This window comes from Stenotrophomonas mori, from assembly GCF_023556335.1.
GTDB lineage: Bacteria > Pseudomonadota > Gammaproteobacteria > Xanthomonadales > Xanthomonadaceae > Stenotrophomonas > Stenotrophomonas mori.
The window spans coordinates 171,970-228,232 of record NZ_JAIKTS010000005.1 but is presented as its reverse complement, the minus strand read 5'-3'; the positions used below and the strand labels follow the sequence as shown (position 1 = coordinate 228,232).

General features: G+C 70.3%; 48 protein-coding genes (2 of these 48 running past the window's edge). 20 read left to right on the top strand and 28 right to left on the bottom strand.

The window, feature by feature from the left end; genetic code table 11:
• Positions 1-295, bottom strand: the 5' end (the start) of a protein-coding gene (gene mtgA, locus K5L01_RS13915) for a monofunctional biosynthetic peptidoglycan transglycosylase (RefSeq protein WP_250065200.1). 437 nt of this gene lie to the left of the window's left edge; the window shows 295 of its 732 coding nt (coding positions 1-295); it begins with the start codon at positions 293-295; its stop codon lies beyond the left edge, outside the window.
• A gap of 75 nt (positions 296-370) precedes the next feature.
• Between mtgA and hslO the strand changes: the two genes are divergently transcribed.
• The 3 genes from hslO (at position 371) to K5L01_RS13900 (ending at position 5,383) form a co-directional block, all read left to right on the top strand.
• Positions 371-1,267, top strand: coding sequence for an Hsp33 family molecular chaperone HslO (hslO, locus tag K5L01_RS13910; RefSeq protein ID WP_250065199.1), 897 nt, complete (start codon positions 371-373; stop codon positions 1,265-1,267).
• A gap of 119 nt (positions 1,268-1,386) precedes the next feature.
• A complete protein-coding gene (locus K5L01_RS13905; RefSeq protein WP_250065198.1) occupies positions 1,387-2,250 on the top strand; it encodes an XOO1806 family protein in 864 nt (287 codons plus the stop codon).
• Between the two features lie 247 nt (positions 2,251-2,497).
• On the top strand, positions 2,498-5,383 hold the full coding sequence (locus tag K5L01_RS13900) for a TonB-dependent receptor (RefSeq protein WP_250065197.1): 2,886 nt from the start codon (positions 2,498-2,500) through the stop codon (positions 5,381-5,383).
• A gap of 105 nt (positions 5,384-5,488) precedes the next feature.
• Here the strand turns inward: K5L01_RS13900 and K5L01_RS13895 are convergent, their stop codons facing one another.
• Positions 5,489-6,091 carry a TetR/AcrR family transcriptional regulator gene (locus tag K5L01_RS13895; protein WP_250065196.1) on the bottom strand — a complete coding sequence of 201 codons (603 nt, stop codon included), beginning with the start codon at positions 6,089-6,091 and terminating at the stop codon, positions 5,489-5,491.
• A 177-nt stretch (positions 6,092-6,268) separates the two neighbouring features.
• Here K5L01_RS13895 and K5L01_RS13890 point away from each other — a divergent pair, with 177 nt between their 5' ends.
• The 4 genes from K5L01_RS13890 to K5L01_RS13875 all read left to right on the top strand — a co-directional run bounded on the left by K5L01_RS13890 (position 6,269) and on the right by K5L01_RS13875 (position 10,560).
• Positions 6,269-7,159, top strand: a complete 891-nt coding sequence (locus tag K5L01_RS13890) for an alpha/beta fold hydrolase (RefSeq protein WP_250065195.1) — start codon at positions 6,269-6,271, stop codon at positions 7,157-7,159.
• The gene (locus K5L01_RS13885; protein WP_250065194.1) at positions 7,156-9,627 is read left to right on the top strand and encodes an acyl-CoA dehydrogenase; all 2,472 of its coding nucleotides are present in this window, start codon (positions 7,156-7,158) and stop codon (positions 9,625-9,627) included. The genes K5L01_RS13890 and K5L01_RS13885 overlap by 4 nt, the downstream gene beginning before the upstream one ends.
• Positions 9,628-9,693: 66 nt before the next feature.
• Positions 9,694-10,170 carry a hotdog fold domain-containing protein gene (locus tag K5L01_RS13880; protein ID WP_250065193.1) on the top strand — a complete coding sequence of 159 codons (477 nt, stop codon included), beginning with the start codon at positions 9,694-9,696 and terminating at the stop codon, positions 10,168-10,170.
• Between the two features lie 3 nt (positions 10,171-10,173).
• On the top strand, positions 10,174-10,560 hold the full coding sequence (locus K5L01_RS13875; RefSeq protein WP_250065192.1) for a hypothetical protein: 387 nt from the start codon (positions 10,174-10,176) through the stop codon (positions 10,558-10,560).
• A gap of 30 nt (positions 10,561-10,590) precedes the next feature.
• On the opposite strand, the gene K5L01_RS13870 is transcribed toward K5L01_RS13875, so the two are convergent.
• The 3 genes from K5L01_RS13870 to K5L01_RS13860 all read right to left on the bottom strand — a co-directional run bounded on the left by K5L01_RS13870 (position 10,591) and on the right by K5L01_RS13860 (position 14,586).
• Entirely contained in the window at positions 10,591-11,820 is a 1,230-nt protein-coding gene (locus tag K5L01_RS13870; protein WP_250065191.1) for an NTP/NDP exchange transporter, read from the bottom strand.
• Between the two features lie 179 nt (positions 11,821-11,999).
• Positions 12,000-13,901 (bottom strand): M48 family metallopeptidase, encoded by a 1,902-nt coding sequence (locus tag K5L01_RS13865; protein WP_250065190.1) that lies wholly within the window; start codon positions 13,899-13,901, stop codon positions 12,000-12,002.
• A 79-nt stretch (positions 13,902-13,980) separates the two neighbouring features.
• Positions 13,981-14,586, bottom strand: a complete 606-nt coding sequence (locus K5L01_RS13860) for a LemA family protein (protein ID WP_250065189.1) — start codon at positions 14,584-14,586, stop codon at positions 13,981-13,983.
• A 79-nt stretch (positions 14,587-14,665) separates the two neighbouring features.
• Here K5L01_RS13860 and K5L01_RS13855 point away from each other — a divergent pair, with 79 nt between their 5' ends.
• Entirely contained in the window at positions 14,666-16,081 is a 1,416-nt protein-coding gene (locus tag K5L01_RS13855; protein ID WP_250065188.1) for a serine hydrolase domain-containing protein, read from the top strand.
• A 174-nt stretch (positions 16,082-16,255) separates the two neighbouring features.
• On the opposite strand, the gene K5L01_RS13850 is transcribed toward K5L01_RS13855, so the two are convergent.
• The 9 genes from K5L01_RS13850 to nudE all read right to left on the bottom strand — a co-directional run bounded on the left by K5L01_RS13850 (position 16,256) and on the right by nudE (position 23,704).
• Positions 16,256-16,840 (bottom strand): hypothetical protein, encoded by a 585-nt coding sequence (locus tag K5L01_RS13850; RefSeq protein ID WP_250065187.1) that lies wholly within the window; start codon positions 16,838-16,840, stop codon positions 16,256-16,258.
• A gap of 864 nt (positions 16,841-17,704) precedes the next feature.
• The gene (gene gcvH / locus K5L01_RS13845) at positions 17,705-18,100 is read right to left on the bottom strand and encodes a glycine cleavage system protein GcvH (protein ID WP_250065186.1); all 396 of its coding nucleotides are present in this window, start codon (positions 18,098-18,100) and stop codon (positions 17,705-17,707) included.
• A gap of 84 nt (positions 18,101-18,184) precedes the next feature.
• Positions 18,185-19,306, bottom strand: coding sequence for a glycine cleavage system aminomethyltransferase GcvT (gene gcvT / locus K5L01_RS13840; protein ID WP_250065185.1), 1,122 nt, complete (start codon positions 19,304-19,306; stop codon positions 18,185-18,187).
• 77 nt (positions 19,307-19,383) lie between these two features.
• Entirely contained in the window at positions 19,384-19,815 is a 432-nt protein-coding gene (locus tag K5L01_RS13835) for an NfeD family protein (RefSeq protein ID WP_250065184.1), read from the bottom strand.
• A gap of 3 nt (positions 19,816-19,818) precedes the next feature.
• Positions 19,819-20,787 carry an SPFH domain-containing protein gene (locus tag K5L01_RS13830; protein ID WP_425603901.1) on the bottom strand — a complete coding sequence of 323 codons (969 nt, stop codon included), beginning with the start codon at positions 20,785-20,787 and terminating at the stop codon, positions 19,819-19,821.
• Between the two features lie 406 nt (positions 20,788-21,193).
• Positions 21,194-21,526, bottom strand: a complete 333-nt coding sequence (locus K5L01_RS13825; RefSeq protein ID WP_250065182.1) for a YnfA family protein — start codon at positions 21,524-21,526, stop codon at positions 21,194-21,196.
• Positions 21,523-22,353 (bottom strand): nucleoside triphosphate pyrophosphohydrolase, encoded by an 831-nt coding sequence (gene mazG, locus K5L01_RS13820; RefSeq protein WP_250065181.1) that lies wholly within the window; start codon positions 22,351-22,353, stop codon positions 21,523-21,525. The genes K5L01_RS13825 and mazG overlap by 4 nt, the downstream gene beginning before the upstream one ends.
• Positions 22,350-23,159 (bottom strand): 3'(2'),5'-bisphosphate nucleotidase CysQ, encoded by an 810-nt coding sequence (gene cysQ, locus K5L01_RS13815; protein WP_250065180.1) that lies wholly within the window; start codon positions 23,157-23,159, stop codon positions 22,350-22,352. The genes mazG and cysQ overlap by 4 nt, the downstream gene beginning before the upstream one ends.
• Positions 23,156-23,704, bottom strand: coding sequence for an ADP compounds hydrolase NudE (gene nudE, locus K5L01_RS13810; protein ID WP_250065179.1), 549 nt, complete (start codon positions 23,702-23,704; stop codon positions 23,156-23,158). Before nudE ends, cysQ begins: the two co-directional genes overlap by 4 nt.
• A 172-nt stretch (positions 23,705-23,876) precedes the next feature.
• On the opposite strand from nudE, the gene K5L01_RS13805 reads away from it, so the two are divergent.
• Entirely contained in the window at positions 23,877-24,611 is a 735-nt protein-coding gene (locus tag K5L01_RS13805; RefSeq protein ID WP_250065178.1) for a 16S rRNA (uracil(1498)-N(3))-methyltransferase, read from the top strand.
• A gap of 503 nt (positions 24,612-25,114) precedes the next feature.
• On the opposite strand, the gene K5L01_RS13795 is transcribed toward K5L01_RS13805, so the two are convergent.
• From K5L01_RS13795 to pilG, 7 genes are all read right to left on the bottom strand, one after another.
• Positions 25,115-25,588: a chemotaxis protein CheW gene (locus K5L01_RS13795; RefSeq protein ID WP_250065177.1), complete on the bottom strand. Its 474-nt coding sequence runs from the start codon at positions 25,586-25,588 to the stop codon at positions 25,115-25,117.
• 96 nt (positions 25,589-25,684) lie between these two features.
• Complete coding sequence (locus K5L01_RS13790) at positions 25,685-27,052, bottom strand: chemotaxis protein CheB (protein WP_425603900.1); 1,368 nt, start codon at positions 27,050-27,052, stop codon at positions 25,685-25,687.
• On the bottom strand, positions 27,039-33,467 hold the full coding sequence (locus tag K5L01_RS13785; protein ID WP_250065176.1) for an Hpt domain-containing protein: 6,429 nt from the start codon (positions 33,465-33,467) through the stop codon (positions 27,039-27,041). Before K5L01_RS13785 ends, K5L01_RS13790 begins: the two co-directional genes overlap by 14 nt.
• Positions 33,468-33,575: 108 nt before the next feature.
• Positions 33,576-35,612 (bottom strand): methyl-accepting chemotaxis protein, encoded by a 2,037-nt coding sequence (locus K5L01_RS13780; RefSeq protein WP_250065175.1) that lies wholly within the window; start codon positions 35,610-35,612, stop codon positions 33,576-33,578.
• A gap of 41 nt (positions 35,613-35,653) precedes the next feature.
• Positions 35,654-36,184, bottom strand: a complete 531-nt coding sequence (locus K5L01_RS13775) for a chemotaxis protein CheW (RefSeq protein ID WP_250065174.1) — start codon at positions 36,182-36,184, stop codon at positions 35,654-35,656.
• Positions 36,184-36,546: a response regulator gene (locus K5L01_RS13770; RefSeq protein ID WP_250065173.1), complete on the bottom strand. Its 363-nt coding sequence runs from the start codon at positions 36,544-36,546 to the stop codon at positions 36,184-36,186. The genes K5L01_RS13775 and K5L01_RS13770 overlap by 1 nt, the downstream gene beginning before the upstream one ends.
• Before the next feature lie 17 nt (positions 36,547-36,563).
• Positions 36,564-36,965, bottom strand: a complete 402-nt coding sequence (pilG, locus tag K5L01_RS13765; RefSeq protein WP_250065172.1) for a twitching motility response regulator PilG — start codon at positions 36,963-36,965, stop codon at positions 36,564-36,566.
• 249 nt (positions 36,966-37,214) lie between these two features.
• On the opposite strand from pilG, the gene gshB reads away from it, so the two are divergent.
• Together gshB and K5L01_RS13755 are read left to right on the top strand one after the other, a co-directional pair.
• Complete coding sequence (gene gshB, locus K5L01_RS13760) at positions 37,215-38,162, top strand: glutathione synthase (RefSeq protein WP_250065171.1); 948 nt, start codon at positions 37,215-37,217, stop codon at positions 38,160-38,162.
• On the top strand, positions 38,159-39,049 hold the full coding sequence (locus K5L01_RS13755; RefSeq protein ID WP_250065170.1) for an energy transducer TonB: 891 nt from the start codon (positions 38,159-38,161) through the stop codon (positions 39,047-39,049). Before gshB ends, K5L01_RS13755 begins: the two co-directional genes overlap by 4 nt.
• A gap of 52 nt (positions 39,050-39,101) precedes the next feature.
• On the opposite strand, the gene K5L01_RS13750 is transcribed toward K5L01_RS13755, so the two are convergent.
• From K5L01_RS13750 to K5L01_RS13735, 4 genes are all read right to left on the bottom strand, one after another.
• A complete protein-coding gene (locus tag K5L01_RS13750) occupies positions 39,102-41,054 on the bottom strand; it encodes a S9 family peptidase (protein WP_250065169.1) in 1,953 nt (650 codons plus the stop codon).
• A 32-nt stretch (positions 41,055-41,086) separates the two neighbouring features.
• Entirely contained in the window at positions 41,087-43,774 is a 2,688-nt protein-coding gene (locus K5L01_RS13745) for a TonB-dependent receptor domain-containing protein (protein ID WP_250065168.1), read from the bottom strand.
• Between the two features lie 763 nt (positions 43,775-44,537).
• Positions 44,538-46,229 (bottom strand): amidohydrolase, encoded by a 1,692-nt coding sequence (locus tag K5L01_RS13740; protein WP_250065167.1) that lies wholly within the window; start codon positions 46,227-46,229, stop codon positions 44,538-44,540.
• Positions 46,230-46,435: 206 nt separating this feature from the next.
• Positions 46,436-46,870, bottom strand: a complete 435-nt coding sequence (locus K5L01_RS13735) for an OsmC family protein (RefSeq protein WP_250065166.1) — start codon at positions 46,868-46,870, stop codon at positions 46,436-46,438.
• A gap of 294 nt (positions 46,871-47,164) precedes the next feature.
• Between K5L01_RS13735 and K5L01_RS13730 the strand changes: the two genes are divergently transcribed.
• The 3 genes from K5L01_RS13730 (at position 47,165) to K5L01_RS13720 (ending at position 48,794) form a co-directional block, all read left to right on the top strand.
• On the top strand, positions 47,165-47,563 hold the full coding sequence (locus tag K5L01_RS13730; RefSeq protein WP_250065218.1) for an HU family DNA-binding protein: 399 nt from the start codon (positions 47,165-47,167) through the stop codon (positions 47,561-47,563).
• 250 nt (positions 47,564-47,813) lie between these two features.
• A complete protein-coding gene (locus tag K5L01_RS13725) occupies positions 47,814-48,119 on the top strand; it encodes a DUF3861 family protein (RefSeq protein WP_250065165.1) in 306 nt (101 codons plus the stop codon).
• A gap of 90 nt (positions 48,120-48,209) precedes the next feature.
• Positions 48,210-48,794 carry a DUF1439 domain-containing protein gene (locus tag K5L01_RS13720; protein WP_250065164.1) on the top strand — a complete coding sequence of 195 codons (585 nt, stop codon included), beginning with the start codon at positions 48,210-48,212 and terminating at the stop codon, positions 48,792-48,794.
• Positions 48,795-48,843: 49 nt separating this feature from the next.
• On the opposite strand, the gene K5L01_RS13715 is transcribed toward K5L01_RS13720, so the two are convergent.
• Complete coding sequence (locus K5L01_RS13715) at positions 48,844-49,317, bottom strand: SET domain-containing protein (protein ID WP_250065163.1); 474 nt, start codon at positions 49,315-49,317, stop codon at positions 48,844-48,846.
• 263 nt (positions 49,318-49,580) lie between these two features.
• Between K5L01_RS13715 and K5L01_RS13710 the strand changes: the two genes are divergently transcribed.
• The 6 genes from K5L01_RS13710 to K5L01_RS13685 are packed head-to-tail and all read left to right on the top strand — an operon-like array spanning position 49,581 to position 55,269.
• The gene (locus tag K5L01_RS13710) at positions 49,581-50,027 is read left to right on the top strand and encodes an SUF system Fe-S cluster assembly regulator (RefSeq protein ID WP_250065162.1); all 447 of its coding nucleotides are present in this window, start codon (positions 49,581-49,583) and stop codon (positions 50,025-50,027) included.
• A 17-nt stretch (positions 50,028-50,044) separates the two neighbouring features.
• A complete protein-coding gene (sufB, locus tag K5L01_RS13705) occupies positions 50,045-51,520 on the top strand; it encodes a Fe-S cluster assembly protein SufB (RefSeq protein WP_250065161.1) in 1,476 nt (491 codons plus the stop codon).
• Entirely contained in the window at positions 51,517-51,930 is a 414-nt protein-coding gene (locus K5L01_RS13700) for a lysozyme inhibitor LprI family protein (RefSeq protein ID WP_250065160.1), read from the top strand. The genes sufB and K5L01_RS13700 overlap by 4 nt, the downstream gene beginning before the upstream one ends.
• A gap of 38 nt (positions 51,931-51,968) precedes the next feature.
• Positions 51,969-52,733 (top strand): Fe-S cluster assembly ATPase SufC, encoded by a 765-nt coding sequence (sufC, locus tag K5L01_RS13695; protein WP_250065159.1) that lies wholly within the window; start codon positions 51,969-51,971, stop codon positions 52,731-52,733.
• Positions 52,733-54,028, top strand: a complete 1,296-nt coding sequence (gene sufD / locus K5L01_RS13690; RefSeq protein ID WP_250065158.1) for a Fe-S cluster assembly protein SufD — start codon at positions 52,733-52,735, stop codon at positions 54,026-54,028. Before sufC ends, sufD begins: the two co-directional genes overlap by 1 nt.
• A complete protein-coding gene (locus tag K5L01_RS13685) occupies positions 54,025-55,269 on the top strand; it encodes a cysteine desulfurase (protein ID WP_250065157.1) in 1,245 nt (414 codons plus the stop codon). The genes sufD and K5L01_RS13685 overlap by 4 nt, the downstream gene beginning before the upstream one ends.
• Positions 55,270-55,315: 46 nt before the next feature.
• Here K5L01_RS13685 and K5L01_RS13680 read toward each other — a convergent pair whose 3' ends face one another.
• Both K5L01_RS13680 and K5L01_RS13675 read right to left on the bottom strand, forming a co-directional pair.
• The gene (locus K5L01_RS13680; protein WP_250065156.1) at positions 55,316-55,873 is read right to left on the bottom strand and encodes a TlpA family protein disulfide reductase; all 558 of its coding nucleotides are present in this window, start codon (positions 55,871-55,873) and stop codon (positions 55,316-55,318) included.
• A protein-coding gene (locus K5L01_RS13675) for a YihY family inner membrane protein (protein WP_250065155.1) crosses the window boundary here: on the bottom strand, positions 55,870-56,263 show its 3' end. The gene runs 881 nt beyond the window's last position; 394 of the gene's 1,275 nt are visible here — the last part of the coding sequence; its start codon lies beyond the right edge, outside the window — the gene reads right to left on this strand; the stop codon is at positions 55,870-55,872. Before K5L01_RS13675 ends, K5L01_RS13680 begins: the two co-directional genes overlap by 4 nt.

The window sequence follows — 56,263 nt, the reverse complement described above, 5'->3', positions numbered from 1 at the left end:
CGAAGCCGTTGTGCAGCGGGAAGCGCTGGTCCTCGGCGGCCACCAGTGAAATCGGCACGCTGTCGGCCATCCGCTCCAGGCCGCACCATTGATGACGGATCCGGAAACGCCAGTCGCCCTGCCCCCAGGCCTCGGCCTGGCGCAGCGCCATCACCGAAGAGAACGGCGGGTCGACGAAGCGCAGCACCGCCACCTGCACCACGCTGAAGGCCAGCAGCGCACACGGCAGGCCCCACAGCCAGCGCCGCCATCGGCGTCCTGGTCGCGCCTTGCGCTCCTCCGCTACCGTCCCCATGTCCATGCGTGCCCCACGAATCCCGACAACCGGTGCATTATCCGGCACCGGCACCCTCCTCGCGTGCAGACCCCCATGACCGATACGTCCGACCTCCTTGTCCGCTTCCTGCTGCCCGAGGCAGGCGTCCGCGGCGTCCATGTCCAACTGGCCGCCAGCCTGGGGGAAATTCTGTCCCACGGCGACTATCCGCCCACCGCCAAACGCCTGCTGGGCGAGGCCTGCGTCGCATCGGCGCTGTTCACCGGCCATGTGAAGATCGACGGGCGGCTGTCGATACAGCTGCGCAGCGGGTCGGCCCTGCGCACCCTGTTCAGCGAATGCACGTCGGCCGGCACCCTGCGCGGCATCGCCCAGCTCGAGGATGGCCAGGATGCGCCGGCGGACCTGGCCCAGCTGGGGGAAGACGCCCTGCTCGCCATCACCATCGAGAATCCCGGGCTGGATCCGCGCGAACCCCAGCGCTACCAGAGCCTGGTGGCCCTGCAGGGGGACAGCCTGGACGACGCCTTCGAGGACTATTTCCGCCACTCCGAGCAGTTGCCCACGCGGCTGCTGCTGGCCGCCGAGGGCGGCCGCGCCGCCGGCCTGCTGCTGCAGAAGCTCCCGGGCGACCAGGGCGACGACGACGGCTGGACCCGCGCCGGCGCGCTGTTCGACACCCTCGGGCGCGAGGAGCTGCTGGCGCTGGACGGCCACGGCCTGCTGCACCGGCTGTTCCACGAAGAACAGGTGACCACGGTGGGCGACAAGCAGCTGCGCTTCGGCTGCTCCTGCTCGCGGGAGCGGGTCGCCGGCATGCTGCAGGCGCTGGGCGAGGACGAGGCCCGCGCCGCGGCGGCGGCCACCGGCGGCCAGGTCGACGTGCGCTGCGAGTTCTGCGGCCGCACCTACCACTTCCCTTTGAGCGAATTCGGCGTATTGTTCACGGACACGTCTATCCGCCAGACCGCTCCCGAGCGGCTGCAATGACGGTGCCGACGAGCTGCGTTCCGGGGAGGGCGGAGTCTTGTTAAGAAAACATAAACACCCTACGATCAACACTCCAACCGCCGGGAACTTCCCGGCAACCGCCCTGTCTGATTGAGTCCATGAACGCCCTCCTCCGTCCCCTGCTGGCGCTGCTGATCCCCCTTGGGGTGATTGCGGGCGCGCATGCGCAGAACAGGGCGCAGGCGGCGCCGGACGGAACCGTGCTCCCGGTATGGAACAAGGGCAGCGGCAAGGTCGAGGCGCTGCTGTACCTGGAACCCACCGGCGAGCAGATGGCCGGCGCGCGCTGGCATTTCGGGCGCAATTCGCTCGATGCCGCCTTCGGCCTGTCCTCCGGCGACTCGCTGGGCCTGCTGTGCAACAGCAGCCGCGGCAGCAGCATCGGCGGGCTGGCCAGCCACTGCATGCTCGCCAGCCTCGGCGACGAGGACGACACCGGCCCCGGCCGGCACCTGTCCGCCAGTGCCGCCTTCAGCCGCCCCGGCGGCCGGCTTGGCCTGAACGTCGGAAGCGGCCGCGACACCCTCCCGGCCTGGCTCTCCGGCAACAACCGGGTCCCCGGCGCACGCCTGGAACAGAACGACCTGACCGTCTTCGGCCAGAAGAACATCGGCCGCGAGGGGTTCGTCTCCATCGGCGGCACCTATGCCAAGGCCCGCCTGGTTCCGCTCAGCGATGCCTCGCCAGCGCTCGTCGGGCAATGGGACAGCAAGAGCCTCAGCCTGGGCGGTGGCTACGGCCCGTTCAGCGGCAACATCATCGGCCGCGTGGTCGACGCCCCGGGCCAGCCCGGCAAATGGGAAGGCGTGGGCGTCGGGCTGACCTGGCGCACCCCGTGGAGCGGCCAGCTCACCGTGGGGGCGGAAAACGTCATCACCCGTGGCAAGAACCCCTTCTCTCCACGCAACGAAAGCAATGACGAGGGCGCCATCCCGTATGTGCGCTACGAGCAGGACCTCTGACGGTACCGCCCGGCCAACCATCCCTGCACGAAAACGCCCCTGCTGCCAGGGGCGTTTTTTTTTCGTGCTTTCAAGGGCTTGATGCGATCCACCTCACAAAGTTCATCCATTAAATTAACAAAGCTTTAATTTCATGGGAAACGGAAGTAGTATCCGGACAGCCCCGCGGCCTTGGGATCACTTTTTTGATCCCCCGTGAAGGCGATTCCACTTGTAACCACCAAGATTACTTGGAAAGAGAGAGCCCATGAATTGCAAGTCCAACAAGCTGCGTGACGCAGTGGTGCTGGCGCTGGTCGCAAGCGCCGGCGGCACCGGCGTGGCCATCGCGCAGGAAGGCAACTCCACCACCAACCTGGACCGCATCCAGGTCACCGGTTCGCGCATCCGCTCCGTCGATGCCGAAACCTCGCAGCCGGTCCTGACCCTGAGCCGCGAAGCCATCCAGCAGACCGGCCGCACCAGCATCGCCGACGTGCTGCAGCAGATCGCCACCAACGGTGCGGCGATCAACACCCAGTTCAACAACGGCGGCGACGGCTCTTCCGGCATCGACCTCCGCAACCTCGGCTCCTCCCGCACCCTGGTGCTGGTCAATGGCCGCCGCTGGGTCTCGGCCCTGGACGGCACCGTCGACCTGAACACCATTCCGTCGGCGATGGTCGAGCGCATCGAAGTGCTGAAGGACGGCGCGTCCTCGATCTACGGCTCCGACGCGATCGCCGGCGTGGTCAACATCATCACCCGCGACGACTTCAATGGCGGCGAAGCCCACGTCTACCGCGGCCAGTTCAGCAAGGGTGACGGCCAGCGCGAAGGCTACGACCTGACCCTCGGCACCAGCGGCGACCGCGGCAACCTGGTCTTCGGCGCAAGCTACGTCAAGGAAAAGGCCGTGATGGCCGGCGCCCGCAAGATCTCGCGCGACCCGGTCTACGGTCTGGGCTCGAGCCAGTACAGCGGCCAGACCGCCGACGGCGGCATCTGGGACCTGACCATCGACGGCAAGCCGACCGACGACATCGATACCTGGGAAGACCTGGCCGGCGATCCGGCGACCGAAGGCCGGATCGGCATGAATCGCTGGGTCGTCAACAAGGGCGCCGATGGCCGCAACCTGGCCAACTACCATGCGTATGGCGACGCCGACAAGTACAACTACGCCGCCGACAACTACCTGCGCACCCCGCAGGAACGCAAATCGATCTACATCCAGGGCCGCTACGACCTGACCGACAACATCGCCCTGCGTACCGACGCGCTGTACAACCAGCGGACCTCGGCGCAGCAGCTGGCCGGTTTCCCGCTCAGCGCCGGCAGCTACATGGGCGGTGACCAGGGCCTGTCCAAGGACAGCTACTACAATCCGACCAAGGGCACGGCCGACGCGCGCGAGCTCAACTGGAACCGCCGCCTGGTCGAGCAGGACCGCTACTACGAGCAGGATGTGAAGACCCTGCACTGGTACGGTGGCCTGGAAGGGTCGTTCCAGTTCGCCGACCGTTACTTCAACTGGGACGCGGGCCTGAGCTACAACTCCAACGACCAGATCGACACCCAGGTCGGCGACGTCAACATGGCCAACATGTACGCCGCCACCGGCGCCTCGTTCATGGACACCGACGGCGTGGTCAAGTGCGGCACCCCGGGCAACGTGATCGCGGACTGCGTGCCGTTCAACCCGCTGTCCAGCGCCGGTCAGATGCCGCAGGAGATGCTGGACTACATCCTGTTCACCGCCAAGGACAAGTACCAGAACAAGAGCAAGAGCTTCACCGCCAACATCGCCGGCGACATCGTCGAGCTGCCGGGCGGCATGATGGGCTTCGCCGCCGGCTACGAGCACCGCAAGGAGTCCGGCTACGACCTGCCCGACGCATTCGTCTCGGCCGGCATGAGCTCGGGCAACGCCCGCCAGCCCACCAGCGGCGATTACAGCCTGGACGACCTGTACCTCGAACTGGCGATTCCGCTGCTGAAGGACATCCCGGGCGCCGAGGTGCTGGAATTCAGCGTGGCCACCCGCTATTCGGACTACAGCAACTTCGGCAACACGCTGAACAGCAAGTTCGGCTTCAAGTGGAAGCCGTACGCCGACCTGCTGGTCCGCGGCAACTGGGCCGAAGGCTTCCGCGCACCGTCCATCTCCAACCTGTTCGGCGGCGCTGGCGCGTCGTACGAAGGCTATGGCGACCCGTGCTCGAGCGACAGCCCGTACATCAGCAACCCGAACGTGGCGCAGCGCTGCGCGGCCGCCGGCATTCCGGCCAGCTACACCCAGCGCGAAGCCTATGGCGACCAGACCGCATGGCCGTTCGACTGGGTATCCAACCAGGGCCTGAAGCCGGAGACCTCGACCTCCAAGACCCTTGGCCTGGTCTACAGCCCGAACTTCCTGCAGGGCTTCGACGTGTCGCTGGACTGGTGGAAGATCAACATCAAGAACGTGATCAGCCGTCCCCAGGTCACCTACATGCTCGACCAGTGCTACGTGGAAGGGAACCAGGGCTGGTGTGACATCGTCAACGACGGCCTGACCCGCAACGCGCTCGGCCAGATCACCTACCTGGCCATGGGTCTGCAGAACCTGGGCGAGACGGAAGTGGAAGGGTTCGACCTGACCATGCGCTACTCGCTGCCGGATACCCGTTTTGGTGCCTTCTCCTTCATCTGGGACAGCACCTACATGTCGTCCTACCGCACCAAGGCGACGCCGGACTCGGACTGGGATCCGTCCGACGTGGGCACCTACGTCAAGGACAGCCCGACCTGGCGCATCCGCTCCAACCTGACCGCCAACTGGACCTATGGCGACTTCGGCGCGAGCTGGACCACGCGCTACTTCTCCAGCCTGGTCGAGAACTGCAAGTACCCGGGCGTGGCCTCCCTGTGCAGCGATCCGAACCGTGTCACCGCGAACGGTGCCGATCCGCAGCACAAGCTGGCCGCGACCACGTACCACGACCTGCAGGTCCGCTACAACGTGCCGTGGAACGCGACCGTGTCGATGGGCGTCAACAACGTCTTCGCGAAGGAGCCGCCGGTGTCGACCCAGGCGTTCGCGAACAACTTCGACTACCAGTACGACACCCCCGGGCGCTACTACTACATGGAGTACCGCCAGCGCTTCTGATCGCAGTCTGATCGGATGAAGAACGGCCCGGACAATGTCCGGGCCGTTTCTTTTCCCGCCGGCCGCAGCCTTTGGGCTGTCCGCGGATCCCTCGCCCCGGTCTGCTCAGCTGGCCGGAATCAGGGTCTCGATCACATGCTCGACATAGGACTCGAACTCCTCGCGCGCCTGCTTGGGCTGCTGCAGCTGCAACGACAGCTGCAGGAAGCCGACATAGGCCGCGTAGGCCAGGCGCGCGCGGTGGCGCGCGTCGGTGGAGCTGAGGCCGGCCTGGCGGAAGGATGCCATCAGGTAGTCCAGGCGGCGCTGCGACACGCGGTCGATCACCGGACGCACCAGCGGGTTGTCCAAGGCCTTGAGCAGTTCGCTGTAGATCACATGCGGGGTCACCTCGTGGGCGACCAGCTGGAACAGCGCGCGCAGGCGCGTGCGCGGTTCGGGAACCTCTTCCAGGCTGCCGAACACCTGCTGCTGCTCGACCAGCTCCCAGCGTTCCAGCGCGGCCTGCAGCAGCGCGTCACGCGACGGGAAATGCCAGTAGAAACTGCCCTTGGTCACGCCCAGGCGCCGCGCCAGCGGCTCCACCGCAACCGCTCCCACGCCCTGCTCGGCGATCAGGTCCAGGGCGGCCTGCGCCCAATCGTCCGCGCTGAGGCGGCTGTTGCGGGCAACCCGGGGCTCCCCTGATGAAGCTGAAGATTCGTTCATGCGCTGATTTAACCATACGCCGGGGACTGGTTGCAGTATGTCCGCGCCCGCCGGCCACCGGCACCCTCGCAGGCACGCCACCGGAAGCAGCGGAACGCCCGCTCCATACGAGGCAGTATTGACACACCCGGGCGACAATCCATACCATGAAGTACGGTTAACCCTCGTGACCCTCGAATGCCTTCCCAACACCCCCTGCTAGAAGGTGCCCACGGCACCGCGCTGGCCGCGTCGCAGAGCAGCGGAAAGCGCACGCCGGTCCTGTTCGCGCATGGCTTCGGCCAGACCCGCGGGGCATGGAGCGCCGCCGCGGCCGCGCTCAACGCCGCCGGCCACGCGACCCTGGCCTACGATGCCCGTGGCCATGGCGACTCCGGCTGGAATCCCGCCGACCTGCCGTATCACGGCGAGCAGTTCACCGACGACCTGATCGTCGTCGCCGGTGGGCTGCCGCAGCCGCCGGTGCTGGTCGCCGCCTCCATGGGCGGCCTGTTCGGGCTGATGGCCGAGGCCCGCTGGCCCGGCCTGTTCGCGGCCATGGTGCTGGTGGACATCACGCCGCGCTGGGAAACCCGTGGCGTCGAACGCATCCTGGCCTTCATGAGCGCGCACCCGGAGGGCTTCGCCTCGCTGGAAGCCGCCGCCGACAGCATCGCGGCCTACCTGCCGCACCGGCCGCGCAAGAGTGAAGAGTCGCTGCGCGCCCTGCTCCGGCCCACCGCCGACGGCCGCTGGAGCTGGCACTGGGACCCGCGCCTGGTGGACGAGCTGGCGCGCGACAGCGAGCAGCACCAGGACGCGATCGCCGAGGCCGCGCGCCGCATCCAGTGCCCGGTGCTGCTGGTCAGTGGCGGCCGCAGCGACCTGGTCAGCCCACAGACCGTGGCCGAATTCCTGGCACTGGTGCCGCATGCGCGGCACGTGCATCTGCCCGACGCCACGCATATGGTGGCAGGCGACGACAACGACGCGTTTACCGTCGCCGTGTTGAACTACCTGGACGCGTTACCCCCGGCTTCCACCACGGCGTCCGCCCGCACCGAGCACGTTACTGGAGCAAGTCCATGAGCATCGTCGTTCCCTTCCTGGCCCTGCTGCTCGCAGGCGCCTTCGTCGCCTACCACCGCATGCGCCTGGTCACCTGGACGGTGATCGGCGCCGTGCTGCTGGGCATCTGCTGGTTCGCCGGCATCAACCAGACCGCGGTCATCGTCGCCACGGCGCTGCTGGCGCTGGTCAGTGCACTGGTGCTGCTGCCGTTCCTGCGCAAGCCGCTGATCACCTCGCCGTTCATGGGCGTGTTCCGCAAGGTGCTGCCGCCGCTGTCGCAGACCGAACGCATCGCGCTGGAGACCGGGTCGGTCGGCTTCGAGGGCGAGCTGTTCACCGGCGATCCCGACTGGCAGAAGCTGCTGGACTACCCCAAGCCGGAACTCACCGCCGAAGAGCAGGCCTTCCTCGACGGCCCGGTCGAAGAACTGTGCCGGATGGTCAACGACTGGGAAATCACCCATGTCCATGCCGACCTGCCGCCCGAGCTGTGGGCCTTCATCAAGAAGAACAAGTTCTTCGGCATGATCATCCCCAAGCAGTACGGCGGCCTGGGGTTCTCGGCGCTGGCCCACCACAAGGTGATCCAGAAGCTGGCCTCGATCTCCAGCGTGGTCAGCTCCACCGTCGGCGTCCCCAACTCGCTGGGACCGGGCGAGCTGCTCAACCACTACGGTACGCAGGCGCAGAAGGACTACTACCTGCCGCGCCTGGCCGAGGGCATCGAGGTCCCCTGCTTCGGCCTGACCGGCCCGTTCGCCGGGTCCGACGCCACCTCCATCCCCGACTTCGGCATCGTCTGCAAGGGAACCTGGAACGGCGAGGAAGTGCTGGGCCTGAAGCTGACCTTCGACAAGCGCTACATCACCCTGGCGCCGGTGGCCACGCTGATCGGCATGGCTTTCCGCATGTACGACCCGGATGGGCTGCTCGGTGACACCAAGGACATCGGCATCACCCTGGCGCTGCTGCCGCGCGAGACCGCGGGCGTCGAGGTCGGCCGCCGCCACTTCCCGCTGAATTCGCCGTTCCAGAACGGCCCGATCCGCGGCAAGGACGTGTTCATCCCGCTGGACCAGATCATCGGCGGCCCGGAGAAGCGCGGCCTGGGCTGGAACATGCTCAACGAGTGCCTGGCCGTCGGCCGCTCGATCACCCTGCCCTCCACCGCCTCCGGCGGCGCCAAGGCCGGCGCGGTCGTCACCGGCGCCTACGCGCGCATCCGCAAGCAGTTCGGGCTGTCGGTCGGCCGCTTCGAAGGCGTGGAGGAAGCGCTGGCCCGCATCGGCGGCAAGGCCTACAAGATCAGCGCGCTGTCCCAGGCCACCGCCGCCGCGGTGGACCGTGGCGACGTGCCGTCGGTACCCTCGGCGATCGCCAAGTACCATTGCACCAACATGAGCCGCGAGTGCATCAGCGACATGATGGACATCATCGGCGGCAAGGGCATCATCCTCGGCCCGCGCAACTTCGCCGGCCGCAGCTGGCAGGCCGCGCCGATCGCGATCACCGTGGAAGGCGCCAACATCATGACCCGCAGCCTGCTGATCTTCGGGCAGGGCGCGATCCTGTGCCATCCGTGGGTGCTCAAGGAGATGAAGGCGGCCCAGGACGAGGACCGCAGGGCCGGCCTGCGCGCGTTCGACCAGGCGCTGTTCGGGCACGTGCGCTTCGGCATCTCCAATGCGGTGCGTTCGTTCTGGTTCGGCCTGACCGGGGCGCGCGTCGGCGCCGCACCGGGCGATGCCTATACCCGCCGCTACTTCCGCAAGCTGGACCGCTACTCGGCCAACCTGGCGCTGATGGCCGACATCTCGATGATGACGCTGGGTGGCAAGCTCAAGTTCAAGGAATCGCTGTCCGGGCGCCTGGGCGATGTCCTCAGCCACATCTACATGACCAGCGCCATGCTCAAGCGCTACCACGACGAAGGCGCGCCGCAGGCCGACCAGCCGCTGCTCGCCTGGGCCTTCCACGACAGCGTGCACCGCATCGAGGAATCGCTGTCGGCGGCGCTGCGCAACTTCCCGGTGCGCCCGATCGGCTGGCTGATGTGGGCATTGATCTTCCCGTTCGGCCGCCGCGCCGAAGCGCCCGGCGACCGCCTGAGCCGGCGCGTGGCCGCCACCCTGATGTCGCCCAACGAAGCCCGCGACCGGCTCGCCCAGGGGGTGTTCCTGACCCCGTGCGAGAACAACCCTGGCGGCCGCATCGCCAGCTACCTGGCCAAGGCGGTGATGGCCGAGCCGGTGGAGCGCAAGTTCCTCAAGGCGCTCAAGACCAAGGGCATCGAGGCGCTGACCTTCCCCGAGCAGCTGGACGAAGCCGTGGCCGAGGGCGTGATCACCCAGGACGAACGGACGCTGCTGGAAGAGCTGCGTGCGATCACGCTGGATGCCATCACCGTGGACGACTTCGACCCGCATGAGCTGCGCGCGGCCTCGTACTACGACCGCGAGGGCCAGCGCTCCTCGCAGGTGGCCTGAGTCCGGGCCGCCCCAGCAACCGGAAACGGCGGGCGCATGCCCGCCGTTTCCTTTCCGGAGGATGCCATGACCGCCCCCCTGCTCTCGCTCTACCGGCGCCTCTCGCGCTGGCCCGGCGGCCGCTGGCTGTTCACGCGCGCGGTGTGCCTCAAGGCGCCCTATTTCGCCAGCATCTCCCCGCGCGTCACCCTGCTCGAACCCGGCCGCTGCGAGGGCCGGCTGGCCGACCGCCGCAAGGTCCGCAACCATATCGGCACCGTGCATGCGATCGCCCTGTGCAACCTGGCCGAACTGACCGCCGGGCTGATGGTCGACGCGTCGCTGCCGGCCGACATGCGCTGGATCCCCAAGGGCATGGAGGTCCGCTACCAGGCCAAGGCCCGCGGCACCCTGCAGGCGGTGGCCAGCCCCGAACGGCCCATCGCCAGCGCTCCCGGCGGCTACGACCTGCCGGTCCGGGTCGTCGTCAGCGATGCCGCCGGCACCGAGGTGTTCACCGCGCGCATCGCGATGTGGGTGTCGCCGCGCCACGCGAAGGGATGAACCATGGAGACCGCCGAGCTGCTGGTGCGCCTGGGCGGCGTGCACAGCCTGGGCTTTGCGGCATTCCACCTGGGCTTCTGGAAGCTGTTCGGCTGGAAAGGCGCGCTTGCCCGCCTCGATCCGGTCAACCGCGCGATCGTGCAGATACTCAACCTGCGCCTGGTCTACGTGTTCCTGGGCATGGGCGCGGTGTCGCTGGCCTTCGCCCACGCGCTGACGGCCACGCCCCTGGGGCGTGCGCTGCTCGGGTTCATGACGCTGTTCTGGCTGGGACGGACCCTCGAACAGTTCGTGTTCCTGCGCATCCACGACGCACGCGTGCACCTGCTGAGCGCGCTGTTCGTCCTCGGGGCCACGCTGCATGCCGTGCCGCTGTGGCTGGCCCGGTGAGCGCCGGCGGCGTTCCCCGGCCGTTCCGCATCAGGAAGGCAGGCGTGCCGCCTCCGCTGCCGGCACGCCTTCGGGGCGACGCGACAGGCGCCAACCGATGCCCGCCGCGAGCAGCGCCGCCGCCGCACTGATGCCGGCGAAGCCGGCGGTGCTGATGCCCAGCACCCGCAGCCCGTTCATGCCCAGCGCGATGGACAGGTCGCCGAAGCGCCATACCGCCGTGTCCACCGCGTTCTGGCCCTTGTAGCGCACGTTCCGCGGCACCCGCGTATACAGGCTGTGCCGCGCCGGCTCGGCCATGCCGTAGGCCAGCCCGCGGCTGACGATCAGCGCCACCGCCACCGCCGGCATGCCCAGCAGCAACGGCGCATGCGGGTCCCGCGAGAACAGCACCAGCGCCAGCGCGGAGATGCTGACCAGCGCCCAGATCATGATGACCGTGCCCGGCCCCTTGCGCGGCAGCAGCCAGCGGGTCAGGGTCAACTGGGTGAGGGCGGTCAACAGGTTGCCCGCCAGGTCGATATTGGCCGCGAAGCGGGTCCGCGCCACCGCATCGACGAAGGTGGCCCCGGAGTAGTCGGTCACCAGCGCATAGTTCACCGTACCGATACCGTCGGCCAGCAGCAGCAGGATCGACATATTGCGCACGAAGGGGTCCGCGAACACCTGCTTGAGGCCGTCGAACATGCCGCCGCCGACCGCGGCCTCGTGGCCGGGCTCGTGGCGACGCGCGCCATGCCGGCGCGCCCAGCGCCCCAGCGCGATCGCGCAGCCCAGCGCCAGGCACAGCAGCCCGGCGGACACCAGCAGCAGCGGCGCGACGCCGATGACGCCCACCAGCGAGCGCGTGAGCATCGGCCCGGTCACCGCCCCCACGGTGCCGGCCACCGCGATGATCGGGAACAGCCGCCGCGACTGCTCGCTGCTCCAGATGTCGGACATGAAGCTCCAGAACACCGAGACCACGAACAGGTTGAACACGCTGACCCAGACGAAGAACACCATCCCCAGCGCGCGCGGCGTCAACAATCCCGGCCAGGCGAACAGCGGCACGAAGCCGACCAGGCAGGCGATGAAGAACCCATAGACCAGGGGCAGCACCACCCGCCGTGGCCAGCGGGTGACCAGGGCCCCGAACAGCGGCGAGAGCAGCAGCGTGCCGATGAAGGTGGCACCGTAGAACCACGGCAGCTGGGTCGAGCCGACCGCCGCGGCCAGCTGCTCGCGCAGCGGGCGGATGACGTAGTACGCGGCCAGCACGCAAAAGAAGTACGCGAAGGACAGCGCGACCGCCCGCCCCTCTCCCGTATGTACCCTGCCCTGAGCGGACCGCATCGGTTTTTTCCGTCGCAACGAAGCGCGCAAGGTATCCGATGCACTGCAACATCGCCAGTGCGCCCCGTCCCCGCCGGGCCGGCCGGCGGTCGCCGCAGCGGGCCCTAGGTGGCCGCCGGCATCGCCGGCAACGGGCACTGCAGGGCGCCGCAGATCATCCTCAACAGCTCGGCCTCGGCCACGTTCAGCTGCAGGTCGTGGCCGATGGTCGCGGCAACCGCTTCCACCAGCAGTTGCTTGGCCAGCGGGTCCAGCGCATCCAGCGGCGCCCAGGCCGCGTCCAGCGCCAGCACCCCGACGGACGGCGGACGGTAGGGCAGGCACGCCTGCGGCAGCACCCGCTGCATTCCCGCCAGGTAGGCGCGGCGTGCCGCTTCGGCATCGTCCGGGCTGCCGGCGTCGGCCACCACCGCCAGCAGCAGCGCCAGCTCGCCACCGACATCGGCGACCTTGCGCCGGCCGAAGTGCAGGTGCCGTGCCGGATCCAGCGCCGCGCGCACCTGCACCTGCAGCAGGTGCGAGAGGCAGTACTCGAACAGCGAGATGCGCCCATCGGCATGCGACACGGCGTGGATGCACTCCAGGAACGCCTGCAGCCGCGGCCGTGGCAGGGCGCGCAGCGCGGGGAACGCCAGGGTCGCCAAGGGCAGCCGCAGTGCCGGCCGCAGCCCATGCAGCGGGCCATACGCGATCTCCAGCATGGCGGCCGCGACGTCCTCGCCCAGCTGCGCCGCCACCGCATCGCGCTGCCGGGCGGCGACCACGGCATCGCCATCGAGCAGCAGCGCCAGCAGCAGCGGTCCGGCCGCATCGCGTTCGCGCGCCAGCGCGCGCAAGGGCGCCGGCAACACCACCGTCAACCGTGCCGCCTGCCGATAATCGTCGGCCCCTGGCGACGCCACCCGGGCAGCCACGTCGGCCGGTGCACACCGCGCGGCAACGGTCGTCCCCCCATCGGGCACCGCATCGGCCAACCCCAGCAGACGGTCTTCGGCCAGACCGTCTGGGGGCACCAGCCCCCACTGCCCGCGCAGGCGCTGCAGCGCCTCGGCGCGGAACCCGGGTTCCAGGCGCTGGATGCGCGCGAGCAGCGGCGGGTGTGTCGCGAACCAGCGCGAGAACCGCAACCCCTGACCGAACAGCATGTGGCTGACCTCTTCGGCGCCGGCACGGTCGCCGAGCCGCGAGCCCTCGCTCAGCCCACCGATCTTCTTCAGCGCTCCGGCCAGGCCCGCGGTCTGGCGGGTGAACTGCACCGCCGAGGCATCGGCCAGCAGCTCCCGCTGCCGCGATACGCCCGCCTTGATCAACCGGCCGAAGAACACGCCGATGCTGCCGACCGCCACCGCCGCCACGCCGGCGACCAGCAGCACCGCTATCGGCCCGGTCCCCCGCGCCCCGCGCAACCGGCCTCCGCGCCCCGCATGCAGCAGCACGCGGCGCCCGATCACGCTGAGCATCAGGATGCCGGACAGCAGGCCCATAAGGCGGATGTTCAGGCGCATGTCGCCATTGAGGATATGGCTGAATTCGTGCGCGACCACGCCCTGCAGCTCGTCGCGGTTGAGCCGCTGCAATGCCCCGGCCGTGACCGCGACGACCGCATCGGCGGGCGAATAGCCGGCGGCGAAGGCGTTGATCCCGGCCTCCTGTTCGAGCACGTACAGCCGCGGCACCGGAACGCCCGAGGCGATCGCGATCTCTTCCACGACATTGCGCAGGCGCCGCAACGCCGGATCGCCGGTATCGTCCGGCACCCAGCGCCCGCCCATCTGGATCGCCACCTGGTCGCCGCCGCCGCGCAGCCGGGCGATGCGGTACAGCGACGACAGGCCGATGACCGCCAGGGTCGCCACGGTGCACAGCAGCACCGCCTGGCCGCTGCCGGTGGCCAGCAGCACCAGGACATCCAGCACCGCGACGATGGCCACCACCGCCAGCGCGAACAGCAACAGCAGGCGCACGGAGTTCCTGCGTGCACGGGCCTGGTGCTCGAAGAAGTTCATGGCGGAATGCCCCGCGCGGGGCCGCAGACCCGGCGGCACGCGGTCAGGCCGCGCGCACCGTGGCGGCCGCGGCCGCGCTTCAGAAACCGACCCTGGGCGCCTCGCGCACCTGCGCGCGCTTCTCCACGGGTATATCGAGCAGCGCCGCCGGCGCGAACTGGAACAGGCCGGCGAACAGCGTCGCCGGGAAGGTCTCGCGGCGGTTGTTGTAGCCCATCACCGCATCGTTGTAGGCCTGCCGCGCGAACGCCACCTTGTTCTCGGTGCTCGCCAGCTCCTCGCTCAGCTGCAGCATGGTCTGGTTGCCCTTCAGGTCCGGATACGCCTCGGCCACCGCCATGAGCCGCCCCAGGACCCCATCCAGCTGCCCCTGCGAGGCTGCCAGCTGCGCCATCGCGCCGGCGTCGCCCGGAGCGGCCTTGGCGGCGGCCAGGCCCGCCTGCGCGGCCCCCCGCGCGGCGATCACCGCCTCCAGCGTCTGCCGCTCGTGGGCCAGGTACCCCTTGGCGGTTTCCACCAGGTTGGGGATCAGGTCGAAACGCCGCTGCAACTGCACGTCGATCTGCGCGAAGGCGTTGCGGTAGCCGTTGCGGGCACGCACCAGGCCGTTGTAGATCCCCACCCCGATTCCGGCAACAAGAACGAGCACCGCAACAAAAACCAGGAATATCAATGCGATGCCCATTCATCTTCTCCCCATTTGTGCAATCGTGAAAAGCAGCGCTAGAATCGCCGGCAGCCTTAGCTTACAGGCAACGATCACGATGAAAGACAACAGCAGGCGCCGGTATTACCGTCCGGTGGCATCGGGATTGCTCGGGGTGTTGATGCCCTTCGCGCTGTCATCCACTGCCCAGACGCCCGCCTCCTCCCCGCAGCCGCTGCCCGACTCGGTTTCGCAGTTGCCGGTGAACCTGGAGAACGCGCCGCCGCAATCGCCGACCCAGCCGATGCCCTGGCGCGTCGGGCTGCGTCCGGACCAGGTGCAGGCCTTGCCGGACGGCTTCAATGTCCCGGCCATCGAGTCGATGGCCGAACAGCTCACCTATGGCAACCGGGTGCCGGGCATCGCCATGGCGATCGTGCAGAACGGACGGGTGCTGTCCGCGCGCGGCTACGGGGTCACCGACATCGGCGATCCGCAGCCGGTCGACGCGCACACCGTGTTCCGCCTGGCCTCGCTGTCCAAGGCCTTCGCCGGCACCATGGCCGGACTGCTGGTCAACGACGGAACCCTGCGCTGGGACAGCAAGGTCACCGACTACATGCCCGGCTTCCAGCTGGCCACGCCCGAAGCGACCCGGCGCCTGACCGTGGCCGACGTGCTCAGCCACCGCGTCGGCCTGCCGTTCAACGCCTACGACCGCGACATCGAGGCCAACGCCGACTACTACACCCTGACCCGCAAGCTCGCCAGCGCACCGCTGCGGTGCGAGCCGGGCGATTGCTATGCCTACCAGAACGTCGCCTTCAGCCTGATCGGCGATGTGGTCTATGCCGCGTCCGGCAGCTTCTACGAACAGGCGGTGGAACGCCGCATCTTCAAGCCGCTGGGCATGAACGATGCCAGCCTCGGCCTGGCCGGCATCCAGGCCAGCCCACGCTGGGCACGGCCGCACGTGCGCAGCCGCAACGGCTGGGTCTCGCTGACGCCCAAGCCCACCTACTACCGCGTCGCCCCCGCGGCCGGCGTCAACGCCAGCGCCAGCGACATGGCGCAGTGGCTGATCGCACACACCGGACACCGCCAGGACGTGCTGCCGGCGCCGCTGCTGGCCACGCTGCATGCGCCGCTGGTCAGCACCCCCGGCGAGATGCGCTCGGGCTGGCGCCGCGAGCGGCTGGACTCGGCCGGCTATGCACTGGGCTGGCGGGTATTCGACTATGCCGGGCACAGTGTGGTGTTCCATGCCGGCGCGGTGCAGGGCTACCGCGGGCTGATCGCCCTGCTGCCCGAGCGCGACCTCGGCATCGCGGTCCTGTGGAACGGCGAAAGCACGGTCCCCAGCGGCCTGCTGCCGACCATCCTCGACCGGGCCATCGGCCTGCCGACCCAGCGCTGGCTGGACGTGGACACCGACTTCGGCAGCGACAACCTGATGGCCGACGATGCCCCCGCCGCGCCTGCCAACGGCAGGAAGGGTGTCGCCTCCGACCGCGCGACCGCTTCGCCGCGCTGAGCCCGCCGCGGCGCCCCGCCGCACGCATGCACCGCACGCGCATCGAAGGCGGCCCCAGGGGCCGCCTTCGTGTTTTCCGCCCCGCCCGCGGTCCAGCGGCCGAACGCCCATAAAAAAACTCCCTCCCCGCTGGGCAATCGGGGAAGGAGCTTCAGGCACGGTTTCAGCGCAGGATCAGATCAGCGGCAACGGGGTGACCGGAAGCGCCACGGGAGCCGCCTTCTTCTTGCGGGCTGCCGGCTTCTTCTTGGCTACGGTCTTCTTGGCCACCGCCTTCTTGGCGACCTTCTTCACCGCCTTCTTCGCGGCGGGCTTCTTCGCAACCGCCTTCTTGGCGGTGGCCTTCTTGGCGACCTTCTTCACCGGCTTCTTGGCGGTGGCCTTCTTGGCGACCTTCTTCACCGGCTTCTTGACGGTGGACTTCTTGGCGACCTTCTTCACCGCCTTCTTGGCGGTGGTCTTCTTGGCGACCTTCTTCACCGCCTTCTTCGCGGTGGCCTTCTTGGCGACCTTCTTCACCGCCTTCTTCGCGGTGGCCTTCTTGGCGACCTTCTTCACCGCCTTCTTGGCGGTGGCCTTCTTGGCGACCTTCTTCACCGCCTTCTTCGCGGTGGCCTTCTTGGCGACCTTCTTCACTGGCTTCTTCGCGGCAACCTTCTTGGCGACCTTCTTCACCGCCTTCTTCGCAGTGGCCTTCTTGGCGACCTTCTTCACCGCCTTTTTGGCGGCAGGTTTCTTCGCAGCTTTCTTCGTGGCCATGGGATGGCTCCTCGTCAGTGATCTATGGAATTGAAATGCCCAGTTGAAACGAATCCGCGCACCCGCGCGGAGGACCGACGGCGCGTTCGGCGCACCGTGACGGATACAGAAACACCCGCAGCGATTCCCGCCGCGGGTGCCATGGTGTGTTCGTGCATGCGTTTCGCGGAAGGAAGCGAAGCCTGCTCCACCATCAGTGCATCCGTGGCGGACGTGCAGGTTGTGCTTCGCGTCTGAATGTTGATCCGGCTCACTCGCTTCCGCAGGAAAGATCTGCTGGGCGAAACCTAATCACGGTTTTTTTTACTGTCAACTACCCGCGCGCAACTTTTTCCCGAAAGCTTCACGCCGTCCGCGCCGACCCTCACCGCCGGCCTGCTGCCCGTCTCCGCATGCAGGCACGCATCACGCGTGCCGCGGCGGCCACCCTCTGCAGCAAACACCTTGAAACAAGCACTATTCGCGAACAGCCGACATGACGGCGTGCGCGCGACGCACATCCGCCACGCCGGCCACCATCGGCACTGGCGATGTGAAAAAAAAACAACGGACACGTTCCGGCGCATGCGGGACGTTGCAGCTTTCATGCAGCGCAAACAGGAATTTGCGCAAAGACTTCGCGCCCCGGCGGGCACATCGCGAACCACTTTCCGGCACCCTGCGCGCCGACCGCCGCCCTCGTGCGGCACACCGCGCACGGCGCGTGGCCGGCCCATGCACCACCCGCCTTCATCCCCGCGGCAGGTGCACGACGGAGGTGCTTCCGCTTGTCCGCGGCAGCGGCGCACGCGCTCGCCACCTGCCGGTGGCGGACATGGAAACGGCCGCACTCGGCGGCCGTTCCGTTTCGTTCGACGGACCGTGTCAGTGGTCGTCGTTTTCCAGCAGCTCGGCGTAGTCGTCCGGTGCCAGCAGCTCCTTGAGCTGGTCCGGCTCGGACAGCTCGACGACGAACAGCCAGCCGTCGCCATAGGCGTCTTCGTTGATGGTCTCGGGCTTGTCGGCCAGTGCTTCGTTGACCTCCACCACGGTACCCGACACCGGGCTGTAGACATCCGAGGCGGCCTTCACCGACTCGACCACGGCGGCGGCGTTGCCGGCCTGCACGCTGTCGCCCACGCCGGGCAGTTCGACGTACACCAGGTCGCCCAGCAGGCCCTGGGCATGGTCGGAAATGCCGATGGTGGCGCGACCGTTGCCTTCGGCGCGCACCCACTCGTGGGACTTGAGGAATTTGAGGTCGCCAGGGATCTCGCTCATGCAACTGCTCCGGAAGATGCGGTGGACGGAATGGGCGGCTAGTTTAGCGGACCGCGCCCGCCCGTGGCGCGCTCCGCTTCCGGCTCAGCCGAGGATGCCCGGCTGCGGCTGGCCGTCGCGCACGAACGGGAACTTCACCACCCGCAGCGGCACTTCCTTGCCGCGGATGTCCACCCGCACCTCGCCGAGTTCGCCGGCCGGAACGCGGGCGAAGGCGATCGCCTTGCCCAGGGTCGGCGCGAAGGTGCCGGAAAGGATCTCGCCCTCGCCGCTGGCGGTGAGCACCTTCTGGCCGTGGCGCAGCACTCCCTTGTCGTCCATGACCACGCCGATCATGCGCCGGGCGTCGCCGGCCGCCTTCTGCGCCTCCAGCGCCGGCCGGCCGATGAAGGCGCGCGGCGTGCCGTCCGCCTGGTCGTCCAGCGCCACCGTCCACGCCAGCGCCGCCTCGAACGGCGTGACCGTCTCGTCCATGTCCTGGCCGTAGAGGTTCATGCCCGCTTCCAGCCGCAGCGTGTCGCGCGCGCCCAGGCCGGCAGGCTTCACCCCCGCCTGCAGCAGGGCGTTCCAGAACCCGACCACCGCGGCCTGCGGCAGCAGCACCTCGTAGCCGTCCTCGCCGGTATAGCCGGTACGCGCGACGAACAGCGGCACGCCGTCCGCGGAGGACACGTCCAGCGCCGCGAAACGGGCGAGCGCATCCAGCGCCGCGCGGTCGCCCTCGGCGACCAGGCCGGCGACCAGGCCGCGCGCCTGCGGCCCCTGCACGGCGATGATCGCCAGGTCCTCACGTTCGACCACGTCCACGCCGAACCCGGCGGCATGCCCGCCGATCCACGCCAGGTCCTTGTCGCGGGTGGAGGCGTTGACCACCAGGCGGAAGAAGTCGTCGGCCAGGTAGTAGACGATCAGGTCGTCGATCACCCCGCCCTGCGGATTGAGCATGCACGAATACAGCGCCTTGCCCGGCACCTTGACCTTGTCGATGGCGTTGGCCAGCAACTGGCGCAGGAATTCGCGCGCGCGCGCGCCCTTGAGGTCGACCACGGTCATGTGGCTGACGTCGAACATGCCCGCGGCACGGCGTACCAGGTGGTGCTCGTCGATCTGCGAACCGTAGTGGATCGGCATGTCCCAACCGCCGAAATCAACCATCTTGGCGCCGAGCGAGCGGTGGGTTTCGTTGAGCAGGGTCTTCTGGGTCATGGCCGTTCCATGCAGGGAAAGAGGTCATTATCCCAGATGGCCGAAGGCAACGCCCATGGCCGCGGCGAAGCGGCGGCTCAGGCCTCCTGCACCTTCAGCGTCATCCCGTCCACCGCCACCACGCGCACCTGCCGGCCGGCCGGCAGGTCCGGGCCGGCCACCACCCAGAACGCATCGTCGACCTTGGCCCGGCCGGCGCCGTTGGCGATGGCCTGGTCCAGCACCACCACCCGCCCGACCAACTGCTCGGCACGGCGGTTGAGCAGCGGCTGGTCGCTGGGCCGCGCACGCCGGCGGAACCAGGTGCGGTAGATCTGGATCGAGACGAAGCTGAGCACCACGAACAGCACCACCTGCATCAGCACGGCCAGCCCGTCGTACGCCCAGACCACCAGGAACACGGCGGTGGCGGCGAAGCCCATCCACAGCATGAACGCGCCCGGCGCCATCGCCTCGGCGGCGAACAGGACCACCGCCAGCACCGCCCAGCCCACCACTTCCCAGCGCATGGCTCAGCGCCCCGGCGGCGGGTTGCCGCGTGACGGCGATGCCTTGCGCTCTTCCTGCCTGGCGAAGGCCTCGCGGGCCAGCTCGGCGACGCCGGCGATGGAGCCGATCACGCCGCTGGCCTCCATGGGCATCAGCACCAGCTTCTGGTTGGGCGAACTGGCCAGTTCGCGGAAAGCTTCCACGTACTTCTGCGCGACGAAGTAGTTGATCGCCTGCACGTCGCCCTGGGCGATGGCCTCGGACACCATCGCGGTCGCCTTGGCTTCGGCCTGGGCCAGGCGCTCGCGCGCCTCGGCGTCGCGGAACGCGGCCTCCTTGCGGCCCTCGGCCTCCAGCACGGCGGCCTGCTTCTCGCCGTCGGCGCGCAGGATCTCGGACTGGCGCGACCCCTCGGCCTCGAGGATCTGCGCGCGCTTCTCGCGCTCGGCCTTCATCTGCCGCGCCATCGAATCGACCAGGTCGCGCGGCGGCTGGATGTCGCGGATCTCGATGCGGGTGACCTTGACGCCCCACGGGTTGGTGGCGTGGTCGACGACGTTGAGCAGCTGCGCGTTGATGGTCTCGCGCTGGCTCAGCGATTCGTCCAGGTCCATCGAGCCGATCACGGTGCGGATGTTGGTCTGCACCAGCGCGATCATCGCCACCTCCAGGTTGGCGACCTCGTAGGCGGCCTTGGCCGCGTCCAGCACCTGGAAGAACACCACCCCGTCCACGCGCACCACCGCATTGTCCTTGGTGATGACGTCCTGGCTGGGCACGTCCAGCACCTGTTCCATCATGTTGACCTTGCGGCCGACGCCGTAGACCACCGGGATCAGGAAGTGCAGCCCCGGCGACATGGTGTGGGTGTAGCGGCCGAACCGCTCGACCGTCCATTCATAGCCCTGCGGCACCATGCGCACCGTCTTGAACAGGACGATGGCCCCGCCCAGCAAGACCACCAGCGCGAGAAAAGCAGCACCGTTACCCATCATTCCCCTCCTTGTGACATGCGATCCGCATGGCTGTCGGCCGAGTATAGCCAGCCCGCGGGGCGCCAGAGCGGCCACCGGCCGCGCTGCACCTGGAGCGCCATCCCCCGGCCGCCGGCGGCGGCGCTGCGCGGGGCTGGATGAGGCCGGGCGGTCCGTCCCGAAGACGGCAGGTCCCGCCCAGGCGCGCCATTCCCGCAGGACCGCGCCACCGGCCACGATTGCCAGCAGCACTCCTGGAAGCCGCCCGCAGTTGCAGTGGCGCCGCCGCCTGCCGGCGGACGCCTGCGAGCGGCCACCGGTGCGGCCACAACGTTCCTGCGAAGGGAACGGCGGGAACCCGTGGAAGCAGCCGAAACGGGCCATGGGTGCGACCCTCGACGGGCACCGCACCCCGCGGGGCGTTCTAGGCCGCGCCCGTGCGCGGGCCGGCCATGATCACGACCATGCCCAGCAGGCACAGGCCGGCGCCCAGCAGGTCCCAGCGGCTCGGCGGCACGCCGTCCACCCGCCACAGCCACAACAGCGCGGTGCAGACATAGACGCCCCCGTAGGCGGCATAGACCCGGCCGCTGGCGGTCGGGTGCAGGGTCAGCAGCCACGCGAACAACGCCAGGCACGCCGCGGCCGGCAGCAGCAGCCAGGGGCTGCCCTGCTGGCGCAGCCACAGCCAGGGCAGGTAGCAGCCGACGATCTCGGCCAGCGCCGTCACCAGGAACAGGGCGGTGGTCTTGATCATGGAGAGTCCTGTTCGTCCCGCTTGACCGCCTGCCACAGCGCTTCCTGCTGTACCAGGTCCAGTGCAGGCAGCGACTGTCCACGGGCCGCGGCCAACGCCTCCATGGCGCGGAAACGGCGCTCGAACTTGAGGTTGGCGCGGCGCAGCGCGCTGCCCACGTCCACCTCCGCATGCCGGGCCAGGTTGGCGCAGACGAACAGCAGGTCACCGATCTCCTCTTCCAGCCGGGCCTCGCCGCCGGCCGCGGCCGCCGCGAACTCGGCCTGCACCTCGTCGGCCTCCTCGCGGAGCTTGTCCAGTACCGGCGCGGCGTCCGGCCAGTCGAACCCGGTGCGCGCCGCGCGCTTCTGCAGCTTCAGCGCGCGCTGCCATTCCGGCAGCCCGCGGGCGATGCCGGCCAGCGCCGAAGGATCGGTATCGCCGGCATCGGCCCGCTCCTGCTGCTTGATCCGCTCCCAGTCGGCGACCACCGCGCCGGCATCGGCCGCGTGCGCGTCGCCGAAGACATGCGGGTGACGGCGCAGCATCTTGCCGCTGATCGAGGCCACCACGTCGCCGAAATCGAACGCTCCCTGCTCCTGCGCCATCTGCGCATGGAACACCACCTGCAGCAGCAGGTCGCCCAGCTCGTCCCGGAGATCGTCCAGGTCGCCGCGGTCGATCGCATCGGCGACCTCGTAGGCTTCCTCGACCGTATAGGGCGCGATGCTGGAGAAATCCTGCGCGAGGTCCCAGGGGCAGCCGCCCTGCGGATCGCGCAGCCGCGCCATGATCCGCAGCAGCGTGCCGATCTCCCGTGGCGCGCCCCGTGCGTCGCCAGCGCTCATGCGCCGGCCAGCCAGTCGCGCCACGGCAGCGAAGCGTCGCCCAGCGCCACGAAGTCGCCGTTGAGCAGCCGCGGGCGCTGGTTGTAGCGGAAGGGGACGCCGCTGTCGGCGGCCAGCACCGCGCCGCCGGCCGCCTCCAGCACGCACTGCCCGGCGGCGGTGTCCCATTCGCTGGTCGGGCCCAGCCGCGGGTAGACATCCAGCGAGCCCTCGGCAAGCCGGCAGAACTTCAGCGACGAGCCCTGCGCCACCAGCTCGATCTCCCCCATGCGCTGCAGCAGCGCTTGGGTGCGTGCATCGCGGTGCGACCGGCTGGCCGCCACCCGCAGCGGCTGTGCCGGCGGGCGCCGGACGGCGATCGCCTGGTCCTGCCCGGCGGCATCGCGGCGCCATGCGCCGGCCCCGCGCAGCGCGTGCCAGGCGACCCCGCTCGGCGGCGCCTGCACCACCGCGAACACCGGCACGCCATCGCGGACCAGGGCGATGTTGACGCTGAATTCGCCGTTGCGCTTGATGAAGTCGCGGGTACCGTCCAACGGATCGACCAACCAGTATTCATGCCATCGACGGCGCGTTTCCCATGGCAGCTCCGCCGACTCCTCCGACAGCACCGGCACCGACGGGGTCAGCTGCGCCAGCCCCCGCACGATCAGGTGGTGGGCGGCGAGGTCGGCCGTGGTCACCGGACTGCGGTCGTCCTTGCACTCGACCTGGAAGCCCTCCGCGTACACCTGCATGATCGCCGCGCCCGCCTGCCCGGCCAGGCCGATGACCGCCTCGCGCAGGTTCGCGTCCGGCAGGCTCATGCGCCCTTCTCCAGCCATTCGCGGACGATGAACAGCGCCGCCAGCGAGCGTCCTTCGGAAAAATCCTCGCGCAGCATCAGGCGGTCCAGCTCGGCCAGCTTCCAGGGCACCACTTCCAGCTCCTCGGGTTCGTCCCCGGGCAGCCGTTCGGGATAGAGGTCGCGCGCCAGCACCAGCCATGACTGGTGGCTCATGTAGGTCGGCGCCAGGGTCATCGCGCGCAGCACGTCCAGGCGGCGCGCGCCGTAGCCGGCCTCCTCCTTGAGCTCGCGGTCGGCGGCCTGCACCGAGGTTTCACCGGCATCGATGCGGCCCTTCACCAGCCCCAGCTCGTACCGGTGCAGGCCGGCGGCGTACTCGCGCACGAGCAGCACGGTCTGTGCGTCCAGCATCGGCACCACCACCACCGCGCCGTCGCCACGGCTGACCAGCCGCTGGAAGTGCCGGCGTTCGCCGTTGGAGAACTCCAGGTCCAGGTGCTCCTGGTGGAACGGGCCGATGTCCTCCCCGCGCAGGCCGTGGATGACCGGAAGCCGCCGGCTCATGCCGGGCTCCGGGCGGGACGATGACGGGTGGCTAGAATGCGCGCTGGCAGATACGTTTCCATGAGTCCGAAATGCTAGCAGACCCCGCCGACACACCGCCGCTCCCGGTTGCCGGGCGCTGCGCGCCGCCGACGCCCCGTCGGCCCTGTCCCGCCCCCCGGGGGAGCCGCGCATGCGCCTGACCCGCTGCCCGGTCGACCTGCCGCTGCGCACCGGGCTGCAGCTGCCGCTGCCGGACGAGGCCGCCGCCCACCTGGTCCGGGTCCTGCGCCTGCGCGAGGGCGATGCCTGCGTACTGTTCAACGGCGACGGCCGCGACTACACCGCGACCCTGGTGGCGGTGGGCAAGCGTGACGTGCAGGTCCGCATCGACGCCGCCACCCCGGTGGACACCGAATCGCCGCTGGCCATCACCCTGCTGCAGGGCGTCGCCCGCGGCGAAAAGATGGACCTGATCCTGCAGAAGGCCACCGAGCTGGGGGTGGCGGCCATCGTGCCGGTCAATGCCGAGCGCACCGAGGTGAAGCTCGATGCCGCACGCACGGAGAAGCGCATCGCGCACTGGCGCAGCGTGGTGGGTTCGGCCTGCGGCCAGTCCGGCCGCGCCCGCATCCCGGCACTGTCGCCGCCGCAGGCCCTGGCCGCCGCGACCGCCGCGCTGCCGGCGCAGAGCCTGCGCCTGACCCTGGACCCGCAGGGGGGACACCGCCTGGCCGGGCTGCCCCCGGCACCCGCCGGCGGCGTGGTGATCGCCATCGGCCCGGAGGGCGGCTGGTCGCCACGCGACCGCCAGCAACTGGCCGACGCCGGCTTCCAGGGCCTGCAGCTGGGCCCACGCATCCTGCGCACCGAGACCGCCGGGCTGGCCGCCATCGCCGCACTGCAGGCGCGCCTGGGCGACCTGTAGCGCGGGGCCGCGCCCCGCGGGGGCATCACCGCCAAGGCCGTCGCCGGGCATGGCCCGGCGCTACCGGACCGTGGTGGCCCGCCGCCTGTAGAAACGGGGCCACGTCCCGCGGGGGCATCACCGCAAAAAACCCTCGCCGGGGATGGCCCGGCGCGACCGGGCCGTGGTGGCCTGCCACCTGTAGAAGCGGGGCCGCGCCCCGCTGGGGCATCGCCGCAAAAACCCCCACCGGGCATGGCCCGGCGCGACCGGGCCATGGTGACCCGCCGCCTGTAGAAGCGGGGCCACGCCCCGCTGGGGCATCACCGCAAAAACCCCCACCGGGCATGGCCCGGCGCGACCGGGCCATGGTGACCCGCCGCCTGTAGAAGCGGGGCCATGCCCCGCTGGAGCGGTGCGATGGAAGCCCTGCCGGCGGCCGGGGCTGTGAAAGCCGGAATCAACGCGGCGGGCGGTCTCCCGGTGCCCGCCGCACGGACGCGCTGCCGCTGTTCCGGCCGCGCTCAGGCGGCCGCGGCCAGGGCGGCGAGCACCGCGCGCTCGATCGCGTCGAGGTCCGGCAGCAGCGCGTTCTGCTCGCCCAGCAGTACCCGCATGTGCACGCCCTGCGGCAGGTTCTCCTCGGACGCATCGGCCAGCAGGCCGTCGCGCGGCACCACGATCAGTTGCGGGAAGGTCTGGGTCAGCAGCGCGAAATAGGGCATCGCCGGATCGCCGCCGAGCGCCTTCAGCACCACCACCTTGTTGTTGCCGGTCACCGGCTCGTCGCCGAAACCGCTGAAGCGCGCATACGACAACAAGGGCACGTCCCAGCCCTGCCAGGCGATGCGTCCGGCCAGCCAGGCCGGCGCGCCGGCGACGGGCTCCACCGCCACCCGCGACATCATCTCGGCGACGGTCGCGTTGGGCAGCAGCACGCGTTCCTTGCCGGCCTGGATCAGGACGCCGCGGACTTCATCGTTGCTGGTGTAGCTCATGGTCGGTTCCTTGCACGGGGGGCCGTCGGCGTGCCCGCAGGCAGTGCCCGGCGGCGTTCATCGGCGTGCCGCGCACAACCGCGGCACGCCCGGCGGTCATTGCTCACTGCGCTGCGCGAGTTCGCCGGCCAGGTGCTCCGGGGTGCCGGAGGGGTGCCCGGCCGCCGCCAGGTGGTTGGCGGCCTCGGGGTCGTAGCAGCCCTCCCCGCTCTGGCCAGCGATCCAGCCGCCGCGCTCGGCGAACGCGAGCACGTCCGGCACCAGGGCGGTGTCGGCACCGCTGAGCAGCACCACCGCGCCGCGCTGCGCCGGCAATGCCGGCAGCAACGGTGCCGTGGTATCGATGAAGCGCAGCGCATCCTCGCCACCGGCCACGCCCACCCCCTCCTGGAGGATGTAGACGTTGCCGGCGGCCAGCGGCTGGCCAGCGGCCGCCAGCGCGACCGGCAGGGTCGCCGCACGCGCCATCTGCTTGACCAGGTTGGCGTAGCGGCCGCCGTCCAGGCGCATCTGCACCAGCACCGGCAAGGGAAACTCCGCCGGCAGGCTGGCCAGCAGGCGGCGCACCGCGTCCGGGCCACCGATGCCGGCCAGCAACAGCACGGCGCCGGTCTCCGCGGCGCGGGTCTCCGGCTCCAGCTCGACCAGCGACAGCGATTCCGGCAACAGGCGCTCGAGCGCCACCGGCGTGGCAGCCGGCGACGGGGACGCCACCGGTGCCTCGTAGGCGTCGTCGTCCAGCAGCGCCCAGTCCTGGAAGCCCCCGCGTGCCGGGGCCGGGGCGTCGGAAGATCCGGACGGCAGCGGCAGCGGCGGCGGTGCCACCGCGGCCGGGGTCGGGGTTGCGGCCGGCGGCGGCTCGGGCAGCGGCGCCGGTGCCACCGGCGCGCGCGCGAGCAGCTCTTCGAAACTCAGCACTTCCGGCCGCTCGTCGGCACGCGCCGCGGGCGCGACGTACAGGCCGTCGTTGGGCACCGTACCGGCATGCTGCTCGGCCTCGTCCAGGTGGAACTGCAGCGGCGCATCGGCGTGGCGTTCGGCCGGGCGCTGGGGCATGCCCGGCTCCAGCTGCTCGGGCAATGCCGGCGCTTCCGGTTCCTGTCCGGGGGGCAGCACGTTGTCGTGCCCCTGCAGCTTGGCCGCCAGGTGCCGCGTCCAGCGCTGCGCATCCCAGCCTTCGCGGCGCGCGGCCAGCTCGGCTTCCTCGAACATGAGGTTCAGGTGCGGCGCCTGCAGCACCGGCTCCAGACGCTCCAGGGCGTCTTCCACCGCCGGTTCCAGCGCGACCAGCACCAGCTCCACCGACGCCGCCTGCAGCGACGCCGCCTGCAGGGCATTGGGATCCTCCTCCAGCACCAGGCGACCGCCGGCGGCCAGCACCGCCTCCTTCAGGCGCTCGCGGGCGGCGCCGGCGCGCGCCAGCAGGGCCACCGGCCGGGCTTGGTGACGGTCATTCGCGGACACGGGCGATCCCCAGCAGGTCATAGACATTGCGCATCAGATCCAGCTCCTGGTACGGCTTGCCAAGATAGCGCTGCACGCCGATCTCGAAGGCGCGCTGGCGGTGCTTGTCGCCACTGCGCGAGGTGATCATCACGATCGGCACGTCCTTGTAGCGCGGATCGGCCCGCATCGCGGTGGCCAGCTCGTAGCCGTCCATGCGCGGCATCTCGATGTCCAGCAGCATCAGGTCCGGTACCCGCTCCTCCAGCCGCTCCAGGGCTTCCACCCCGTCGCGCGCGGCCACCACCTCGAAGTTGTGTCGCTCCAGCACGCGGCCGGTCACCTTGCGCATGGTCAGCGAGTCGTCCACCACCATCACCAGCGGTGCGTGGTGCTGGTCGCTGGCCGGTGCGTCCACCACCTGCGCCTGCGGCTGCGCCAGGTGCCGGCGTACCAGCGGCGCGATGTCCAGGATCACCACCACGTTGCCTTCGCCGGTGATGGTGGCGCCGTAGATGCCCGGCACCGACGCGATCTGCAGGCCCACCGGCTTGACCACGATCTCGCGGTTGCCCAGCACCTGGTCGATGGCCACCGCGACCCGCAGGTCGCCGGCGCGCACCAGCAGCAGCGGGACCTGCGGCTGCCCTTCGGCCTTGGCCGCGGCCTGCCCGACCAGGGTACCGAGGTCGTGCAGGGCGAAGTCCTCGCCGTTGTAGTGGTAGCCGCCCTGGCCGGATTCGAAGCGCTCGCGGGCGATGCGGCCGATGCCGCTGACCGACGCCACCGGCACCGCGAAGGTGGTGTCGCCGATGCGCACGAACACCGCCTGGGTGACCGCCAGCGTCTGCGGCAGGCGCAGGGTGAAGCGGGCGCCGCTGCCGCGCACGGAGTGGATGTCCACCGAGCCGCCGAGCTGGCGCACCTCGTTGCGCACCACGTCCATGCCGACACCGCGCCCGGCCAGCTGGCTGACCTGTTCGCTGGTGCTGAAGCCCGAGGCGAAGATCAGGTTGTCCAGCTGCGCCTCGTCCAGCGTCTCGCCCGCGCGCACCAGGCCGCGCTGCTCGCCGCGGCGGCGGATCGCCTCGCGGTCCAGGCCGACGCCGTCATCGGCGACTTCCAGCACCACTTCCGACCCTTCCCGGCGCAACCGCAGGGTGATCCGGCCTTCTTCGGGCTTGCCCGCGGCCAGGCGCTGCGCGGGCGTCTCCAGGCCATGGGCCACGGAGTTGCGCAGCATGTGTTCCAGCGGCGCGACCATGCGGTCGAGGACGTTGCGGTCCAGTTCGCCGTGGGTGCCCTCCAGCTCCAGGTGGACCTGCTTGCCGCTGTCCTGCGCCGCCTGCCGCACCACCCGGCGCAGCCGCGGCACCAGCCCGTCGAACGGCACCATGCGCGCGCGCATCAGCCCGTCCTGCAGTTCGGAGCTCACCCGCGACTGCTGTTGCAGCAGCCCGTCGTAGTTGCGGGCCAGGTCGTCGAGCACGCCCTGCAGGCCCCCCAGGTCGGCCGCGGATTCGTTCAGCGCGCGGCTGAGCTGCTGCAGCGTCGAGAACCGGTCCAGTTCCAGTGGATCGAACGCATGGTCGGCCTGTTCCTGCTCGCGCCGGTAGCGCGCCACGATCTGCGCTTCGGTTTCCAGGTCCAGGCGCCGCAGCTGGTCGCGCAGGCGCGCATTGGTGCGGTCCAGCTCGGCCATGGCGCTGCGGAAGGCACCCAGCTGCTGCTCCAGGCGCGACCGGTAGATGGCCACCTCGCCGGCATGGTTGACCAGGCGGTCGAGCAGGTCGGCGCGGACGCGGACCTGCTCCCGGGTACCGGCCACCGCCCCGGTGTCGGCCGCGGCGTCTTCCTCCACCGGCTCGGACAGCGGCTCGACCGGCCGCGGGTCCTGGACCGGCGGCACCGGCACGGGGGCTGGCGCGCGCCAGGCCGCCGCGGGCTCTACCGCGGCAGGCCCGGGCTCGTCCATGGCCCCGGCCGTAGCGGGGTCGGGATGCGGATCGGCGGGCGGCGGCAGGCTCTCGGCCGCAGCCTGCGGCGCCACCGCGGCAGGCTCGGAGCCGGCGGCGGCCGCCGCTTCCCCCACCGCCGCAGCGGCCCCGGTGGCGTCCACGGCGGAGTCCACAGCGGCCGGCACGGGGGCCTCCGGCGTCTCCGCGGTCCGGTCGTCGGCCGGATCCGGGTAGGCCGGCACGAAGGGCGTCAACGACAGCGCGTCGTCGCCATTCCCGTCCACCACCGGGCGGGCATCGCCCTGTCCGCCGGTGCGCTGTTCGAAGGCCTCGATCAGGTCCACCGGCATCGGCACCGAGCGGTGCGCACCGGTCTGGAGCAGCAGCTGGTGCAGGTGGTCGAAACCGCGCTCCAGCAGCTGCACGTCGCCGCGCTCCAGCTCGGTACGGTTGCCGGCCACCGCTTCCAGCAGCGATTCGATCGCGTGGCCGAGATCGCCGATGGCGTTGATCCCGGCCATGCGTGCGCCGCCCTTGAGCGTGTGCAGGTCGCGCTGCAACCCGCCCAGCAGCCCGCGGTCGCCCGGCGCCGAGCGCAGCCCGCTGATCAGGCGGTCGCAATGGTCGAGCAGGTCCTTGCCCTCCTCGACGAAGATGTCCACCAGCTCGGTGCCCAGGTCGTCGAAGCCGAGCGGGCCGGCGTCCAGCGCCGCGGCCGCCGGTGCAGGCATGGCCGGCGCCGCTTGCGCGTCGCGGGCCTCGCCGCCGGCCGGCGCGGAGGTGTCTCCCGCCTCCGCCGGCGGGATGTCCGCGGAAGCGGGGACCGCCACGTCTGCCCACGGTTCCAGGGGCGATGATCCGTAAACGGCTGCTTCGGCCTCGGCCGGCGGTGCCTCCGGCGCCGCGGCGAGCGGCTCCGGCGCCGGCTCCGCGTCCGGTTCCAGGGCCCAGTGGGGCATGTCGCCGAGTCCAGCGTCCTCGCCCTCGTCCGCGGACGGCATGGCATCCAACTGGAGCTCGCTGGCGGATGCATCCGCCGGCTCCAGGGTCCAGCCCGCGGCCGGTGTGTCCTCGATCGCTTCGATCTCTTCCAGCGACAGCGGGACGTCGTCATCCAGCACCAGGTCCAACGGACCGGGCACGCCGGGATCCGCTTCACCGCCGGCAACGGCCAGCGAAGGCGCCTCCGGCGGCGGGGCATGGTCGTCCAGCGGCGGGGCATCGGCATCCGCCGCCCCGGGGGCCGGGGATACGCTCATGGCCTCGCCGAACGACGCCTCCAGCAGGCTCGGATCGAAATAGGCGGACAGGTCGTTGATGCTGCCCAGCTCCTCGGCCACCGGCACCGCGGCCGGCACCTCGAGCGACGGCGGCGCGTCGCCCGCGATCTCCGGCGCGTCGCCCTCATCCTCGATCACCAGCGGCGGCCACTGGGCTTCCGGCAGCGCATCGGCCAGCGCCTGCAGGCGGGTGGCCAGCGGCGCGAACGGCGGGATCAGCGGCGACGGCGCCTGCAGCGCCTGCATGGTGGTCGCGATGGCGCGCGCGGCCTCGTCCAGGGCGGCAACGCCCTCGGCGGTGGCCAACCGGCCATTGGCGAGCAGCCGCTTGGCGAACGACTCGGCCTGCGCGGTGACGGCGGTGATCTCCGGCACCTCGGTCATCGCGAACGCACCGCTCATGGTGTGCACCGCGCGCAGCAACGCTTCGTCCACCGGCTGCGGCCCCTGCCGCGCGTGCGACAGCCAGTCCTCCATGGTCGCCAGGTGCTGGCGCACCTCGGCCTCCAGGATCTCGCGCAGCACGCTGTCCACCGCCGCCGGCGTACCGGTGGCGGCCGGGACCGCGGCGGCCTCCGCGGCGGCCGCCGGGGCCACGTGGAAGGCTTCCTCGCCCGCACCCACGCGGTCGGCGACGGCCTGCATGCCGAGCACGTCGGCCTGGATCCGCCCGCCGTCGCGCAGCGCGGCATTGAACTGCGGCAGCACCTCGAAGGCCTGCTCGACCATCGCCACCACCGCCGGGCTGGCGCGGCGGCTGCCGTCGAGCACGCGGTTGAGCATGCCTTCGATCTTCCAGCTGAATTCGCCGAGCGCGCGCGCGCCGACCAGGCGGCCGCTGCCCTTCAGGGTATGGAACACGCGCCGCAGCGGGCGCAGGCGCTCCAGGTCGTCGGGCGCCGCACGCCATGCCGGCAGCAGCTGCCCCAGGTTCAGCAGTTCCTCGTCGAACTCCTCGATGAAGACCTCGCGGATGTCCTCGTCGATCTGGTCGGCGTCCTCGTCGAAGCCGCCCTCCACGCCCTCGGATACCGCCGGCAGCGATGCCGCCGCGGCCGGTTCCTGCACCGGTTCCTGCACCGGTTCCTGCACCTGCGCGGGAGCCGGGGACGGCGGCACAGCCGCGGCCGGCACCGCAGGCCGCGCAAAGGGATCGAAAGCGGCCGCGGCCTTGTCCAGGTCGGCCATGAAGGCCGCCATCTCCTGCTCCACCGCCTGCGCCTCGGCGTCGCTCCCGGCCGGCGTCGGTAGCGCCGTGGCGTCACTGTCGGCGCGGGCGCCGGCGGCATCCTCGACCGGAACGGCCGACAGCGCATTGTCGTGCAGCAGCGCGGCGATGCCCCCCGGTGGCGGCACAGGCACGTCCGTACCGGCACTGCCATGCGGCGTCGCGTCCGGCTCCGGCGGCGTCCACGACAGCCAGGGCTCCTCGCCCGCCGGTTCGACCGGTTCGACCGGTGGGGTCGGTGCGGCGGGCGGCGGTACCGGGTCGACCGCGAACACTGGCGGCGACGCATCATCGGCGGCCACCGGCGCCGGCCATTCGGCCGCGATGGGGTCGAACACGCCAGGCGTATCGCCGCTGTCCGCAGCGGCGGCCGTGCCGGCATCCGCCGTCACGTCGCCGGGGTTGCCGGCCGCCTCCGTGGAGGCGCTGTGCGGTACCGCCACGTCCAGCGGACCGGCTTCCGGCACTGGCGGCGGGTCGGCCGGCAGCTCGGCGACAACCGGGTCGAAGACCGGAGCCGTCTCGGGCGGCGCCGGGCGGGCATGGATGGCGGCCGCGAACAGCAGCGGTGCTGCTGCACGCGGCGGCGGCGCCTCGGCGGCGGCCGGCGGTGGCGGCTCCACGATGGCGGGGGGCTCCACGGCAACGGGCGGCGGCTCCACCGCGGCAAACGACGTCTCCGGCACGGGGACCGTGGGCGGAACCGCGCGTTCGACAGGCTCGACCGCAGGCAGCGGCCAGTAGCGCAGCGCCTCCAGGCTGCTGCGGGTTATGTCGAGGATCTCCTCGCGCCCCGGACGGCGCTCGCGCAGCGCTTCCAGGTAGTACTCGAGGCTGGCCATCGCGTCGGCCAGGGTGTCCAGCTGGCGCCCGCCCGGTATCCGCCGGCGTCCGATCAGCTCGACATCGATGTACTGGCGCACCCCCTCCATGTAGTCCGCGGGCGGCTGCAGGTCGAGCATGCGCAGCGCGCCGGCGACCTCGTCGAGCAGGCGCGGCACGTCGCGCAGGCGCTGGTGGTCCCAATTGGTTTCGATGAAGGCCACGAAGGCTTCGCGGGCGGCGGCGAAGTTGCCGATCGCCTCGTTCGCCAGCACCTCCACCGTGCGCCGGATCTCCACCGAGGCCGGGTCCTCGTCGCCGTCCAGGGTCGCGCCCAGGTAGGCAACCTGATCGTCCAGCGAGGCGTCCACGTAGAGCAGTGCACCGGCGATGTCCAGCAACAGGTTGTCGTCGATGGCGCGCTGGCCGGCAACCACGTCGCGCAGCGCCTCGTGCTGCCGCGCCACCATGCCGCGGGCCACGTCCAGCCCCATCATGCCGAGCGTGTCGGCGACCGCACCCAGCTCGTTGACCTGGGCCTGCAGCTCGGCCGCGTCCCCGCCCATGCGCACATGCAGGTCGAGCGCGTCCTTGATCCGCAGCAGCTCTTCCTTGACCGCGTTGCCGACCGTATCGAGCAGCTCACGGTTGCGCCCGGCCAGGCTGCCGCGCGCGTGCTCCAGCTCCGCCTCGCTGGCCTTGCCGGCCTCGGGGTCGAAGGCCAGCAGCACGCCCTCGCTGACGCCCTCGGCGGCGCGCGCCGCACGGATCTCGTTGAGCAGCGGCAGCAGCACGATGGGGATGTCGCGGTGCCCGTTCTGCAGCCGCTCCAGGTAGTCCGGCAGCAGCACGGTGCCGCGCATCAGGGTCGCGCAGGCGTCCTGCGGATCGGCCACGCCCCCCTCGCCCACGGCCACGGCCAGGCGCTCGAGCTCCTCGGCCACCATCGCCGGCGCATACAGTTCGAGCATGCGCAGGGTGCCCTGCACCTGGTGCAGGTAGCCGGCGCAGAAGCGCATGCGCCCGGCATCGCCGGGCTCTTCGACGAAATACTCGATCTCGTTGCGCGCCTGGCGCAGGATCTCGTCAAGCTCCGGCTTGACCCAGCCAAGCGCCGCATGGCTCATGGCATCGCGCAAGCTGTTCATCGCTCTCTCCCGTACAGCCTTGTTCCCCTGCCGTCCGGGCGGCCCTGCTTTCCGGCATCACGACACATCATCAGCGGGTTCCTTTCCATCCCGGCGCACTCAACCGGTTCAGGCCGGCAGCTTGAAGTCGGCCACCGACCGCCGGAGCTCCGCCGCCAGCTGGCTCAGCTGGCCCAGCGAATCGGCGGTCTGCCCGGCACCCTGCGAGGTCTGGCCGGTGATCTGGCGGATCACGCCCATGGTCTGGGTGATGTCGGTGGCGGCCGCGGCCTGCTGCTGGGCGGCGATGGAGATGTTCTTGATCAGGGTGTTGAGCGCGTGCGACACGCGCTCGATCTCGGTCAGCGCGGTGCCGGCGTCCTCGGCCAGGCGCGCGCCGGACACCACTTCGGCGGTGGTCTGCTCCATCGAGGTGACCGCCTCGTTGGTGTCGGCCTGGATCGCCTGCACCAGGCCTTCGATCCGCCGGGTGGCGCCGGAGGTGCGCTCGGCCAGCCGCTGCACTTCGTCGGCCACCACCGCGAAGCCGCGGCCCGCCTCGCCCGCCGACGCCGCCTGCACGGCCGCGTTCAGCGCCAGGATGTTGGTCTGCTCGGAAATGTCGTTGATCAGCTCCACGATCGAGCCGATCTCCTGCGAGGATTCGCCCAGCCGCTTGATGCGCTTGGAGGTCTCCTGGATCTGGTCGCGGATCTGGTCCATGCCCTGGATGGTCTGGCGCACCACGCCGGCACCCTCGGTGGCGATGACCACCGAACGCTGTGCCACGTCGGCCGACTCGCTGGAGTTGCGCGAGACCTGTTCGATCGACGTGGCGATCTCGCCGATGCGGTCCGAGGCGCTGGTGATCTCGCCGGCCTGGTGGCCGGCGGCCTCGGCCAGCTGCATCGCGGTCGCCTGGGTTTCCTGCGCCGACACCGCCACCTTGCCGGACATGTCGTTGATCGTGGTCACCAGGTGGCGCAGCTCGTCGACGGCGTAGTTGATGGCGTCGGCGATGGCGCCGGTCATGTCCTCGGTCACCGAGGCCTTCACCGTCAGGTCGCCTTCGCCCAACGAGCTGATTTCATCCAGCAGCCGCATGATCGCCTGCTGGTTGCGGCTGTTGAACTCCACCTGGGTCTGGTAGCGCTGCTCCTGCTCGCGCGACCGGCCGCGCACCGAGCTCCACACGAAGCCGATGATCGACAGCAGCGACAGCGCGCCGAACACCACGCTCAGCCAGAAGTTCGGGAACAGCCGGGTGTCGCGGATCGAGCCGAACGCGGAGAACGCCTCGAACAGCTTCTGGCTGTCGGCCAGCATCTTGTCCGAGCCGGCACCCAGCGCCGCCGCGGACGACTGCGCCGCGAACAGGTTGCGCGAGCTGGCCAGGATCGCGTCGGCGTCCTTCTTCATCGTCGCCCACTGCTCGGCCGACTGCGCCAGCGCCGCCTGCGCGTTGCCGCTGCGGACCGGTGCGATGCCCAGCTCCTCGTTGCCGCTGCGCAGGCCTTCCAGCACCTGCGAGAACACGGTGATGTCGCGTGCCAGCGCATCGCCGGCGCCGCTGGCGCCGGGCCCGCCGGCGCGGATCTCGGTGACCCGGCGCGCCATCGAGCCGGCCACCACGACCTGCTGCAGGCCGTTGTAGATCTGCGGCGCCTGGGCGCCGCCGGCGATCATCGCGCGCACCGCCTCGTTCAGCTGCGCCTGCAGCTGCGGCACGCCGTCGGCGAAGCTGGTGGCGTGGCCGGCCAGTGCCAGCACCGCCGGTTCGCTGGCGACGATCTGCTCGGCGTTCTTGGACAGCGGCTGCCAGGTCTGCACCATCTGCCGCAATGCCGCGGACACGCTGGCTTCCTCGCCGAAGCGCCCCTGCAGCTCGCCCACGGTGCGGTCGATGCGGGCGCGGGTGTCCTTGAACGAGGCATAGGCCTCGCGGCTGCCGGCCACCGCCTCGCGGCCCTGGTTGGCGAGCTGCTGCGACAGCACCTGCAGGTCGGCGGTACCGGTACCGGCGCCGGCCAGGCGGCTGCCCTGCCAGGTCGACACGCCGGTATTGGCGCCGAACACGATCATCGACAGCACCAGCAGGCCCAGCCAGAAGTTGGTGCCCACGTTGCCAAGCTTGCCGGCCTTGGCGCCATCCGGAGAAGTACTCATGTTTCGACCTCGGTATCCGATACGGAAAGACAGGCCGGCATTCAGCCGGCGGCCTGCCGGAATTCAGGCGTGCGCGACAGCAGCGAGAGCGAGAACACGCCCCACTCGTGCTCGCCGTCGTTGAAGGCGCGCTCGACGAAATGGGCATAACGGCCCTGGGCGATGTCCCCGGCCGGGACCTGCTGCGACAGCTCGAAGCTGCGCTGGCCGTAGAGCTCGTCGATGCTCAGCGCGACGTCGCCGCCGGGCTGGCGCATGATCAGCACGCGATGGCCCTCCTGCTGCTGGGTGCGCTGGCCCTCGAGGAAATACTTCAGGTCCACCACCGGGAACAGGTTGCCGCGCAGGTTGCCCACGCCCAGCAGCCAGGGCTGCGCGCCCGGCACCCGGGTGACCGCGGGCATCGGCACGATCTCGACCACCTCGCGGAAGTCCGAGACCAGCCGCCGCCGGCCGATCCGGTAGCCGACGCCGCGCCACACATCCACGGCGAACTGCCGCTCCGGCAGCTGCACCGCATGCGCCAGGCTGCGGCGTTCGTAGGCTTCGAGGATATCGAAGGGAGAACGCATCACCCGACCAGCTTGTTGATGCGCGCGATCAGGTCGACCTCGCGCGGCGGTTTCACCACATAGTCCGACGCCCCCTGGCGCATGCCCCAGGCCATGTCGGTCTCCATGTTCTTGGTGCTGACGATCAGCACCGGGATGTCACGGGTGGCCTGGTCGCGCGACAGCGCGCGGGTGGCCTGGAAGCCGCTCATGCCGGGCAGCACCACGTCCATCAGCACCAGCTGCGGTGCCTGGCTGCGTGCCAGCTGCAGGCCGTCCTCGGCATTGTCGGCGGTGAGCACCTCGTGGCCGGCCTTTTCCAGCCATTGGGTGAAGACCGCCCGGTCGGTCGGTGAGTCCTCGATCAACAGGATTCGAGCCATGTGCCTTTCCCCCCTGGTCAGGCGTTGACGTATGTGCGGATGGCGCCCAGCAGTTCTTCGCGGGTGAAAGGCTTGGTCAGGTACTGCTCGGAACCGACGATCCGCCCGCGCGCCTTGTCGAACAGCCCGTCCTTGGACGAGAGCATGATCACCGGCGTGGACTTGAACATCTGGTTGCCCTTGATCAGCGCGCAGGTCTGGTACCCGTCCAGGCGCGGCATCATGATGTCCACGAAGATGATCTGCGGCTGCTGGTCGGCGATCTTGGCCAGCGCCTCGAAGCCGTCGCTGGCGGTCACCACCTCGTAGCCTTCCCGCTTGAGCAGTGTTTCGGCGGTACGGCGTATGGTCTTCGAGTCGTCGATGACCATCACCTTCAGTCCTGCGAGCTCCCCGCCCGCAGCCATGTTTTCAACCATTGCGTTTTCCCCGGGCGCGCAGTGCGCCGTCTGGATGCGGCGCTGCTGCGAAAGCGGTTTATATCCCAGTCCGGCCGCGAACTGTCAAGCCACGCCCCGCTGGCGGGGCTGGCGCCGGCCCCAGTGTGAACCAGATCGCAGTCCCTGCGCACGTCCATTCAGGCATGCGACGCAGCGGACCGCCGGTGGCGCTGGGCGTGCCCTGCCGCGGGCGCTACCATCCGCCTCTGACCTGAAAGGCCACGAACCATGCTGGACGTCATCGTGGTGATGGACCCCATCGCCGACATCAAGATCGCCAAGGACACCACCTTCGCCATGCTGCTCGAAGCGCAGCGCCGTGGCCACCGCCTGTGGTACGTATGCCCCGGCGGGCTGGCGCTGGAAGGCGGTACCGCCGTGGCCCGGACCGCGCCGCTGCAGGTCCGCGACGATCCCGCGGACTGGTTCACGCTGGGAGCGTTCGAGCGCACCGCCTTCGGGCCCGGGCAGGTGGTGCTGATGCGCAAGGACCCGCCGTTCGACAGCGAGTTCCTCTACGACACCCAGATCCTGAGCGTCGCCCAGGCCGCGGGCGCCTGCGTGGTCAACGACCCGCAGGGACTGCGCGACTACAACGAGAAGCTGGCCGCGCTGCTGTTCCCGCACTGCTGCCCGCCGACCCTGGTCAGCCGCAGCGCGGCGGCGCTGAAAGCCTTCGCCCACGAGCATGGCCAGGTCGTGCTCAAGCCGCTGGACGGCATGGGCGGACGCTCGATCTTCCGCAGCGGCCGCGGCGACGCGAACCTGAACGTGATCCTGGAGATGCTCACCGACGGCGGCCGCCACCTGGCGCTGGCGCAGCGCTTCATCCCCGACATCAGCGCCGGCGACAAACGCATCCTGCTGGTCGACGGCGAGCCGGTGGACTACTGCCTGGCGCGCATTCCCCAGGGCGACGAGTTCCGCGGCAACCTGGCCGTCGGCGGCCGCGGCGAAGGCCGCCCGCTGAGCGAGCGCGACCGCTGGATCGCCGCCCAGGTCGGCCCGGAGATGAAGCGCCGCGGCATGCGCTTCGTGGGCCTGGACGTGATCGGCGACTACCTTACCGAGGTCAACGTCACCAGCCCGACCTGCGTGCGCGAGCTCGACGCCCAGTTCGGCCTCAACATCGCCGGCCAGCTGTTCGACGCGCTCGAGGCCGGCCTGCGGCGATGAGGGCCGGCGCGGACTCCCTGCCGCCGCCGGCACGGATCGGCGAGCGCCAGCGGCTGGGGGCCACCCTGACGCTGTCCTCGCTGGTGCACGGCGTGCTGATCCTGGGCGTGGGCTTCGCGGTCAGCGACAACGCCCCGCTGGTGCCGACGCTGGACGTGATCTTCAGCCAGACCAGCACTCCGCTGACCCCGGCGCAGGCCGACTTCATGGCCCAGGCCAACCAGCAGGGCGGCGGCGACCACGACCGTCCGCAGCGTCCGCGCGACAGCCAGGCCGGCGTCGTGCCGCACCCGGGCGCCGGCTCGGCACCGGAGCAGATCCGCCGCCAGAACGCCGCCGCCCCGCCACCGCCGCAGGCCCGGGTGGTCAGCAGCACCGGCGGCGGGGACCCGGTCGCCCAGGCGCAGTCGCGGCCGCTGCCCGAGCACCCCGAACCGGATGCGCCGATGACCGCGCGCGAGCTGCGCGATGCCGAGATGGCGCGGCTGGCGGCCGAGGTGCACCTGCGCTCGGAGCAGTACGCCAAGCGCCCGAACCGCAAGTTCGTGTCCGCCAGCACCCGCGAATACGCCTACGCCACCTATATCCGCGCCTGGGTCGACCGCGCCGAGCGCGTGGGCAACCTGAACTATCCCGACGAAGCCCGCCAGCGGCGGCTCGGCGGCCAGGTGGTGATCACCGTCGGCGTGCGCCGCGACGGCAGCGTGGAAAGTGCGCGCATCCTGCGCAGCAGCGGGACGCCGCTGCTGGATGCGGCGGCCCTGCGGGTGGTGGAACTGGCCCAGCCGTTCCCGCCGCTGCCACGCACCGGCGACGATATCGACATCCTCCAGGTCACCCGCACCTGGATGTTCCTGCCCGGCGGCCAGCTGCGGGACGACCGCTGAAACGACGGCACCGGCGAATCGCCGGTGCCGTGGGGTTCCTCCGTGCCGCGGCTCAGTCGGCCGCCGGCGGGTCCAGCAGGGTCTTCTTCCAGAACTCGACTCCGGCCCAGAAGATGAAGTCGCGGTTCTCGCGCTTGTGGAACCCGTGGCCCTCGTTGCGGGCCAGCACATGCCAGGCCTCGCCGCCCTGGGCACGCAGCGCGGCGACGATCTGCTCGGCCTCCGAGGCCGGCACCCGCGGATCGTTGCCGCCGGTGGCGACCATCAGCGGGATGCCGATCTTGGCGACGTTGCGCAGCGGCGAGATTTCCGCCAGGCGCGCGCGCTGGGCCGGATCGCGCTCGTCACCGTATTCCACCCGGCGCAGGTCGCGGCGGTAGGCCTGGGTGTTCTCCAGGAAGGTGACGAAATCGGAGATGGCCACCGCGCAGCTGGCCGAGCGCAGGCGGTCGCTGTAGTGCACCGCCGAGGCGTAGCACATGTAGCCGCCGTAGCTGAAGCCGTAGACCGCGAAGCGCGCCGCATCCAGGCCCGGGTCGCCCGCCAGCGCGTCGATGAACGCACCGACATCCTTGACCGAGTCCTCGCGCTTCCACGGGCCGTTGTCCAGGTCGAGGAACCGGGTGCCGTAGCCGGACGAGCCGCGCACGTTGGGCAGGAACAGCGCCACGCCCAGCTCGTTGATCAGGTAGTTGTCGGCGCCGAGGAAGCCCGGCCGGCTCTGGCCTTCAGGGCCGCCATGGATGTCCATGATCAGCGGCCGCTTGCCGGGGAAGCGGGCCGGGTCCGGACGGTACAGGAAGCCGGAGATCCGCTCGCCGTCGAAGCTGGCGATCTCCACCTGCTCCGGCTCGCGGTTGCGCTCCAGGTCCAGGCCGCCGGCCTCGCTGGCGGTCCAGCGGCGTACCGCCAGGGTCTGCGGGTCGATCGAGTAGACGTCGCCCGGCACCTTGGCCGAGGACAGGCTCAGGCCGATCTCGCCCCACGGCGCGATCTGCAGCAGCTGGCCGAAGCTCCAGTCCAGCACGCCGTCCGGCAGCCCCTCGACCGGGCGCACGTTGCCGCCCTGGCCATCGGCCACCCGCACCCGCGAGACGCCTGCGTCGTTGATCGCGTAGACCAGCATCCGCTCATCGTCGGACACCGCGTAGTCGGTGACGTCCCAGCGCGGCTCGGCGCTGACCGCGGTGAACCGGCCGGTGCGCGGGTCCAGCTTGCCCAGCCGGACGAAGTCGGCGTCGCGGTTGGACAGCACCCAGATGCTGCCGTCGCCGGCATAGCGCGCATCGCCATAGGAGGCGCGGCCGCGGGCCGGGGTCAGCACCTTCATGCCGCCCTTGCGCAGGTCGATCTCGGCGACCACGCCCTCATTGATGGACATCCGGTTGACCGCCAGCGCACGGGTGCCGTCGGCGGAGAAGTCGGAGATGTTCCAGCCGCCGCCGCTGACCTGGGCCACCCGCCGGTCGCTGCCCGGCACCGCCGGGTCCAGCACGTACAGGTCCATGTCGGCGCCGTTGCGGCGCGAGGAGGCGTAGCCCAGCAACCGGCCGTCGCGGCTCCAGCTGCCGAACCAGTTGCGCGAGCGGCCGTCGGTGAGCAGCTGCAGCTGCCCGTCCTTCAGCGTGTACAGCTGGTAGAACTCGTTGCCGCCCACGTCCTTCTGCACCACCAGGTGGCCACTGCCGCCCGGCGCGTGGCTGGCGAAGGGCACCGGCTCGGCCTCGAAGCTCAGCTGGGTCCGGGCGCCGCCCGGGGCGCGCACGCTGTGCAGCTGGTCGGTGCCGCCGAAGCGGGTCTTCATCAGCACCGAGCGGTTCTGCGGGTCCCAGCCGAGGAAGCTGGCGCGGCGGAACTCCAGATAGCGCGCGCTGGCCTCGGCGGTGGCGTCCGGCAGCGCCGGCACGCCGTCGGCATGGATCGCCGGCGGCACCGGTATCGCGGCGGCCGCGCTGCCGGCGACGGCGAACACCGCCGCCGCCAGTCCACGGATTGCAGGATTCATGTTCACTCCTTTGCGGGGTTCGACGGCCACGATCAGAACTTCACCCGCACACCGGCGGTGTAGTAGCGGCCGACCACGTCGTAGTACGGCGAGAAGGTCGCCGCGATCGGCGCCTGCTTGTTGCCGACGTTGTTGATGTTGGCGTACAGCTCGACCTTGCCCTCGGCCACCCGGTAGGCGCCGCCCAGGTCGTAGTAGAGGAAGCTGCCAATGTGGTTGTTGACGATGTTCTGGGTACGGTCGTAGTCGCCGGCCGACAGGTAGCGTGCGCGCGCATTGAGCGAGAACAGGTCGCTGTCGAAGGCGATGCTGGAGACCGCGCGCCACTTCGGCACGCCCAGCCCGAAGGCATAGCCCTGCGACCCCACGTACTCGATGCTGTTGATCCCGTCGTCGGTGCTCAGGCTGTTGATCCAGGTGCCCAGCGTGCGCAGCCGCAGCCGGCCGGGGACGCCGAACAGGCTGGCATCGCGGCGGTAGGACACTTCCAGGTCGACGCCGTCGGTCTTGTACTGCGACAGGTTGGTGTAGCTGGAGACGATGCGGGTGATGTTGCCGGCCGGGTCGCGCTCGACGCGGCTGCACAGCTCGGCGTTGCCGGCGGCGCAGCGGTTGAGGATGTCCTGCAACCCGATGGTGGTGATCACGTCCTTGATCTCGATGTTGAAGTAGTCCACCGAGAAGTCCAGGCCTTCCACCGCGCGCGGCGACCAGCTCAGGCCGGCGGTCCAGGTGTCGGCGGTTTCCGGGCGCAGCCCGGGGTTGCCGCCACCGTTGCTCAGCGCATAGACGGTCTGGTTGTTGGTCGGGTCGGTGACGTAGCTCCAGCCGGTGGTGGTGGTGGTGAACAGCTCGCCGAGGTTGGCCGAACGGATGTCGCGCGAGCGCGCGATGCGGCCGCGGAACCCGTCGAAGAACTCATTGGTGAAGCCCAGCTTCCACGACCAGATCGACCCGGTGGTGTTGTAGTCGGAGATGCGCGCGGCCGCGCTCACCGCCAGGTTGTTGAAGCCGGGGACGTCCTTGACCAGCGGCACCAGCACCTCGCCGAAGGCTTCCTTGACGTTGAAGGAGCCCTTCATGGCGCTGAAGTTGAACGAGCGGAACGCCTTGGCGGCATCCAGCGCGCCGACGCGCTGGTCGATCGCCTCGCGGCGCCCTTCCACGCCGAACGCCACCGAGACGGCACCGGCCGGCAGCTCCCACGGCTCGCCGCGCAGGCTCGCGCCGAACACGTCCAGGGTGGTCTTGGCGCGCTGCTGCGGCGTGCCGGTCACGTAGTCGATGGCCTCCTGCGAAGGCGCGCCTTCGCCGAACAGGTTGATCGGCACGCAGGCCACCGACGGATCGTTGAGGGTGACCCGGCAGGTGGGCTTGCCGGTGGCCGGATCGATCACCGAATCCACCGCGTTGGCCCAGGCGTCGCGCAGGATGAACCCGGGGGTGTCGAAGTTGGCTTCGGCCTCGCCGTGGCTGTAGTACGCGCTCCAGCGCCAGCCGTCGCCGACATAGCCGTCCAGGGCCAGCGTCGCCTGGGTGGTCTTGCGCTCGAAATCGATGTGCGGGTAGTTGATGTCGTTGTTGAAGCGGCCGATCCGCAGCGTGGTCTCGCCGGCCTGCTGCATGGCGTCGCGCACGTGCTGCGGCAGGAACGCGTTGTCGATGCCCACATCCAGGTTGTTGCGGTTGTGGTCGCCGAACCAGATGTAGTTGTTGTACATGCGCGAATGCCGCAGTTCGGCGGTCAGGCGCACGTCGTCGTTGAGGTCGTAGCGGCCGCTGGCCAGCACCGAGTAGCGCTTCTGCGGCGCGCTCAGCGGGCTGTAGTCGTCGTTGGAGGGGCCTTCACCGCCACTCATCAGCGCGCCGACCACATGACCGTAGTCGAAATCGCGCAGCGAGCCGTCGGGGTTGAACGCCTTGCCCTTGAGGCTGCCGGACAGGATCAGGCCGCCGATGCCGGCATCGGAGAAGCCGACATCGGGCATCAGCTTGTACTGGCCGTTGCCCACCGACAGGGTGGACCAGCGCCCGGCGCGCTTGCGCGCGCTGCGCGGCACGATGCCGTCGTTGTCGAGGAACTCGCCGCCGATCAGGAAGTGCCCGCGGCCATCGGCGAAGTCGCTGCCCCACGCCGCTTCGAAGCGCTTCTCGCGCACGTCGCTGTAGGTGGACTGCCCGGCCTGCGCACCGGCCTTGAAACCGACGAAATCGTGGTCGAGGCTGATGTTGACCACACCGCCGACCGCGCCGGAGCCCCAGGCCGCCGAGGCGCCGCCGGTGACCACGTCCACGCTCTTGACCACGATCGAGGGAATCGTGTTCAGGTCGTTGTCGCTGGAGATGCGGCGGCCGTCCTGCAGCACCAGGGTGCGCGAGATGCCCAGGCCGCGCAGGTCCACCGGTGCGTTGCCGGCGCCGGTGTTGGAACCGGTGGTCTGCGGCGAGCTGGTGGCGCGGAACTGCGGCAGGTCGTTGAGCGCGGCACCGATGTTGGTGCGCGCATCGAGCTTGAGCTCTTCGGCGCTGATCGGCAGGGTCGGGGTCGGCGCGACCAGGTCCGGCCGGTCGATACGCGAGGCGGACACGCTGACCGCGGAAAGATCACTGACCTTGCGGTCGCCGCTCTCGTCCTTGGCTTGGGCTTGGACGTTGGCCGAGACCGCCAGGGTCGCCAGGACACACAACGTCAGGGGGTGAAGCGGGAGTGGCTTGCGCATGGGTTCGTTACTCGAATTCGCGGTGGCTGGGGCACCCGGTTTACGGGCGCGCAGACAGTGCCAACTCATGAACGAACAATGCGTAATGTCTATGCAAAGACAAACTTCATTGCCGTTGCAACCGGATGCGGCGGTCCGCTGCCGCTTCGCCGCACGGCGCAGGCCTGCGCCGGAAAGTGCTTGATTCCAAGCCTCCGGCGCACTCTACCCGAAGGCCGTTTCAAAATCCGCACTCTCATCCGTCGCGCGCGCTTCGTCACAGTCCGCGCCATCGCCGCGACGCGACGGTTTCTTCGGCAACCGTGGCCGTGAGCGCGCAAACCGGCCGCGACTGCGCGGATTCCGCCCTTCGCACCGGGCCGGCGGCAGGCCGTCGCCGGTCTGCCGCGAAGCGGTGCGGGAGCCGCCGTCGACGCTGCGTGGCCGGTCGCATGCGGACCTCCCGCAGTCCGGGTCATGCCCCGGAAAGGCGTCGCGCCGCCGCTCCCGTATCCCGCGGACCGCCTTCGCCATCGTCATCGCTGCTGGAAAAGCACCCGCCGACGGCCGACGTACACCGCAGCGGAAGCCGCCGGCAGGGGCAACGCCGTGGATGGCTGCAACGGGGGCAGGGCTGCATGGGATCGACCTGGCGGGGGCGGACGGCCACGCTCCGGGCCGGAACGGCCCCCGCGCGGCGACCGGACACGCGCAGCATGCGCCGCCAACATTGCAGCCGGGTTGCAGCGCCGCGGACCGGAAGGCCCGCGGCGCCACGCCACGGCTATTCCTGCGTGCCGGCAGAGGCCGCCTCGTACACCGGCAGGCCATCGACCCAGGTCGACAGCACCTTCAGCTCATCCAGACGGCCACCGGCCGGATCCAGCGGATCGCGGTCGTACACCACGAAGTCGGCGCGCATGCCGCTCTGCAGGCGCCCGACCTGGTCTTCATCGTGGCCGGCGTACGCGGCATCGCTGGTGAACCCGCGCAGGGCCTCGGCCGCGCTCAGGCGCTGCTCCGGCTGCCAACCGCCCGGCGGCTGGCCGGCACGGTCCTGGCGGGTCACCGCGGCATACAGCCCCAGGCGCGGATCGACCTGCTCGACCGGGAAGTCCGAGCCGAGCGCCAGCCGCGCACCGCTGTGCAGGTAACGCTGCCAGGCATAGGCGCCCTGGACCCGCTCCGGTCCCACCCGCTGTTCCACCCAGCCCATGTCCGAGGTCGCGTGGGTCGGCTGCATCGAGGCGATCAGCCCCAGCGCGGCGAACCGCGGGATGTCGTCCAGCGCCACCACCTGGGCATGCTCGACGCGCCAGCGGTGGTCGTTGTCCTTGTGGGTGCCGAGCGCCTTCTCATAGGTGTCCAGGACGATGCGGTTGCCGCGGTCGCCGATCGCGTGCGTGGCGACCTGCACCTTGCAGCCGTCGGCCTTGCGCACCGCCGCGTCGAAGTCTTCCGGCGAGGTGACCAGCAGGCCGCGGTTGTGCGGATCGTCGCTGTAGTCGTCCAGCATCGCCGCGCCACGGCTGCCCAGCGCGCCGTCCATGAACAGCTTCACGCCCCGCATCTGCAGCCGGCCGCCCGGGTGCCGGTACAGGCCGTTGGCGCACAGGTCGGCCAATGCTTCCTGGTTGCCGTCGGCATAGGCGTTGATGCGCAGCGGCAGGCGGCCCTGGTCGGCCAGCCGCCGCATCAGCGCCAGATTGCTGCGCGACACGCCCATGTCGTGCACGCCGGTCAGGCCGTTGCGCACGGCTTCGTGCAGCGCCGTTTCCAGCCGCTTCTCGCGGGTGGCGTCGTCCGGGGTCGGAATGTGCCGGGTCACCAGCTCGGCCGCCCGGTCCACCAGCACGCCGGTGGCGTTGCCGGCGGCGTCGCGCATGATGCGCCCGCCCGAGGGCTGCCACTCGCCGGACAACGGCTTGTCCGCCGCCGCGGCGATGCGCAGCGCGGCGCTGTTGACCCAGCCGGCATGGCCGTCGACGCGGTCGAGGAACACCGGGCGTTCCGGGAACGCGGCGTCCAGGTCGGCCGCGCTCGGGAAGCCGGTGCCGTCCTCCCAGTGGTTCTGGTCCCAGCCCGCGCCCAGCAGCCACTCGCCCGGTGCCAGCGTCTTCTCGAACGCCTGCAGCCGCTGCACCACCTCGGCGCGGCTGCGGGCGCCGGACAGGTCGGCCTGCGCCAGCGTGTTGCCGAGGTAGACCAGGTGCGCGTGCGCGTCGATCAGCCCCGGCACCACCGCGACATCGCCGAGCTCGACCGTCGATGCCTGCGGGTAGCGCTGTGCCAGCGTGGCGCGGTCGCCGACCGCCAGCACCCGTCCAGCGTCGGTGTCCCACGCCATCGCCGTGGCCGTCGGTTGCCGCGGATCGCCGGTACGGATCATGTCGGCGACCAGTACCCGCACCTCGGCAGCGGCCGGCGGCGTGTACAGGCAGGGAAGCAGAACGGCAAGACAGGCGATACGGCGCATGCGTGGACACTCCTGGCCAATGGGAACGGCGACTATGCCGCCATCCGCCCGAAGTGACAAACCGCGCGGCGCATTGCGCCGCATACGTTTCAACGGATACCGACATCGCCGCGGCCGCCCTGTGCAGGGGCACCCGGCGGCCCTTGCCGAGCGGCCTCCGCGCACCGCCGCGCGGCGCCCGCCGACGCGGCCCGCACGGCTTCACCTCAGGACGCGAACTTCGCCTCCAAGGTGACCGGCACCGCACTCAAGGCGCGTGACACCGGGCAGTTCTGCTTGGCGTCCTCGGCCAGCGCGTGGAACGCCGCCTCGTCGATGCCGGGCACCACCGCGTTGACCTCCAGGCGGATGCGCGACAGCTGCGGACCGCCGTCCATCGACAGGTCCACGTCGGCGCGGGTGTCCAGCGAGCGCGGCGGGAACCCCGCGTCGGTCAGCTTGGCCGACAGCGCCATGGTGAAGCAGCCGGCATGCGCCGCGGCGATCAGCTCTTCCGGATTGGTGCCCTTTTCGTCGCCGAAGCGGCTGGAAAAGGCATAGCGGGTGTTGTCCATCAGCCCGCTCTGCGGCGTGCTCAGGTGCCCCTGGCCGGTCTTTACATCCCCTTCCCAGTGCGCAATGGCGTGACGCGAGATACCCATGAGATGCCTCCGTTGTGCGATCGGACGTCCAGCCTATGACAGCGTTCGTTAGCGCCTTGTGCGTCGCAGCGCCGGAGGACGCCGGCCGGGGCTCCGCGACGCGCGCGGGCGGCGGCCGGCCCCCGGCGTTTTCCCATAACGGACGGCCTGATGCACCGCCATCGGCGCGCCGGAGGCAATTTTTATGGGGTTTTTCCGCGATTCCCTATTGGCGATGCCGCGCGCATGCCCTACATTTCGCTTGCCGACGGGGTCGGCACGCGCAACAACCCACCGTTCACGGAACAGGAAATCATGGCAAAGACCGCTAAGAAGGCTGCCCCGAAGAAGGCAGCGAAGAAAGTCGCTACGAAGGCAGCCGCCAAGCCGGCCGCTCCCAAGCCAATCAAGGAAGCCCTGACCAAGTCGGGCCTGGTTGCCCACCTGTCCGAGGCGACCAGCGTCGCCGCCAAGGATGTCCGCTCCGTGCTGGCAGCGCTGGAAGGCGCCGTGGCCGCATCGATCAACAAGAAGGGCGCGGGCAGCTTCACCCTGCCGGGCCTGCTGAAGATCACCACCGTGAGCGTGCCGGCCAAGCCGAAGCGCAAGGGCATCAACCCGTTCACGAAGGAAGAGCAGTGGTTCGCCGCCAAGCCGGCCTCCACCAAGATCAAGGTCCGCGCGCTGAAGAAGCTCAAGGACGCTGCGGGCTGATCCAGCGGCACCGCGGTATGGAGACGGGATGGCCACGCCGTCCCGTTTTTTTTGCCCGGCTGCCGCGCCCATGCGCGCGGAGCGCCGGCACACGCCATGGGCGACGCATGGCCGCCCCCGCCCCGCCCGCCGGGCGTGCATGCGGATCGGCGGCCCGCCGCCCTGGAACACAGCGTCATGGTCCGGCGCCTGTCCGCCGCCACGAGGCCGGCCTATGGTGCTTCCCAGGTCATCCGTCACTCACCACGCCATGTCCAGCAATACGCACCGCTACCGCATCACCGTCACGCCGGTGGAAGCCGACGGCGCCCAGTGCAGCGGCCGTTGCACCATCGAATTCGAACAGCGCAGCCCGCGCGACTGGATGCACGCGCTGGAAGGCGCTCAGCGCCAGCGCCTGCTGTCGTGCAACGAGGATGCCACCGCGGTGGTGGCCACCGGCCTGCTCGAGACGCTGGCCGGCGCCTCCCGCGACCCCGAACACCCGCTGGGCGCGCTGCAGCCGGAACTCGACGGACTGCTCGCCAAACTGCTGGCGTTGCGCGGTACCGTATGAGCGCGGCGGCAACGCCGCGACGCTAACCGGCCGTTCACCGCTTCCGGTTATCGTGCATCGCCTCCGTCTCCACTTCCACGGGCCGAACCGATGAACCTCCGCACCCTGCTGTTGCCCGCCGCCTGCCTGGCCGTCGCCGCCAGCGTGCAGGCCGCTCCCCGCCTCGACGGCCACCGGCTCGTGGTCGAAGCCGCCGATGTGCAGCAGTACCTGGACGGCAGCTTCCCGCGCTCGCAGAAGGCGCTGGGGGGCCTGCTCGCGCTGACCGTCAGCCAGCCGCGGCTGACGCTGCCGGCCGGCAGCCGCCTGGACCTGCAGTTCGACCTGGCCGCGGGCGCCGGCGGCGGTGCGCCCAGGCCGGTCGGCAACGTGCAGCTCAGCAGCGGCCTGCGCTACGACGCGCAGACCCGCGGCTTCCACCTCGACCAGCCCAGCGTGGAGACGTTCCGTCCTGCGGTGGCCGGTGCCGAGCTGGATTCCGCCACCCGCGGCCTGCTCAACACCTGGCTGGCCGACTACGCCCGCCGCGAACCGATCTACCGCATCGAGCCGGCCATCGCCAATGTCATGGGCGCGCTGCAGGTCAAGACGATCGGCATCGAGAACGGCCGCATCGCCGTGGACTTCAACAAGGATCTCGGCGCCCTGGTGCCGCAGGGACTGCTCGGCCACTGAGCCGGGCCGCCCCGGCGCCCGGTACCGCGGTGCCGGGCACGGGCGTGGCTCAGCGCTTGCGCTTGGGCTGCAGCATGGTGCCGGTGCACTTAGGCGAGCCGCAGCGGCAGGCCCAGATCTGCTTCAACCGCGGGGTATGCCGCTCGGCCAGGGTGATGCCGTAGTTGTAGGTCAGCTCCTCGCCAGGGCGGATCGCGCGGATCGCCTCGACGAACACCTTGTCGGCGGTGCGGTCGTCGCCATCGGCCTCTTCACTGACCGCTTCGCAGTTCGGGTCGCAGCTGTGGTTGATCCAGCGCGCGTCGTTGCCCTTGCGGTTGGCATCGATCACATAGTCGTCGTTCAGGGTGAACAGGAAGGTATGCCCGCTCTCCACGTCGCCGGCATCGTCCGCATCCACCTCGGCGTGGGTACGCAGCTGTCCCTTGTACTGGATGATGCGTTCGCCCTTGGCGATCGCGGCCAGCGCGAACACGCCATTGCCGTGGATGGTGGACTTGCGGGCCTGGATCTTCTTGGGCATGTACATGACCGGGGAAACGAGTGGGAACCGGGATTCTCGCGCAGTCGCGCCGGCTTCCCAAGTCCGGGCGGCCGGCCCGCGCCCGGGCGCACCGCGGCCGCGGCGGGTTAGGGGCCACGCGCACGGTGGCCTCGCACCGCTTCCTGGGGCACCATGCACGCCCTCCGGCGTCGATACCGGCCTCCCGGCAGCGGGTTTGAGACCCGCGGCGCAAAAGAGTACAATTTAGGTACGCTTTCCACCCGACCCCTTCCGGCCTCCCCATGCTCCGCGTCACCAAGCTCACCGATTACGCCAGCGTCGTGATGACCGTGCTCGCCGCACGGCCGGGCGTCGTGCTGAGCGCGACCGAGCTGGCCGAGGCCTCCGGGCTGGAACCGCCCACGGTCAGCAAGCTGCTCAAGCCGCTTGCCCAGGCCGGGCTGGTGGAAGGCCTGCGCGGGGTGCGCGGCGGCTATCGCCTGACCCGTCCATCCGCCGAGATCAGCCTGATCGAGATCGTCGAAGCGATGGAAGGACCACTGGCGATCACCGAATGCAGCCAGGAACTGAGCCAGTGCGGCATCGCCCACCAGTGTGGTGTGCGCTCGAACTGGCGGATGATCAACGACGTGATCGCCGACGCGCTGCGCGGCGTCACCCTGGCGCAGATGCTGCACCCCCTCCCCCACGCCGAACGCCGACGCATCGACGTCAGCGTCGTCCCCTGAATTCCTTAGGCAGCCTGATGGCCACCGAAATCATCGAACCCGTCGACATCGCAGATACCCCGAACCGCGAGATCCATGAACAGCTGGGCCGCAAGTACGAGGCCGGCTTCGTCACCGACATCGAATCCGAGTCGTTCCCGCCGGGCCTGGACGAGGACGTCATCCGCGCCCTCTCGGCCAAGAAGGAAGAACCGGAGTGGATGACGCAGTGGCGCCTGGACGCCTATCGCCATTTCCTCACCCTGCGCCAGCCCGACTGGGCCAAGCTGGAGATCGGCCCGATCGACCTGCAGGCGCTGAGCTACTACTCCGCGCCCAAGGGGCCGAAGTACAAGTCGCTCGACGAGGTGCCGCAGGAACTGCTGGACACCTACGACAAGCTCGGGGTGCCGCTGCACGAGCGCGCGCGGCTGGCCGGCGTGGCGGTCGACGCGGTGTTCGACTCGGTCTCGGTCGGCACCACCTTCCGCAAGGAGCTGGCCGAGAAGGGCGTGATCTTCTGCTCCATCTCCGAGGCCATCACCGAGTATCCGGAACTGGTGAAGAAGTACCTGGGCACGGTGGTGCCGGTGGGCGACAACTACTTCGCCGCGCTCAACTCGGCGGTGTTCTCCGACGGCAGCTTCGTGTTCGTGCCCAAGGGCGTGCGCTGCCCGATGGAGCTGAGCACCTACTTCCGCATCAACGCCAACAACACCGGCCAGTTCGAGCGCACGCTGATCGTCTGCGAGGACAAGGCCTACGTCTCCTACCTTGAAGGCTGCACCGCGCCGATGCGCGACGAGAACCAGCTGCATGCGGCGGTGGTCGAGCTGGTGGCGCTGGAAGACGCCGAGATCAAGTACTCCACGGTGCAGAACTGGTACCCCGGCGACGAGAACGGCGTCGGCGGCATCTACAACTTCGTCACCAAGCGCGCCGAATGCCGCGGTGCGCGCTCCAAGGTCACCTGGACCCAGGTGGAGACCGGCTCGGCCATCACCTGGAAGTACCCGTCCTGCGTGCTGCTCGGCGACGACTCGGTCGGCGAGTTCCACTCCGTGGCGCTGACCCACCACCGCCAGCAGGCCGACACCGGCACCAAGATGATCCACGTCGGCAAGCGCACCAAGAGCAAGATCGTGTCCAAGGGCATCAGCGCCGGCCGCGGCCAGAACACCTACCGCGGCCTGGTGCGGGTGGACCGCGGCGCCGAGGGCGCGCGCAACTACACCCAGTGCGACTCGCTGCTGATCGGCAAGCAGTGCGGCGCCCACACCTTCCCCTACATCGAGGTGAAGAACCCCGGCGCCACCATCGAGCACGAGGCCACCACCTCCAAGATCTCCGAGGACCAGCTGTTCTACTGCCGCGCGCGCGGCATCGATCCGGAGAACGCCGTATCGATGATCGTGGACGGCTTCTGCAAGCAGGTATTCCGCGAACTGCCCATGGAGTTCGCGGTCGAGGCCAAGAAGCTGCTCGAGGTCAGCCTGGAAGGGTCGGTCGGATGAGCCGCCTGCCGCTGCTCCTGCTGGCGCTGCTGCCGGCAGGCGTCCCGGCCGCGGCGGCGGCGGACCGGGCCTGCGACGACGCCCGTACCCAGCTGGACCTGGACGCCTGCGCCGCGCGCGCAGCCGACGCCGCCGACGCCGAACTCAACACCGTGTACCGGCAGGTACTGCGGACGCTGCAGGGGCAGCCGGCGGCCATCGACGCGCTGCGTGCCGCGCAGCGCCTGTGGATTCCACTGCGCGATGCCGACCTCCAGGCGCGCTATCCGGTCGCCAGCGACGAGGATCCGCGCGTGCTGTACGGCTCCAGCTACCCGATGCGGCGCTCCAGCGCCGAGGCCGAACTCACCCGGCAGCGCACCCGCTGGCTGCGCGCCACCTTCCTCGATCGCGCCGAAGGCGAACTCTGATCGCCCCGCCCCACCTCTCTATTGAAGACCGCACCCACATGCTGAAGATCGACAACCTCCACGCAAGCATCGCCGGCAAGGAAATCCTCAAGGGCCTTTCGCTGGACGTGAAGCCCGGCGAAGTCCACGCCATCATGGGCCCCAACGGCGCCGGCAAGTCGACCCTGGGCAACGTGCTCGCCGGCCGCGACGGCTACGAGGCCACCGAAGGCAGCGTGCGTTTCGAGGACGGCGACCTGCTGGCGCTGGACCCGGAGGCCCGCGCGGCCGCCGGCCTGTTCCTGGCGTTCCAGTACCCGGTGGAGATCCCGGGGGTCAACAACACCTACTTCCTGCGCGCCGCGCTCAACGCCCAGCGCAAGGCGCGCGGCGAGGAGGAACTGGATTCCATGCAGTTCCTGAAGCTGGTGCGGCAGAAGCTGGCGGTCCTGCACCTGAAGGACGAACTGCTGCACCGCGGCGTCAACGAGGGCTTCTCCGGCGGCGAGAAGAAGCGCAACGAGATCTTCCAGCTGGCGGTGCTGGAGCCGAAGCTGGCGATCCTGGACGAAACCGACTCGGGCCTGGACATCGACGCGCTCAAGACCGTGGCCGACGGCGTCAACGCCCTGCGCTCGCCGCAGCGTTCGTTCGTGGTCATCACCCACTACCAGCGCCTGCTCGACTACATCAAGCCGGACGTGGTCCATGTCCTGGCCGACGGCCGCATCGTCAAGAGCGGCGGGCCGGAACTGGCGCTGGAGCTGGAAGCGCACGGCTACGACTTCCTCAAGGACCGCGTGGTGCGCGAGGCGGCCAAGTAATGAGCGCGCTCCTGGAATCGCTGGCCGCGGGGTTCCGCGGCAGCCACGAACGCGCGCAGCTGCTCGAAGCGGCCCTGCAGGCCGGCCTGCCCGCCCACCGCGACGAGGCCTGGAAGTACACCTCGCTGCGCCAGCTCGAACGCCGCCGCTTCGGCACCGCGCCGCAGCAGGCCGCGGCCATCGACACCGCGCTGCTGGCCGGCATCCCCGCGCCGCGGCTGGTGTTCGTCAACGGCCGCCATGCCGAAACCCTGAGCGACCTGGCCGGGCTGGACGCGGGCGTGCAGGTGCGGACCCTGTCCTCGCTGCTGGCGACCGGCGACGCGCCCGGCTTCCTCGGCCGCCGCTTCGAACGCCCTGACGAAGTCTTCGCCCAGCTCAACGCCGCGCTCGCCGATGAAGGCGTGCTGGTGGACGTGGCGGAGGACGTCGCCGCGCAGCACCCGCTGCACCTGGTGTTCGTCAGTGCACCGCAGGCGGCGGACCCGGCGCCGGAGAGCGGCGCGAAGGCCGCCGACGACATCGCCTGGCACCACCGCCACCGCATCGAACTGCGCCGCGGCGCGCGCCTGGGACTGGTCGAGCACCACCTCCAGGCCGGCGACAGCGCCCACCTGGACAACACCCTGGTGCATGTCCACCTGGCGCGCGATGCAGCGCTCTCGCACGCCCGCGTGCAGACCGATGCCGCACGCGCCACCTCGCTGCTGCGCACCGACGCGGTGCTGGCGCGCGATGCGCAGTACCGGCGCATCGACCTGGAACTGGGCGCTGCGCTCACCCGCCACGAGCTCAACGTGCGGCTGGAGGGCGACAACGCCCTGCTGGTCGCCAACGGCGTGCTGCTGGGTACCGGCCGCCGCCACCTGGACACCCGCCTGGGCATCGAGCACATCGCCCGCGACACCCGCGCCGAGCTGGTCTGGCGGGGCATCGCCAGCGACCGCAGCCGGGTGGTGTTCCACGGCGGCATCGGCATCCGTGCGGGCGCCGACGGCACCGATGCCAACCTCTCCAACAAGAACCTGCTGCTGTCGGCCGATGCCGAGATCGACACCCAGCCGACCCTGGTGATCGACGCCGACGAGGTCAAGGCCGCGCACGGCGCGACCGTCGGCCAGCTCGACGCCGACGCGCTGTTCTACCTGCGCACGCGCGGGCTGCCGGCCGAGCAGGCCCGTGCCCTGCTCAGCGCCGCGTTCTGCCACGAGCCGCTCGCCGCGGTGGACGGTGCGCTCACCGCCACGCTGGCCGCGCACCTGGACCAGGCGCTGCAGCAGGTGGGCATGGCATGAGCCCGACCCCGCCGACCCCCGCCGGCGCGCCCGACTGGGCGCGGGTGCGCGCCGACTTCCCGCTGCTGATGCGCGAGGTCAACGGCAAGCCGCTGGTGTATTTCGACAACGCCAACACCGCGCAGAAGCCGCTGCCGGTGATCGACGCGGTGGATGCCTTCTACCGCCGCTACAACGCCAATGTCAGCCGCGCGGTGCATGCGCTGGGCACCGAGGCCACCGAGGCCTACGAGGGCGCCCGGGCGCGCCTGGCGCGGTTCCTCAACGTGCCCGGCGACGAGCTGGTGCTGTGCAACGGCACCACCTTCGCGCTCAACCTGGTGGCCTATTCGTGGGCCCTGCCGCGGCTGCAGGCCGGCGACGTGATCCTGGTCTCGCGCATGGAGCACCACGCCAACATCGTGCCCTGGCAGCTGGTGGCGCAGCGGACCGGCGCGCACATCCGCGTGGCCGAGATCCTGCCCGACGGCAGCCTGGACCTGGACGCGCTCAACGCGGCCATGACCGGCGAGGTGAAGCTGCTGGCCCTGGCCCATGTCTCCAACGTCCTGGGCACCGTCAACCCGGTGCGCGAGATCTGCCGCGAAGCACGCCGGCGCGGCATCGTCACCGTGATCGACGGCTCCCAGGCCGCACCGCACCTGACCCTGGACGTGGCCGCCATCGGCTGCGACTTCTACGCCGTCACCGGGCACAAGATGTGCGGCCCCACCGGCACCGGCGCGCTGTGGGCGCGCCGCGAGCTGCTGGAGGCGATGCCGCCGTTCATCGGCGGCGGCGAGATGATCAAGCAGGTCAGCTTCGACGGCACCGTGTTCAACGACGCCCCGCACAAGTTCGAGGCCGGCACGCCGAACATCGCCGGCTTCGTCGGCCTGGGGGCCGCGGTGGACTACCTGGAAACGCTGGGACGCGAGCACATCGCCGCGCGCGAACAGGCGCTGCTGGCGCACCTCACCGAGGAACTGCAACGCGTGGACGGGGTACGCATCTTCGGCACCACGCCGCACAAGGCCGCGGTGGTGTCGTTCCTGGTGGAGGGCGCGCATGCCCACGACCTCGCCACCCTGCTCGACCTGGAAGGCGTGGCGGTGCGCTCGGGACAGCATTGCGCGCACCCGCTGCTGCAGTATTTCGGCGTCGCCGCCACCTGCCGCGCCTCGCTGGCGTTCTACAACACCCACCAGGAGGTGGAGGCGTTCATCGCCGCGTTGCAGAAGGCCCGCGCCCTGCTCGGCTGATCCCGCGCCCCCCGGGCTCCGCCCCGTCCGGCCGGGGCGGGGCCGCTCAGGCCGCCTTGCCGCCGGCCTCGGCGATGGCCTGCTCCACCTGCCGCGCATCGACCGGCCCCAGGAACTGCCGCGCGACCTTGCCGTCCGGTGCGATCAGGTAGGTCATCGGCAACCCGCGCGGGGTGGCGAAGTCGCTCGGCGGGTCGTACGGGTCCAGGATCGCGACCGGATACGTCACCGGGTGCTTCTCCAGGAAGGCGCGCATTTCATCGGCCTCGATGTCCTCGTAGGCCAGGCCGACCACCTCGACATTGGCGCGCATGGCATGCAGCGCCGACAGTTCGGGCATTTCCTGCAGGCACGGCCCGCACCACGTCGCCCAGAAGTTGATCACCACCCACTGCCCGCGGTGGCGGGCCAGGTCGTAGTCGCTGCCGTCCACGGTCCTGATCCGCAGCTGCGGCGTCTCCACGGTGCGCGCCTCGGCGTCGGCGGCCGGCGCCACGGGTGCGGCCGGCGGCGCGGCATCGGCGGCCGGCGCCGGGTCCGCCGGGGGTTTGCAGGCGGCCAGCGCCAGGGCCAGCACGGCCAGGGGGAGCAGTCTCGGGGTCATCGTTGGTCTCCGGTGATGGCGTAGATCTCGTCCACACGGCGCTTGAGCAGCGCGCGCAGCGGCACCCGCAGTTCGTCCAGTGCCTGGCAGGCCGCCTGGCCCAGCGCGTCCTCGCGGAACGGCAGGTATTCCTCGGCGACCGGGATGCGCAGCTGCGAGCTCTCGTACAGCTCGCGCAGGCTCACGCCCGCCAGGTCGCGGGCCAGGAACCAGTGGCCGGCCTCGTCGCGGTGCAGCAGGCGGATGCTTTCCATCTGCGCCAGCAGCTCCTGCAGCAGCGAGTCGGTCAGCATCGGCTCCAGTGCCAGCAGGCGGTCCTCGTCCAGGCCGCGCCCCTGCGCGCGGGCTTCGCGGAACCGCCCGATCAGGCGCAGCAGCCCGTACAGCTCG

What these genes read in the sequence shown, in the direction of transcription:
- hslO (WP_250065199.1), top strand. Translation starts at nt 371, where the DNA reads ATGACCGATACGTCCGACCTCCTTGTCCGCTTCCTGCTGCCCGAGGCA.
- K5L01_RS13905 (WP_250065198.1), top strand. Translation starts at nt 1,387, where the DNA reads ATGAACGCCCTCCTCCGTCCCCTGCTGGCGCTGCTGATCCCCCTTGGG.
- K5L01_RS13900 (WP_250065197.1), top strand. Translation starts at nt 2,498, where the DNA reads ATGAATTGCAAGTCCAACAAGCTGCGTGACGCAGTGGTGCTGGCGCTG.
- K5L01_RS13895 (WP_250065196.1), bottom strand. Translation starts at nt 6,091, where the DNA reads ATGAACGAATCTTCAGCTTCATCAGGGGAGCCCCGGGTTGCCCGCAAC.
- K5L01_RS13890 (WP_250065195.1), top strand. Translation starts at nt 6,269, where the DNA reads ATGCCTTCCCAACACCCCCTGCTAGAAGGTGCCCACGGCACCGCGCTG.
- K5L01_RS13885 (WP_250065194.1), top strand. Translation starts at nt 7,156, where the DNA reads ATGAGCATCGTCGTTCCCTTCCTGGCCCTGCTGCTCGCAGGCGCCTTC.
- K5L01_RS13880 (WP_250065193.1), top strand. Translation starts at nt 9,694, where the DNA reads ATGACCGCCCCCCTGCTCTCGCTCTACCGGCGCCTCTCGCGCTGGCCC.
- K5L01_RS13875 (WP_250065192.1), top strand. Translation starts at nt 10,174, where the DNA reads ATGGAGACCGCCGAGCTGCTGGTGCGCCTGGGCGGCGTGCACAGCCTG.
- K5L01_RS13865 (WP_250065190.1), bottom strand. Translation starts at nt 13,901, where the DNA reads ATGAACTTCTTCGAGCACCAGGCCCGTGCACGCAGGAACTCCGTGCGC.
- K5L01_RS13860 (WP_250065189.1), bottom strand. Translation starts at nt 14,586, where the DNA reads ATGGGCATCGCATTGATATTCCTGGTTTTTGTTGCGGTGCTCGTTCTT.
- K5L01_RS13855 (WP_250065188.1), top strand. Translation starts at nt 14,666, where the DNA reads ATGAAAGACAACAGCAGGCGCCGGTATTACCGTCCGGTGGCATCGGGA.
- K5L01_RS13850 (WP_250065187.1), bottom strand. Translation starts at nt 16,840, where the DNA reads ATGGCCACGAAGAAAGCTGCGAAGAAACCTGCCGCCAAAAAGGCGGTG.
- gcvH (WP_250065186.1), bottom strand. Translation starts at nt 18,100, where the DNA reads ATGAGCGAGATCCCTGGCGACCTCAAATTCCTCAAGTCCCACGAGTGG.
- gcvT (WP_250065185.1), bottom strand. Translation starts at nt 19,306, where the DNA reads ATGACCCAGAAGACCCTGCTCAACGAAACCCACCGCTCGCTCGGCGCC.
- K5L01_RS13835 (WP_250065184.1), bottom strand. Translation starts at nt 19,815, where the DNA reads ATGCGCTGGGAAGTGGTGGGCTGGGCGGTGCTGGCGGTGGTCCTGTTC.
- K5L01_RS13830 (WP_425603901.1), bottom strand. Translation starts at nt 20,787, where the DNA reads ATGGGTAACGGTGCTGCTTTTCTCGCGCTGGTGGTCTTGCTGGGCGGG.
- K5L01_RS13825 (WP_250065182.1), bottom strand. Translation starts at nt 21,526, where the DNA reads ATGATCAAGACCACCGCCCTGTTCCTGGTGACGGCGCTGGCCGAGATC.
- mazG (WP_250065181.1), bottom strand. Translation starts at nt 22,353, where the DNA reads ATGAGCGCTGGCGACGCACGGGGCGCGCCACGGGAGATCGGCACGCTG.
- cysQ (WP_250065180.1), bottom strand. Translation starts at nt 23,159, where the DNA reads ATGAGCCTGCCGGACGCGAACCTGCGCGAGGCGGTCATCGGCCTGGCC.
- nudE (WP_250065179.1), bottom strand. Translation starts at nt 23,704, where the DNA reads ATGAGCCGGCGGCTTCCGGTCATCCACGGCCTGCGCGGGGAGGACATC.
- K5L01_RS13805 (WP_250065178.1), top strand. Translation starts at nt 23,877, where the DNA reads ATGCGCCTGACCCGCTGCCCGGTCGACCTGCCGCTGCGCACCGGGCTG.
- K5L01_RS13795 (WP_250065177.1), bottom strand. Translation starts at nt 25,588, where the DNA reads ATGAGCTACACCAGCAACGATGAAGTCCGCGGCGTCCTGATCCAGGCC.
- K5L01_RS13785 (WP_250065176.1), bottom strand. Translation starts at nt 33,467, where the DNA reads ATGAACAGCTTGCGCGATGCCATGAGCCATGCGGCGCTTGGCTGGGTC.
- K5L01_RS13780 (WP_250065175.1), bottom strand. Translation starts at nt 35,612, where the DNA reads ATGAGTACTTCTCCGGATGGCGCCAAGGCCGGCAAGCTTGGCAACGTG.
- K5L01_RS13775 (WP_250065174.1), bottom strand. Translation starts at nt 36,184, where the DNA reads ATGCGTTCTCCCTTCGATATCCTCGAAGCCTACGAACGCCGCAGCCTG.
- K5L01_RS13770 (WP_250065173.1), bottom strand. Translation starts at nt 36,546, where the DNA reads ATGGCTCGAATCCTGTTGATCGAGGACTCACCGACCGACCGGGCGGTC.
- pilG (WP_250065172.1), bottom strand. Translation starts at nt 36,965, where the DNA reads ATGGTTGAAAACATGGCTGCGGGCGGGGAGCTCGCAGGACTGAAGGTG.
- gshB (WP_250065171.1), top strand. Translation starts at nt 37,215, where the DNA reads ATGCTGGACGTCATCGTGGTGATGGACCCCATCGCCGACATCAAGATC.
- K5L01_RS13755 (WP_250065170.1), top strand. Translation starts at nt 38,159, where the DNA reads ATGAGGGCCGGCGCGGACTCCCTGCCGCCGCCGGCACGGATCGGCGAG.
- K5L01_RS13750 (WP_250065169.1), bottom strand. Translation starts at nt 41,054, where the DNA reads ATGAATCCTGCAATCCGTGGACTGGCGGCGGCGGTGTTCGCCGTCGCC.
- K5L01_RS13745 (WP_250065168.1), bottom strand. Translation starts at nt 43,774, where the DNA reads ATGCGCAAGCCACTCCCGCTTCACCCCCTGACGTTGTGTGTCCTGGCG.
- K5L01_RS13740 (WP_250065167.1), bottom strand. Translation starts at nt 46,229, where the DNA reads ATGCGCCGTATCGCCTGTCTTGCCGTTCTGCTTCCCTGCCTGTACACG.
- K5L01_RS13735 (WP_250065166.1), bottom strand. Translation starts at nt 46,870, where the DNA reads ATGGGTATCTCGCGTCACGCCATTGCGCACTGGGAAGGGGATGTAAAG.
- K5L01_RS13730 (WP_250065218.1), top strand. Translation starts at nt 47,165, where the DNA reads ATGGCAAAGACCGCTAAGAAGGCTGCCCCGAAGAAGGCAGCGAAGAAA.
- K5L01_RS13725 (WP_250065165.1), top strand. Translation starts at nt 47,814, where the DNA reads ATGTCCAGCAATACGCACCGCTACCGCATCACCGTCACGCCGGTGGAA.
- K5L01_RS13720 (WP_250065164.1), top strand. Translation starts at nt 48,210, where the DNA reads ATGAACCTCCGCACCCTGCTGTTGCCCGCCGCCTGCCTGGCCGTCGCC.
- K5L01_RS13715 (WP_250065163.1), bottom strand. Translation starts at nt 49,317, where the DNA reads ATGCCCAAGAAGATCCAGGCCCGCAAGTCCACCATCCACGGCAATGGC.
- K5L01_RS13710 (WP_250065162.1), top strand. Translation starts at nt 49,581, where the DNA reads ATGCTCCGCGTCACCAAGCTCACCGATTACGCCAGCGTCGTGATGACC.
- sufB (WP_250065161.1), top strand. Translation starts at nt 50,045, where the DNA reads ATGGCCACCGAAATCATCGAACCCGTCGACATCGCAGATACCCCGAAC.
- K5L01_RS13700 (WP_250065160.1), top strand. Translation starts at nt 51,517, where the DNA reads ATGAGCCGCCTGCCGCTGCTCCTGCTGGCGCTGCTGCCGGCAGGCGTC.
- sufC (WP_250065159.1), top strand. Translation starts at nt 51,969, where the DNA reads ATGCTGAAGATCGACAACCTCCACGCAAGCATCGCCGGCAAGGAAATC.
- sufD (WP_250065158.1), top strand. Translation starts at nt 52,733, where the DNA reads ATGAGCGCGCTCCTGGAATCGCTGGCCGCGGGGTTCCGCGGCAGCCAC.
- K5L01_RS13685 (WP_250065157.1), top strand. Translation starts at nt 54,025, where the DNA reads ATGAGCCCGACCCCGCCGACCCCCGCCGGCGCGCCCGACTGGGCGCGG.
- K5L01_RS13680 (WP_250065156.1), bottom strand. Translation starts at nt 55,873, where the DNA reads ATGACCCCGAGACTGCTCCCCCTGGCCGTGCTGGCCCTGGCGCTGGCC.